The sequence below is a fragment of the Porphyrobacter sp. THAI-01a genome (genome assembly GCF_056868655.1).
This window is the reverse complement of the sequence record NZ_CP180579.1, coordinates 332,376-387,870: the sequence shown is the minus strand read 5'-3', so window position 1 is coordinate 387,870 and position 55,495 is coordinate 332,376. Positions and strand designations below refer to the sequence as shown.

Here is a 55,495-nt window from a genome sequence, read left to right as displayed (position 1 = left end):
CCTTGTCCGAGGCGATGATGAAGTCCGCCATCATGGCAAGCTCGCACCCGCCGCCCAGCGCAAAGCCGTTCACCGCCGCGATCCACGGCTTGCGGGTCTTCTTCACGATCTCGGAGGTCCAGGGGGCGAAGAAATCGTCGAGGTAGAAATCGGCCGCCGGCTTCTCGCTCATTTCCTTGATGTCCGCGCCGGCGGCAAAGGCCTTGTCGCCGCTGCCGGTGAGGATCGCGCAGAGCTGCGTCGCGTCGGCCTGATAGGCGGCGAAAGCCTCGATCAGCTCGGCGAGCACCTGCGAATTGAGCGCGTTCAGCGCCTGCGGGCGGTTGAGGGTGATGAGCGTGACGCCCTTGGTGTCGCGGGCGTCGGTCTCGACGAGAATTGTTTCGAAAGTCATGCTGTTCTCCATGCATCGTCATTGCGAGGAGCGGAGCGACGCGGCAATCCAGAGCCGTTTCGCGCGAGGCTCTGGATTGCTTCGCTGCGCTCGCGATGACGATTGTTCAATTTGGCAGCGGCACCCACTCCTCGCCTTCGGGCAGGGGCGCGAAGATCGCGTCGAGCAGATCTTCGGTCACGCCTTCGGGGGTGGCGGGGTTCCACTTGGGGTCGCCGGTCTTGTCGACGATCACCGCGCGCACGCCCTCGGCGAAATCCGGGCGGGTCAGCACGCGGCTGGCGATACGGTATTCCATGCGCATGTTGTCGGCGAAATCGGTGAGCCTGGCGCTTGTCGCCAGCTGGCGCAGCGCGACCTTGCAGGTCTGCGGGCTCTTGGTGCCGAGCGTGTCGCGCTCCTTCATTGCCCAGTCATCGCCCGCATTGGCCGCAGCTTCGAGACTGGCCAGAATGTCTTCGTAGCGGTCCGAGGCGAAGTGCTTGGCGATCTTGTCCGTGTTGGCCTCGATCCGCGCTTTGGGCGGGGTGCCGACCGGCTCGCTCAGGATGCCTGCGATCCGGTCCGGATGATCGTGGATGCGCGCCTTGATGTCCTCGAGCATCTCGTGCGGCACGTAGTGCGTGGCGAGCCCGGTCCACAGGCACTCCGCACCGTCGAGCCTTGCGCCGGTCAGCGCAAGGAACTGCCCGAGCCTGCGCCCGAGGCGGGAGAGATACCAGCCGCCGCCCACGTCGGGGAACAGGCCGATGCCCGTCTCGGGCATGGCGAAGCGGGTGTTCTCGGTCGCCACGCGGTATTTGGCCGGCTGCGAGATGCCCACGCCCCCGCCCATCGTGATGCCGTCCATGAAGGCGACGATCGGCTTGGGATAGGTGAACATCTGGTGGTTGAGCTGGTATTCGTCGTAGAAGAACCTGCGGCCCGAAACCCCGCCGTCATTCAGGGCCGAGTTGCGCAGGAAGGCGATGTCTCCGCCCGCGCAGAAACCGCGCCCCTCGGCATGGTCGAGGATCACCGCCTTGATGCTGTCGTCATCCGCCCATGCCGTCAGCGCCGCGCTCATCGCGTGGCACATCTCCAGCGTCAGGGCATGGATCGCCTTGGGCCGGTTGAGGCTGATATGGCCGATCGGGCCGTTGGTGGAGATCAGGACGTCGTCGGTCATTGCCCAGTGTCTTTCGGTTCGATCAGATCCCAGCGATTGCCGAAGGGGTCGCTGAATACGGCGACGGTGCCATAGCTCTCCCGGCGCGGCGCGTCCTCGAATTTCACCCCGGCATCGACAAGTCGTGCATGGGTGCCTGCAAAATCATCGGTGTGCACGAAGAAGCCGACACGCCCGCCGGTCTGCTTGCCGATGGCGGCGGCTTGCGCGTCATCGGCGGCGCGGGCGATCAGGAGCCGGCCACCGTCCCGGCCGCCGACCACAACCCAGCGCTTGCCCCCGCCCAAGTCGCTGTCCTCGACAAGATCGAGGCCAAGCGCATCCACGCAGAAGTCGATCCCCGCGTCGTAATCGGGCACCACCAGCGTCGTCATGGCAAGGCGCGTGCCGTTCACTGGCGCAGCAGATCGCGGCCCACGACCATCCGCATGACCTGGTTGGTGCCCTCAAGGATCGAGTGCACCCTGAGGTCGCGCCAGAAGCGCTCGATCGGGTAGTCCTGAAGGTAGCCATAGCCGCCGAACAGCTGGAGCGCTCGGTCGACGATGGCGCTGCCGTTGTCGGTCGCCAGCCGCTTGGCCATCGCCGAGAAGCGCGTCTTGTCGGGGGCGTTGTCGGTGACTTTCGCCGCCGCCAGATAAAGAAGCGCGCGCGCCGCCTCCAGATCGGTCGCCATGTCGGCGAGCATGAACTGGGTGTTCTGGAAATCGGCGACAGCCTGACCGAACTGCTTGCGGTCCTTGGTGTAGGCGATCGCCTCGTCGAGGCACCTTTGCGCCCCGCCCAGCGAGCAGGCCCCGATATTGAGCCGCCCGCCATCGAGCCCCATCATCGCGATGCGGAAGCCCTCGCCCTCGGCCCCGACGAGGTTCTCGACCGGCACGCGCACGTCCTCGAGGATCAGCTGCGCGGTCGGCTGGGAGTGCCAGCCGAGCTTCTTCTCTTGCGCGCCGAAGCTGACGCCGGGCATGTCCTTCTCGATCACCATGCAGGAGATGCCCTTGGGGCCGTCCTCGCCGGTGCGCACCATCGCGACATAGATCTCGTTGGCGCCCGCACCCGAGATGAACTGCTTGGTGCCGTTCAGCACATAGTGATCGCCGTTCCGCCGGGCGGTGGTCTTGAGCGCCGCTGCGTCCGAGCCGGAACCCGGTTCGGTGAGGCAGTAGCTGGCGATATTCTCCATCGTCACGAGGCTGGGCAGATACTTGGCCTTTACCGCCTCCCCGCCGAAGCGGTCGATCATCCACGAGGCCATGTTGTGGATCGAGATGAAGGCGCTGGTCGAGGGGCAGCCATAGGCCATCGCCTCCATGATCAGCGCCGCCTCCAGCCGCCCGAGCCCGATCCCGCCCGATTGCTCGGAGACATAGATAGCCCCGAAGCCGAGTTCGGCGCTCTTCTGGATCGTCTCGCGCGGGAAGATATGCTTCTCGTCCCACTCGGCGGCGAAGGGGGTGATGTTGTCGGCGGTGAACCGCTGCGCGACCTCGCGGATCGCCAGCTGGTCGTCGGTGAGTTGGAATTGTCCGTGCATGGCCTAGGCCTCTAACGGGGTTTGCGAGGTTGGAAAAGGCTGGCGGACTTTTTGCTAGGGGCCGGTGCCCGCAGGTTGAAGGACGAGGTCGCAGGCATCGCCCTTGCCCGCCTCCGCCGCCGCCGCGAAGCGCGCCGCATCGGGCGCGAGGCGGCGGACCAGGATCACGCCGCGCGCCGTCGGGCTGACAATCGCCCCCGCCGCGGGCGCGCTCCCGGGCGGCAGCAGCCGCACTTCGACCGCCTTGCCCGTCGCGCGCAGGACCACGAAATTGTCGGTCCGCGCATCGAAGAAGGACAGCGACTGGTAATCGGGCCAGGCCGCCATCCGCACGGTCAGGCTCGCATCCGGCCGGTCGAGATCGAAGCGGCAGAGCGAATAGTAGAGATCCGGCGAAGAGCGCACGATGCTCTGGCTCTGTGGCGTGATCCGCGCAGGTGCGGTGAAGGCATGGAGCGCCACGCCGCGCGCCTCGAGCGCCGCCATCGCGCGGTCCATGATGAACCCGGGCGCGAGGTGCAGCGTCAGTGCGTGCACCGCGGCGGCGCAGACGAGCAGCACCGCGAGAGGGCCGACCCAGCGCCTCATGGCCGCCCCTCGCAGGACAGGCGGGCGATGCGGGGCGGATCGAGCCGTTGCTCGGGCTCGGCCAGCAACGCCGGTTCGGGCATGTAGAGCCTCAAGGTCAGATCGAAGGTCCCGGCCCCCCGGCTCGATATCCATGCCGCGCCGTTGCCGGGCCGCTCGGGGGCGATGATCGCCTGCCAGGTCCCGGCGCCGGCCTGTTCCGCATCGATGCTGAGCGCGTCGTCGGTGTTGGCCGGCAGCATGCTCGCGGTGTCATAGAGCGTCACCGACCACCACCCTGCGGGCATGGCTCCGCCCGACAGGCGGTAGGTGCACGCCTCGCGCAAGGGGACGCCGGTATCGTCGAGGGCGCGGGTGAAGTAGACCGCCTCGGTCTTGGCGAGCGCCAGCAGGCCGTGGCGGGCGACGCGGGCGCGGGTGTAGGGATCCGCCGCCTCGGAACCTACGGCAAAGTCGCTGCGCCAGCCGCCGACATCGACATCCCCGAAGGCGAGCTTGCGCCCCTCGGGCCACAGTCCGGCCATCCACAGGGCGCTGCCAAGACCCAGCAACGCACCGACAATGACCGCGGCACCATATGACAACGACCGCCGCATCACCCGGGGACCACCGCTTCCGCCTCGATCTCGACGCGCCATTCCGGGCGGCACAGCCATGCCACCCCCGCCATGGTCGCCGCCGGCCTTGCCGCGCCGAAGAAGCGCGCGTGGACCGCGCCGACCGCGTCCTGATCGGCCGGTTCGGTCAGCAGCATCCGGGTGCGCACCACGTCCGCCGCGCTGCCGCCGAGTTCCTCGATCGCCGCGACGATGATCGCGCAGCACCGCTCCGCCTGCTCGGCGGCACCGCCCGGCGTGGTCGAACCGTCGGGTTCGACCGGGCCGGTTCCGGCCACGACGATGCGGTTGCCCTCGCGCACCGCGCGCGAAAAGCCGAAGGTCGCCTCGAAGGGCGATCCCGAGGTTGTCCGCAGCCTGTCGCTCATCCGCAGGTGACGCCGGTGATCTTCATCTTCTCGTCGTAGCGCACGTTCACGCGGTCCTGGCGGTAGTCCATCGTCCAGGCGCCGTTCGGCGGGCCCCAGCGCAGGGTGCGCGCGCCGCTGTCCTTGAGGATCGCCTCGCCCATCGCCTGGGTCGCGTCATGCCCGACGTGATACTGCGCCTTCTCGGCATTGCAGACCATCGGCACGGGCGGCGGCGGCACCGCCTCGGCCTGGTCGGGGGTGTTGTCCGAGATGCTCACGACGCAGCCGGTCAGGCCCATGCCGACCAGCCCCGCCATCGCCGCGCGCGCTGCTGCTGCTGCCCTCATCCGCTCTCTCCCATTGCATCCGCCGGCAGGACCCGGCCTGTCGGCCTGCATAGCTATCAGGCCGCTAGCGCGATGCAAGCCGGGAGGCGCTCAGGCCGCGCGGGTGGCGGTGCCCCGGGCGGGCGGCATCGAAGCTGCCGCCAGTGCCGCCAGATCGCCGGCGGGGAGCGGCCGGCCGACGAGATACCCCTGCGCATAGTCGCAGCCCATCTTGCCGAGGAATTCGAGGCACGCGGCCTGCTCCACCCCCTCGGCCACGACCTTCAGGCCCAGTTCGTGGGCCAGCTGCACGGTCGAGCGCACCAGCATCGCATCGCCCTTGTCGACATGGGCCTGGGCCACGAACATCCGGTCGATCTTGAGCTCGGACAGGGGGAGCAGCTTGAGGTAGTTCAGCGCCGACTGGCCCGTGCCGTAATCGTCCATCGAGATGCGGATGCCGGCCGCGCGGAAACGGTGGAGCGTCGCGATCGCGGCCTCGGTATCCTCGAACTGGGCGCTTTCGGTGACCTCGAAGGTGATCTGGTCGGGCGGCGTGCCGGTCTGCGCGACGAGGTCCAGCGCACGCTCGGCGAAGCTTTCCGAGGTCAGCAGCGCCGCCGAGATGTTGACCGCCACCCCGATGGCAAGGCCCTGCTCGCGCCACCCCCATGCATCGGCCAGCGCCTGCGCGAGCACGGCCAGCGTCAGCTCGTCCATCCGGCCCCGCTCCTCGAACAGCGGAATGAAGCAATCGGGCGGAAGCAGCCCGCGCTCGGGGTGGTTCCAGCGCACCAGCGCCTCGACCGCGTCGATCCGGCGCGTGGCGAGGTTGAGCTTGGGCTGGTAGAGTACGGTGATGCTGCCGCTGCGCAGCGCCTCGTCGAGCTCGCCGAGCAGCGAGAACTGCTGCGACACCGTCTCGCCCGCCTCGATGGTGTGGAGTCGCCAGAACTTGCCGGCGCGCCGCGCGAGGCTCGCCGCATGGGCGGCATGGGAGGCCGGGTCGGCGATGCCGTGATCGGCCACGCCAAAGGTCAGCGACACACCGAGCCTGCGCCCGGCGATCTCGAAGGGGCTGCGCATCAGCGCGCGCAGGCCCGAAAGCTGCGACTCCAGCTCGTCGATCGGCAGGGGCGAGATCCACACCAGCGTGCGATCCTCGGAGCGATAGACCTTGTCCACCCCGCTCGCGACCTTGAGTCTTTCGGCGATGCGGTTGAGCAGGATGCCGATTCCATCGCTGTCGGCGGCGAGCTTGAGGGCGTCGAATTCATCGATCTGGGCCGCCACGAGATAACGATCGACAGCCGCCGCAGGCCGTGCCGCAAGGCCGAGGCGGTTGGGCAGGCCGCTCTCCGCATCGACCTGGCGGCCGAGCGCGGTGATCCGCTGGGTGATGATCACATAGCGGATCGCACCGGCCGAGGCGGCGAGCGCGAGCGCGGGAACGATCTCGAACCACACCCCGGCCATGACCCGCGCAGCGAGCCAGGCCGCGAGCAGCGCGGCGAGGATGGCGCCGCTCCGCACCAGCACCGCACGCCGCCGCTGCGCCGCCAGCGTGACCAGCGCCAGCAGCGCCGAGGCGAACAGCGGCAGAGGCCACGAGCCGTAGACCGGCACGCCCTGCCGCAGCGTCTCTGCCGCCAGCGCCTGGATGATGACGCCCGGGATCACCCCGTAGCCCGGCACGGCATAGCGATCCCCCAGCTCGATCGCGGTCGCGCCCACGATCACGTCCTTGCCCGCAAGGCTGCCCGGCGGAATCATCCCGTTCTCGATGGCGATGAAGCTGTGGCGCGGGATGGTCGCGGGATCGATGGCGAAGTCGATCGGGAACTTGCCGTCGACGACCCCCGCCTCGCCGGCGACGAAGGCCGAGAGCGAGGGGCGCGCGGTGCCGGCGGTCACCGTCCCGAGCGGCATGCGCCGGACGTGACCGTCGCTCGCATCGGGTGCGACCGAGACGGAGGCGAGGTGGGCATGCTCGCGCAGCACCGGGATGGGGAGCGAGTCCAGCTTGCGCGTGTCCCCGAAGGCGGCCTTCTGCGCGAAGGTCGGCAGGGCGACAGGGGCGGTGGACTGCGCGATGGCCTGTGCGAAGGCCTTGTCTCCGGCGGCATCGCCGGTGCTCGAGAAATCGACATCGAAGCTGATCGAGCGCACCCCTGCCGCGTCGAGCGCGCGCACGACCCGGGCATAGTGTTCGCGCGGCCAGGGCCAGCGGCGGATCGCCGCCATGCTCGCCGCGTCGAGCTCGACCACATGGACCTGCCCTCCCGCATCGCGGCCGAGCAGGGCGAAGCTCAGTTCCTCGACGCGGTTCTCGGTGCTGCGGAAGGCCCCGCCGAGGGTCGCGACGGCGATCACCAGCGCCAGGGCGCAGACCATGAGCAGGCTGATGCGCCGGCTGTCCGAGCGCAGTCTGTCCGCCGCAAGGCCGGGAGAGAGGTGGGGCAGTTTCATGGGTGTCGGGCCGCCGGCATCAACGCTGGCTGTAGGCCACCGCCATGTCGGTCAGCACGGGGCCGGGCTCGGTCACGAGGATCGACTGGCCGCGCGGGCCATTGCCGCGCCCGCCATTGCCGGGGTTGCCGTTGCCGGGATCACGGCCACCGCCGGGGTTTCCGTCGCCATTGCCACCGCCACCGGGGTTGCCGTTGCCGTTCCCACCGCCGCCGGGGTTGCCATTGCCATTGCCCCCGCCGCCCGGGTTGCCGTTGCCGTTCCCACCGCCGCCGGGGTTGCCGTCGCCGTTCCCACCTCCGCCGGGGTTGCCGTTGCCGCTGCCACCACCGGGGTTGCCATTGCCATTGCCACCGCCGCCGGGATTGCCGTCGCCATTGCCCCCGCCGCCCGGGTTGCCGTTGCCGTTCCCATTGCCGCCGCCGGCCGGAGTGCCGTTGCCGTTGCCGCCGCCGCCGGGGTTCCCCTCGCCGTTGCCACCACCACCGGGATTGCCATTGCCGTTGCCATTGCCATTGCCGCCGGAGCCGTTTCCGCCCTGGCCCCCTCCCGCGCCGCAGGTGCCGTTGGCGCAGACCACGCCGTCGTCGGCGCGCCCGCGCGAGCTGGCGACGGGCGCCGCATTGCCGCGCCCGGTGTTGTCGGCCACCACCGCCGCCGCCAGCACCACCACCTCGCCCGAGACGAAACCGCCGGTCACTTCCCCGAGATCGCGCGGCGTGCTGAGGATCGCCTCCCCGATCCGAGGACGGCCGCGATCTTGGGAACCCGAAGGCTCGTAGGCCGCGGGCCGCAGCGAGGCGGGCGGCGGAGGCGACGCGGCGCCTGCACCGCCAGCCGGACGCGCGGGCGAATCCAGCACGCGCCGGCCCTCGCCCTCGACCACCATCCGCAGCGGGTCGGCGGCCGCGATCATCGCCACCGCGCCCGGGCGGATCAGGTCGCGCGCACCGCCGTCGAGTGTCGAGGTTTCGACCGCGCCCTCGGTGACCTGCAGGCTGGCGCCCTCGCCGCTCACCGTGATGACGAAGGTCGTCCCCTTCACGACCGCCGCGAGATAGGGCGTCTCCACGCCGAAATGCGGGTTGGGCTGCTTGCCGATGTTGAACAGGGCGCTGCCGTAATCCTGGAGGATCTGGATGATACCGCGCTCGCGCTCGGCATGGGCGATGCGCAGCTGCGCGTTCTGGCGCATCGTCACGAATTCCTTGCCCCGCACCAGCACCGCCGAGGCCCGCGCATCGGTGCGGATCGTGGCGCCGGCGGCAAGCGCGGTGCCGACCGTCGCCGGACGCTGGCCGCGCGCATCGACGACCGTCACGACGCCCTTGACCTCGCTGACAGTCCAGGGGCCGCTCTGGGCAAGCGCCGGCGTGCCGCTGAACAGCAGCAGAAGTAACGGCAACAGGATGCGTGTCACGATGCGCATAAGCTTCTCCGTGACTAACAATTACACGGGAACTGAGGACATCCTGTTTATGCCCTTGGTTAACAGGGTATTGCGATGGGACTTGGTTAACCTTTGCATTGTAGGGGAATGGCTCACTTGTTGTTTGTGGGTGCCGTTTGATCCTGCGACCGGTTAATCTTTGGGGAAGCGCGATGGTGCTGCTGGCGGCGAGCCCGCTGGCGGCGCAGGATGCGCTCGACCGGACCAACCCTCAGGGCCTCGTCAACCGCGACGAGCCGCAGCTCCCGCCCCCCGACAAAGTCCGGATCGAGGTGCAGCCGGTGCTCGACATGCCGCCCGCCGGCAGCGGCGACGGCGGCACCGTCGATGTCGGCGCGATTGTCATCGACGGGCTGGTGGCGATGGACCGCGCCGCCTTTGCCCGCGTGATCGAGCCTTTCGCCGGACGCCCGCTCGACCGCGCGGAACTGGTGCGCCTGACCGACGCCATTGCCGCGCGGGCGCGCGAGGAGGGCTACGTCCTCGCCTCTGCCTGGATCCCCGAACAGGCGCTGGTCGGCGGGATGCTGCGGGTGCGCATCGACGAGGGCACCATCGACGGCCTGCGGATCGAGGGCTCCGACGATCCCGCGATCCGCCGCCAGCTCGAACGGCTGGTCGGCGGCGCCCCCGTCACGCTCGCCGCCCTCCAGCGCGAGGTGCTGCTGGCCGACGATCTTCCGGGGGTGTGGATCCGCTCGACCCGCTTCGAGCGCGAAGGCACGCGCCGCATCCTCGTGGTCGACGCCGCGCGCAGCGACGCGGGCGGCAGCGTGCTTGTCGCGACCGACGGCACCAAGCCGCTGGGTCCCGTGCGGGCGCGCATCGATTTCGACGCCAACGGCCTCATCTCCCCGCGCGACCGGGTCGATCTCAGCATCTCGGCGACCCCCTTCGACCCCGAGGAACTGGCCTTCTTCAGCGCGCGCTACACCGTGATCGTGAGCGATGCCGGGACAAGCGTGGGCGCCTTCGGATCATGGTCGCGCACCGAACCGGGGGCCTATCTGGCGGGCCGCGGCCTGCTGGGCGAGGCGTGGCAGGCAGGCCTCCGGCTCCGCCATCCGCTCATGCGCGGCTCGGCCCGCAGCCTGTGGCTCGAGGCGAGCGGCGAGGTGCAGGATCTGCGCCAGGACACCTTCGGGCAGCTTGCCCGACATGACCGGATCGCGCTCGCGCGGCTCGGCTTCTACGGATACGGCCCGCTCGCCGGGGGCAGCCTGCAAGGGCGCGCCACGGTGAGCCAGGGCCTTCCGGTGCTCGGTGCGACCGGCACCGGCGATCCGCTCGCCTCGCGCTTCGATGCAGCGCCCGATTTTACGACGCTTACATGGTGGCTCAACTGGCGGCGCGGGATCGTCCCGCGGGTCAGCCTCTCGCTCGCCACCACCGGCCAGCTTTCGACCACGCCGCTGCTGATCGGCGAGAGCTTCGTGCTCGGCGGCACCCAGTTCCTGCGCGGCTACGACTTCGCGCAGCGGGTCGGCGACGAGGGCGTGGCCGGTTCGGCGGAGCTGCGTTACGACTGGCCCCGCGCCTTGGGCGGCGTGCGGCACCTGCAGCTCTATGCCTTTGCCGACGGGGGCACGGTCTCGAACCTCGGTGGCGGTCTCGGCGGCGGCACCCTCGCCTCGAGCGGCGCGGGGCTGCGCACCGACATCACCCGCGATCTCGATCTCGATGTCGAGGTGGCCGTGCCGCTCACCGAGGAACGCTACGACACCGGCGACAATTCGCCGCGCCTCAACCTCAGGATCGTGCAGTCGTTCTGAACCGGGCGGATGACCCCGCCCTTCAGGCCTTGTGCTTGTCGAGCTCGTCGCCCGTCAGGGTCACGACATGGAGCAGGTTGGTTGCCCCCGGGGTCCCGAAGGGCACACCCGCGAGCACGATCAGCTTCGCCCCGGCAGCGGCGAACTTGTGGCGCAGCGCCATGCGCTTGCCCTTGCCGATCATCTCCTCGAAGCTGCCGATGTCCTTGGTGGCGACCGCGTGTGCGCCCCACAGCAGCGCCACGCGGCGCGCGGTGCGGGTCGAGGGGGTGAGCACCAGCATCGGCGTCGCGGGCCGCTCGCGCGCCACCCGCCGCGCGGTCGAGCCGCTGGTGGTGAACACCGTGATCGCGCTGATCGGGACGGTGTCGGCGATGGTCATGCAGGCATGGGCGAGCGCATCCGAGGTCGTCGCATCGGGCGGCGTGTCGAGGAAGCGCACCCGGGCCTTGTAGCCCTCGTCGCGCTCCACCTGCACCGCGATCCGGTCCATCATCGCGACCGATTCCTCGGGCCAGGCCCCGGCCGCGCTCTCGGCAGAGAGCATCACCGCATCGGCCCCGTCGTAGACCGCGTTCGCCACGTCCGAGACCTCGGCGCGGGTCGGCGAGGGGCTCTCGATCATGCTTTCGAGCATCTGCGTCGCCACGATCACCGGCTTGCCCGCCCGGCGCGCGGTGTTGACGATCATCTTCTGGAGCGGCGGCACCTCGTAGGGTTCGAGCTCGACGCCCAGATCGCCGCGCGCGACCATGATCCCGTCGGCCATCTCGATGATCGCATCGAGCCGGTCGACCGCCTTGGGCTTCTCGATCTTGGCGCAGATCGCGGTGCCGTGGGTGCCGATGAGCTTCCTCGCCTCGGCGATGTCCTCGGGCCGCTGCACGAAGGAGAGCGCGATCCAGTCCGCCCCCTGATCGGTGGCGAAGGCGAGGTCGCGGCGGTCCTTCTCGGTCAGCGCCGGGATCGGCACTTCGGCATCGGGGACGTTGACGCCCTTGCGGTCGGAGATCACCCCGCCAACCTCGGCGGAGCAGAGGATGCGGCTGTCATCGGCCTCGAGCACCTTGAGGCGGATCTTGCCGTCGTTGATGAGGAGGCGCTGGCCGCGCTCCATGATGCCGAACAGTTCCGGGTGCGGCAGGCACACGCGGTTCTCGTCGCCCGGGGTCTCGTCGCGGTCGAGCACGAAGTGGCCCGAATGGCGGATCACCGCCTGGCCTTGCGCGAAGGTGCCGACGCGCAGCTTGGGGCCCTGAAGGTCGGCGAGGATCGCGATCGGGCGCGCAAACTGCTTTTCCAGCGCGCGGATCGCGGCGACCACGGGTTCGTGATCGGCATGGCTGCCGTGGCTCATGTTGAGGCGGAAGGCATCCGCCCCGGCCCTGACCAGCCGTTCCAGCATCTCGGGCGAGCGGCTCGCCGGGCCGATGGTGGCAAGAATCTTGACCTTGCGGCCGCGCGGGTCGATCCGTCGTGACATTATTGGCTATCCCTCTTGGGGAGAGCCTATGGCACAGGCGCATTTCAACTCAAGGAAAAGCCGCGATGAATAGCAATGCCGATCCGCTCGACGCGCTCGATGACGCCCAGGCCGCCGCCGCCTTCCGCCGTCTGGTGCGCCACCTGAGACACCGCCACGATGCGCAGAACATCGATTTGATGGGGCTGGCGGGCTTCTGCCGCAACTGTCTCGCCGACTGGATTCGCGACGCAGGCTACCCCGGCGACAAGGAGGAAGCGCGCGAGGTGATCCACGGGATGCCGAGCGCGGAATGGAAGGCGACCCGCCAGACCCCCGCGACCGAGGAACAGCTCGCTCGGATGGAGGCGAGTATGGCGAAGAACGCACAGGAATAATTGGTTGCGCCTGTTCACCCGGGGCAGTCGGCTGGCTATCGCACCGGCCAACTGATTCTCATTCCGACGGAGACACCCCCATGGCCGACGCCACCGATGACCGCCTGCGCCTGCTGATCGAGCGCATCGAACGCCTCGAGGAAGAAAAGAAGGGCATCGCCGACGACATCCGCGACGTCTACATGGAGGCCAAGGCCGTCGGCTACGATCCCAAGATCATGCGCCAGATCGTGCGCCTCCGGAAGATGAAGCCCGACGACCGCAGCGAACAGGACATGCTGCTCGAAACCTACAAGACCGCGCTCGGGATGGCGTGAGCCGCCGCGCGCGCGCGGTGGAGCGTCATTGCAACGTCACCCGGCTGTGTTATGACATTAACACAGCCTTCAAAGGAGAGACGGCATGGCATCCCCCTGGAAAGACGCGCGCAGCGTGATCGTCAGCACCACCCCGACGCTCGAGGGGCACCCGATCCAGGAATACATGGGCATCGTCACCGGCGAGGTTATCGTCGGTGCGAACCTGTTCCGCGATCTGTTCGCCAACATCCGCGACATCGTCGGCGGGCGCTCGGGCTCCTACGAGCGGATCCTTGCCGACGCGCGCAACCAGGCGATCGAGGAACTGCAGTCCGAAGCCGCCGCGCGCGGGGCGAACGCGGTGGTCGGGATCGATCTCGATTACGAGGTGATCGGCGACACCGGCTCGATGCTGATGGTGAGTGCCAGCGGCACGGCGGTGCGGGTCTGACCGCCACGGCCGAGGTCCGTGGCCTCGCATCGCGCCGTGAGCGGGGGTCTCGCCCTCACCAGCCGTAATCGAGCACCAGCGCGACGGCATTGAAGGCGCTGTGATGGGCCACCGCCGCCGCCAGGCCCAGCCGGGTGCGGGTATAGGCGAGCAGCAGCCCGCCGATGGTCTGGGGCAGCACCACGAGCACCCCGAGGGGATGGGTCAGCGGCTCGAAATTGCCGAGGTGGATGAGGCCGAACAGCAGGGTCGATCCCCACACGAGCTTGCCGAAGTGCCGGATGAACCACGCAGGCACCGCGCGGTCGCGGTGACGGGTGCGGCTCCAGTGGACGAGGCCCGCGATCGCCGTCCCCACCCCCGCCAGCGCCAGAGCCGTCGCCGCGCCGGGGCCGGCGAACAGGCTCCCCATGAACAGCGCCAGCGCGGCAAGGCCGTAGAGCGCGAAACGCAGCGCCGCGAGCCGTCCGCTGAGCCAGCCGCGGAACAGCAGCTCCTCCAGCAGCGGGGCGAGCAGCAGCGAGAGGAAGGCGTCCTCGGCAAGGGTGATGTCCTCCTCGACCGGCTCGGGCATTATGGGCACGAGGCTGTCCAGCCCCTCGGCCATGCCCATCGCAAGCAGACCCAGCGCCAGATCGAGCACGAGGAGCGCCAGCAGCGCGAGCGCCGCCGCCGGTCCCCACGCCATCGGCTGCGCGACGAAGGTCGGGCGCAGCGCGAAGCGGCCGGCATCGGCCACCCGCTCGCGGAAGGTCATCGCGCCCACCCTTGCATCGGCCGCGCCTGCCGGAGTAAGGCCCGCGCTCACATCCCCATCAATCCGGTGAAGTTCGTCCAATGGCAGGCCATTCCAAGTTCAAGAACATCATGCACCGCAAGGGTGCACAGGACAAGAAACGCGCGGCGATGTTCTCCAAGCTCTCGCGCGAGATCACGGTGGCGGCCAAGATGGGCATGCCCGATCCCGACATGAACCCGCGCCTGCGTCTCGCGGTCAACGCCGCCAAGACGCAGTCGATGCCCAAGGACAACATCCAGCGCGCCATCGACAAGGCCAGCCAGGCGGGCGGCGAGGACTATATCGAGATGCGCTACGAGGGCTACGGCCCCGGCGGCGTGGCGCTGATCGTCGAGGCGCTGACCGACAACCGCAACCGCACCGCCACCAATGTCCGCACCGCCTTCAGCAAGAACGGCGGCAACCTCGGCAGCGAAGGCTCGGTGAGCCACGGCTTCGAGCGGCGCGGGCTGATCGAATACTCGGCCGCCGCGGGCGACGAGGAAAAGGTGCTCGAAGCCGCGATCGAGGCGGGCGCGGATGATGTCGAATCCTCCGAGGACGGCCACACCATCTGGACTGCCGCCGACGCGCTCCACGGCGTTGCGGGCGAGCTCGAGAAAGTGCTCGGCCCGGCCGACAACGTGAAGCTGGCGTGGAAGCCGGTGCTCACCGTCGAGGTGAACGAGGAAGTCGCCGGCACGCTGATGAAGCTGATCGACACGCTGGACGACGATGACGACGTGCAGACCGTCTGGGGCAATTACGAGATCCCCGACGAGGTGATGGAGAAGCTGGGCTGAAACGCTGGGAATGGCTGCTGGCGATCGCCCTCGGCAGCGCCTTCCTGCTCGCCGCCGCCTGGCGCATCGGCCTGACGATAGGTCTGTGAGCGCAAGGTGCTGATCCTCGGGCTCGACCCTTCGCTGTCCTCGACCGGCTGGGGCGTGATCCGGGCCGAGGGCGCGCGCATCGCCCATGTCGCCAACGGTCAGGTGAAGACCGATCCCGCCGCGCCCATGCCTGAGCGGCTGGCGGCGCTTGCAGCAGGGCTGGCCGCGGTGATCGCCGAACATCGCCCGGCCCGCGCGGCGGCGGAGGAGATCTTCGTCAACAAGAACCCCCAGTCGACCCTCAAGCTCGCGCAGGCACGCGGCTGCGTGCTGGCGGCGTGCGGGGCGGCGGGGCTGACGGTCAACGAACACGCCGCGCGGCTGGTGAAGAAAGCCGTCACCGGCACCGGGGCGGCGGAAAAGGCGCAGGTCGCCGCGATGGTCAAGGTGCTGCTCCCGGGCGTCCGGATCGCGGGGAGCGACGCGGCGGACGCGCTCGCGGTCGCGATTGCGGACGCGCATCTGGCGAAACATCTTTAGCCCGTTCGCCCTGAGCTTGTCGAAGGGCCGCACTTTCTTCTAGCGGTATGCCTCAAGTGAAGAACAGCCCTTCGACAAGCTCAGGGCGAACGGAGACAAGGTTCGTGATCCACCTCTACGGCATCCCCAATTGCGACACGGTCAAGAAGGCCCGCACCTGGCTCGACAGGCAGGGCAAGGCCTGCACCTTCCACGATTACAAGAAGGAGGGCGCCGATCCCGAAAGGCTCGCCGCGTGGATCGCGGCGGCGGGGCTCGATGCCGTGGTCAACCGCAAGGGCACCACCTTCCGCGCGCTCGATGATGCCGACAAGGCCAAGGCGGCGGACAGTCACACGGCTGTCGCTTTGCTCGTCCAGCACCCGAGCATCATCAAGCGCCCCGTCGTGGAGCATGCGGGCGGCATTCTGGTCGGTTTCAAGGAAGACGAATGGTCCGCAGCCTTGCTCTGATCCTGCTGGCGACGATGGTGCCCGCCGCAGCCACCGCGCAGGACATGCTGGTCATCGCCCACCGCGGCGCGAGTGCCGAGCGGCCCGAACACACGCTCGCCGCCTATGAGCGCGCCATCGATCAGGGCGCCGACTACATCGAGCCCGATCTGGTCGCGACCAAGGACCTGGTGCTGGTCTCGCGCCACGAGAACGAGCTGTCGGGCACAACCGATGTCGCCAGCCGGCGCGAATTCGAGGACCGCCGCCGCGAGAAGACGATCGACGGGCAGCGCATCGCGGGCTGGTTTGCCGAGGACTTCACCCTCGCCGAACTGCGCACCCTGCGCGCTCGCGAGCGCATCCCCTCGCTGCGGCCTGCCAATGCGCGCTTCGACGGGCTCCATCAGGTCCCCACGCTGGCCGACATCGTGAAGCTGGTGCGCGCCAAGGAGGCCGAAACCGGGCGGCGGATCGGCATCTATCCGGAACTGAAGCACTCCACCTTCCTGCTCCAGAACGAAGGCATCGACCTTGTCGACCTGCTGCTGCGCGAGTTCCGGCAGCTCGGCATCACGCCCGGCGACCCGGTGTTCATCCAGAGCTTCGAGATCGCCCCGCTCCAGCGCCTGAAGCAGCGCGGCGGCGGGTTCAAGCTGGTGCAGCTGGTCGCGCCCGTCGGCGGCCCGGCGGACGAGCCGACGATGCGCTATGCCGACATGGCGACGCCCATCGGGCTGGCCGAGATCGCGAAATATGCGGACGTCGTGGGCGCGCACATCGCGCTGGTGCTGACGCCGGAAGGAACGCCGACGTCGCTGGTGGCCGATGCGAAGGCGGCGGGGCTGGCGGTCCATGCCTGGACGGTGCGACCCGAAAACGACTTCCTCCCCGCGATGCTGCGGACGGGGGAAGACCCGAAGGCCAGAGGCTGCGGCGATGTGAAGCTGGCGGAGATGCTCAGGGCGGCGGGCGTCGCAGGGGTGTTCTCCGACGGGCCGCTGAAGGGGCGCAGCTGCCCCTGAACTCCGTTCGTGCTGAGCTTATCGAAGCACTGTATTTCTTCGAGAGTCGGCTCCGCGTCGCGAAGGGAAAGCGGCCCTTCGACAAGCTCAGGGCGAACGGAATTGGTGAATCAGGCGCGCTTCGCAGAGAGAATGTAATTGAGCGACATGTCCTCCGACAGGTGCAGCCCCTTGCCCGGCCGCCATGCGATGCCGCGCTTCGCCGTGACAGCAAGGCCCGTATCAGCCAGCAGCGCCTCCAGCTCTTCGGGGGTGATGAATTCGTCCCAGTGGTGCGTGCCGCGCGGGACATAGCCGACCGCCTCCGCCGCCCCGACCAGCAAGATCCGCGATGCAGTCGTGCGGTTGGGGGTGGACATGACCAGCAGGCCATCGGGCGCCAGCCGGGCCGCGACATCGCGCAGGAAAGCGGGTTTGTCGGCGACGTGCTCGATCACCTCGACGCAGGTGACGAGATCGAAGGTGCCGATGTCGAGCCCCGCGACCTCGCCTGCCATGTAGCGGATATCGAGCCCCATACCTTCGGCATGGGCCGCCGCCGCCGAAACATTCTCCGCCGCCGCATCAACCCCTGTCACCGCTGCGCCGAGGCGCGCCAGAGGCTCGCACAAGAGACCCGCCCCGCAGCCGATATCGAGCGCCGACTTGCCCGCCAGCGGCCTCGCCTCGCGCGCGGCACCCGGCCAATGCGCGTCGATCGCGTCACGGATGAAGGCAAGGCGCACCGGGTTGACCTGGTGCAGCGAAGCCATCGGGCCCTTGGGATTCCACCAGTCGCGCGCCAGCTTTGCGAAAAAATCCGCCTCTTCGGGGCGAATGGTAACATTCGAGATGTTTGCGTTTCCCATGAAGCCCTCCTAACAGCGCGCGCGGACACTCACCAGCGGGAGCAGGACCCCTTGGCACGGATCGTGATGAAATTCGGCGGCACCTCGATGGCCGGGACGGAGCGCATCCGCCGCGTCGCCAACATCGTGCGCGCGCAGGCCGCGCGCGGCGATCAGGTGGCGGTGGTGGTCAGCGCGATGGCGGGCGAGACCGATAGGCTCGTGAACTTCTGCCGCGAGGCCAACCCGCTCTACGACCCCGCCGAATATGACGTTGTGGTGGCGAGCGGCGAGCAGGTGACCAGCGGGCTGCTGGCGCTGACGCTACAGGCGCTCGGCTGCAAGTCGCGCAGCTGGCTCGGCTGGCAATTGCCGATCCACACCATCGAGGCACACGCCAAGGCGCGGGTCGAATCGATCGATGCAGACGCGCTGATCGCCTCGATGGAAGCGGGCGAGATCGCAGTGATCCCGGGCTTTCAGGGCCTGTCGGAGGACAATCGCGTCACCACGCTCGGGCGCGGCGGGTCGGACACCTCGGCGGTCGCCGTGGCAGCCGCGATCAAGGCCGACCGCTGCGACATCTACACCGACGTCGACGGCGTCTACACCACCGACCCGCGCATCGTCGCCAAGGCGAAGAAGCAGAAGGCGGTGACCTACGAGGAAATGCTCGAACTCGCCAGCGTCGGGGCCAAGGTGCTCCAGACCCGCTCGGTCGGCCTTGCCATGAAGGAAAAGGTGCGGGTGCAGGTGCTTTCGAGCTTCATCGGCGAGGGCGCGCCGCCCGCCGACGATCTGCCGGGGACGATGATCGTCTCGGACGAGGAAATGGACGAATTGGTGGAGAAGGGCCTGATGGAACGCCAGCTTGTGACCGGGATCGCGCATGACAAGAACGAGGCCAAGGTGATCCTCACCCGCGTGCCCGACCGTCCGGGCGCGGTGGCCAACATCTTCGAACCGCTCGCCGCGGCCTCGATCAATGTCGACATGATCATCCAGAACGTCGGCCGCGACAAGGGCGAGACCGACGTGACCTTCACCGTGCCGCAATCGGACCTCGCCCGCGCGCAGGCCCTGCTGGAAGACCGCCGCGACGCGATCGGCTTCAATCGCATCATCACCGACAGCAAGATCGCCAAGATCAGCGTCGTGGGCGTCGGCATGAAGAGCCACGCGGGCGTCGCCTCCAGCATGTTCCGGGCGCTGTCCGACCGCGGCATCAACATCCAGGCGATCTCGACCAGCGAGATCAAGATCAGCGTGATGATCGACGAGGACGAGACCGAACTCGCGGTGCGCGTGCTGCACACGGCTTACGGGCTGGACGCGGTTAGCTGATCGGTAGGCCATTCTATCCCAATTAACCAATTCAGGTGACTTCGTCTTAACCCTTGGGGCCGGAGGGTGCGCGCGCCCAGTCACGGGCGCGGAGTCGCACAGCATGGCCATCAAGGCGCACCTCGATCACCAGTCCCGCACGGACCAAGGCGGGCGCAGCACCCCGCGGCGGGCGCTGCGGCTCGAGACCAGCGGCTTCGTCGTGGGCGCGGGCGAGGCCAACGTCACGATCCACAACATCTCCTCGGCGGGCCTGCTGCTCGAGAGCGGGCTGGACCTTGCCGTGGGCGAACAGCTCGCGCTCGACCTGCCCGAAGCGGGCGCGGTGGTCGCGACCGTGGTGTGGCGGTCCGACCGGCTCTACGGCTGCGCCTTCGCCGAAGCGATCGGCCCGGCGGCGCTCGCCGCCGCGCAGTTGCAGGGCTTCGCGCCGGGCGTGCCGACCCGCCCGCTGAGCCCCGCGCCGGGCGTGTCCGCGCAGGCCTTCGCCAGCGGCGATGCGCTCGGCACGCGGCTCAACCGGCTGCGGCGCGAGGCGGGGCTGACGCTCGCCGATGTCGCCGCCGCGCTCGGGGTCAGCAAGCCCACGGTCTGGGCCTGGGAGAAGGGCAAGGCCCGCCCCCTGCCCGAACGGCTCGAGGCGATCGCCGCGGCGTTGGGGGTCGATCCCGGCCAGCTGTCGCTCGGGCCCGCCCCGCGCGAGATCGACGCCGTGGTCGAGGAATGCCGCCACCGAATCGCCGAGACCTGCGGCACCACGCCGGCGGCTGTCAGAATCATGATAGAACTATGATCCGGTGCGGTTCCCGCGCCTAGAAGCCCCTACCTACTGTGACCAATACGTATTGGAAGGACTGACCCGTTGTAAAAATATGGTAAACCGAACCCGGAGGTGATTCGTTTTTTAGTCAAGTAGATTTACCGAACTAACAAAAGAATGTTCTGCATCCGGGAAAACGGGGGAAGTTTTCATCTGGTCGCGTTTCGTTAGTTACCAAGTAATTCTGACTAGGAGCGAGTTGGCGAATCTTTCGTTGGACCGCTGGGGCACTGTCGGTATGAAGATCGGGCTGAGTGACGTCGAGGGGCATGTACTGCACGGACTGCTGGAGGAGACATCCGGCGATATCGTGATAAGGCTGGACCGGCAGGGGTTCATCATCCACGCATCAGCGAACATCGCCGAACTGGGGCTCGATTGCTCCGCGGCGCTGCTGCTTCCCCACATCACCGACCTCGCGGAGCGCGACCATGCGCCCTTCCTTGGCGAGCATGTTTCCGCCGCCCTGGCCGGGCGCGGGCAGACGGGGTGGGTCGAGTTCCCCGTGATCGCCTGCCCCGAGCGCGACACCTGCCGCGAGACGCAATGCCAGCGCTGGTATGCGCTCAGCCTCAAGCCGATGCTGGACGAGGCGGGCGTGCCCGACGGGGCGCTGTGCCTGATGCGCTCGGTCCAGCAGCTGCGCAGCCTCGAGGGCGAGCTCCACGCCCGCGCCATCACCGATCCGCTCACCGGCCTCGCCAACCGCCAGGCCTTCTGCGCCAGCCTGCGGCGCCATCTCGCGCACGGCGGGGGGCAGATGATCGCGGTCTTCGCGGTCGACGGCATGCGCGCGCTGCTGCTGCGCTATGGCCAGCGCACCGCCGACGAGGTGGTGTGGGGCTTTGCCAAGTTCCTCGAGACGATGGCCCTGCCGGGGCATGAGCTTGCACAGCTCGATGGAGAGCGGTTCGCGGTGCTGCTTCCGGAAATGACCTCGCGCGGGGCGCGCGAATGGGCCGAGGACGTGGTGACGACCTTCGCCGGCCTTGCCGCCCCCGCCTCGGCCAGGGCCCCGCACCTGACCGCGAGTGCGGGGCTGGCGCGGGTGGAATGCACGGTTGACTGGACGCTGCGCGAGGCGGAACTCGGCCTCGTCCTCGCCCGCGCCGGCGGCGGGGGGCAGGTGGCGGCAGCCGGGCATCGCAGAGCCGCATAACTGGACTCGCGCAGGCGGTTCGCTAAACCGCGCCCATGAGCCACATTGCCACCATCCTGCTGCTCGGTTCGGGCGAACTGGGCCGCGAATTCGCCATCTCCGCAAAGCGCCTCGGGGCGCGGGTGATCGCCTGCGATTCCTATGACGATGCCCCCGCCATGCAGGTCGCAGACGCGCGCGAGGTGTTCTCCATGCTCGACGGCGCGGCGCTGCGGGCGGCGGCGGAGAAGCACAGGCCCGACCTGATCGTCCCCGAGATCGAGGCGATCCGCACCGAGATGCTCGCGGAGCTGGAGCAGGAGGGCTTCACCATCGTCCCCTCGGCCCGCGCCGCACAGCTCACCATGAACCGCGACGCGATCCGCGATCTGGCGGCGGGCGAGCTGGGCCTCGTCACCTCGCAATACGGCTATGCCGAAAGCTACGCCGAGGCGCAGGCCATCGCCGCGCGCATCGGCTATCCGCTGGTGATGAAGCCGGTCATGTCCTCCTCGGGCAAGGGCCAGAGCAAGGTCGACGGGCCGGAGGCGCTGGAAGCCGCGTGGGACTATGCCGTCGCCAACATGCGCGGGGACCGGGCGCGGGTGATCTGCGAGCAGTTCATCGCCTTCGACTACGAGATCACCCTGCTGACGGTGCGCCATGCGGGCGGCATCTCCTTCTGCCCGCCGATCGGGCACCGGCAGGAGCGCGGCGACTACCGCGAGAGCTGGCAACCCGCCGCCATGAGCCCCGCCGCCCTCGCCGCCGCGCAGGACATGGCCGCCAAGGTCGTCACCGCCCTTCAGGGCGGGGGGCGCGGCTGGGGGCTCTACGGGGTGGAGTTCTTCGTAAGGGGCGAGGAGGTGATCTTCTCCGAACTCTCCCCCCGCCCGCACGACACCGGCATGGTGACGCTCGCCTCGCAGGATCTCACCGAATTCGACCTCCACGCCCGCGCGATCCTCGGCCTGCCGGTGCCGGACAGCATCGCCGCGCACCCCGCCGCCTCGGCCGTGATCCTCGCCGACCGCGAGTGCGAGAGCTTCACCTTCGGGGGCCTCGCCGATGCGCTCGCGCTGGGCGACACCGACGTGCGGATCTTCGGCAAGCCCGTCACCCGCCCTTACCGCCGCATGGGCGTGGCGCTGGCCCGCGCGGCCGACGCCCCCGCAGCGGTCGAGCTTGCCAGGCAGGCGGCGGGCGCGGTGCGGATTGTCTATTCCCCTTCCAGCGACTAGGGCGCCCCCCATGGAAACCTACCCAAAGACCGCCGCGCTGATGCAGCGCGGCACCGACTTCCTCGGCTGCGAGACCGCGATCCTGTGCGGCGCGATGAGCTGGGTCAGCGAGCGCAACCTCGTCGCCGCGATCAGCAATGCGGGCGGTTTCGGCGTGATCGCCTGCGGGGCGATGACTCCCGAACTGCTCGACACCGAGATCGCCGCGACCAAGGCGCTGACGAGCAAGCCGTTCGGCGTCAACCTCATCACCATGCACCCGGCGCTGTTCGATCTGATCGCGGTGTGCCGCAAACACGGCGTCACCCACGTGGTGCTGGCGGGCGGCATCCCGCCCAAGGGCAGCGTCGAGGCGATCAAGGCCGACGAGAGCGGCATCAAGGTGATCTGCTTTGCCCCGACCCTCGCCCTCGCCAAGAAGCTGCTGCGCTCGGGCGCGGATGCGCTGGTTATCGAGGGGATGGAAGCGGGCGGCCATATCGGCCCCGTCTCGACCTCCGTGCTGGCGCAGGAGATCCTGCCCGAACTCGCGAGCAATCACCTGATCTTCGTCGCCGGCGGCATCGGCCGGGGCGAGGCGATCGCGAGCTATCTCGAGATGGGCGCGGCGGGCGTCCAGCTCGGCACCCGCTTCGCCTGCGCGACCGAGAGCATCGCCCACCCCGACTTCAAGAAAGCCTTCTTCCGCGCCTCGGCCCGCGAGGCGGTGGCCAGCGTGCAGGTCGACCCCCGCCTGCCGGTGATCCCCGTGCGCGCGCTCAAGAACAAGGGCACCGAGGAATTCACCGCCAAGCAGCGCGAAGTCGCGGCCCTGCTCGACGAAGGCGGGATCGACATGGCCGAAGCCCAGCTCCAGATCGAGCACTTCTGGGCAGGTGCCCTGCGCCGCGCGGTGATCGAGGGCGATGTCGAGAACGGCAGTGTCATGGCGGGCCAGTCGGTCGGCATGGTCACCAGGGAGGAACCCGCCGCCGACATCATCGCCGAGCTGATGGCGCAGGCCGAGGCGGCGCTGGCGCGGTAAGATGGCCGAGCCCCTCGTCCTTACCCTCGCCTGCGCTGACCGGCCCGGCATCACCGCGCGGGTCACCGGCTTCCTGTTCGAGCGGGGCGCCAACATCCTCGACGCCCAGCAGTTCAACGACCGCGCGGAAGCCGGCGGGACCGACCGCTTCTTCATGCGCGTCGTGTTCGATCCCGACGGTTCGACCGCCGAACGCCTGCGCGCCGATTTCGCCGCGCTGGCGGACACGTTCGGGATGGAATGGAAGATGGCGCGCGAGGATCGCCCGCGCCGCACCATCATCATGGTCAGCAAGTTCGACCATTGCCTCGTCGACCTGATCTACCGCTGGCGCACCGGGGAACTGGCGATCGAGCCGGTGGCGATCGTCTCCAACCATCCGCGCGAGGCCGCGATCCGTGTGGATATCGGGGACATCCCCTTCCACCACATCCCCGTCACCCCCGAGACCAAGCCCGCCGCCGAGGCAAGCCTGCGCGCTCTGGCGGAGGAGACCGACGCCGAACTGGTGGTGCTGGCGCGCTACATGCAGGTCTTCTCGGACGACCTCTCGGCCCATTTCGGGGGCCGCGCGATCAACATCCACCATTCCTTCCTCCCCGGCTTCAAGGGCGCACGGCCCTATCACCAGGCCCATGCGCGCGGGGTGAAGATCATCGGGGCGACCGCCCATTTCGTCACCGCCGATCTCGACGAGGGTCCGATCATCCACCAGGATGTCGAGCGCATCACCCACGCCGACAGCCCGCAGGACCTCGTGCGCAAGGGCCGCGACATCGAACGCCGCGTCCTCGCCGAGGCGGTGCGGCTGTTCGTCGAGGAGCGCGTGCTGATGAATGGCGGGCGCACGGTGGTGTTCCGTGGCTAGGCCGAAAGAACCCGATTTCACCCTATCTTAAATGGTTAATGGCAGTCACGGGGCAAGGAGATCGTACATGCCCGCACTGTCCTGGGAAATTCTGCGCCTGATCGCACTGGTGGTCGTGTTCTTGCCGGTGCTGGTCGTCAACCTGCGCAGCGGAACGCTGCCGAACTGGGGCTCGCTCGCGGTTCTGGTCGCGGGGATCGCGATCGCCCTGTTCCGGCCCGATCCGTTCGATCTTCCCTGGCTGTTCTGGAGCGGCGGGCTGGTGGTCTGGCTCGCCCTGTTCGCCGCGCTGCGGGTTCCGGCGGGACTGGCCAAGATCGGGATCGCCTTCCTACCGTGGTTCGAGGGACCGGGCGAATATCTCCTCTTCTTCATCGTTGCGATGCTGATCGTGGGCGTCGCGGGGGTGACGATGCGCTCCAAGACGGTGCCTTTCGCGCCCGCGCTGATGATCTCGGCCCTCGGCCTGTTCGCGGTGACCGCCGCCGTGTGAGGCGCGCCTGCCGGGCCATGCGCCCGGTGGATTTCGACAGTTGCGGGTGCGTCGACGCAAAGGCATCCTTGCCCGCATGATCGTCCAGCGCCTCGACCATGTGAACATCATCACCGACCGGCTCGCCGAGACCGCGCGCTTCTATGCCGAGGTGCTCGACCTCGAAGAGCGCGACGGCCCTCCGCCGCTGACGCCCGAGAACGCGCGGTGGATGTATGACGCGGGCGGGCAGGCGATCCTGCACCTCAACGCGGTGGATTGCCCCCGCGCCTACGAGCGCGCCGTGACACCGGGTGCCGAGACCGGCGCGATCCATCATGTCGCGCTGCGCTGCGGGGATTTCGAGGCGGTGAAGGCGCGGCTCGATGCGCGCGGGGCGGACTACAAGGTCAACGACATTCCGTCGATCGGCCTCAGGCAGATCTTCACCGCCGATCCCAACAACGTGCTGCTCGAGCTGAACTTCTTCAGCGCCTAGCGGCGGGCGATTTTCTTCCCCGCCTCCAGCGCCTTATCCTCGTTGGCGCGGCTGATGACATAGGCGCGGATCGCCTCGATCTCGTCTTTCGACAAAGAGCCCTTGAAACTCGCCATGCCGTTGTCCTTGAGCGCGCCGCCCTCGACCACCGCGTTCCACGCCTGCGCGCTTTCGAGCGATCCGGCGCGGCGCAGGTCGGGAAGCACGGTCGAGCCGACCGCGCCCGGGGCGTGGCAGACCGCGCAGTAGCGGCCATACTTGGCCTGCCCGACAGCGATGACCTCCGGCGCGGCGGTGCTCGGCGGCGGGTCCAGTGGCAGGTCGGCAAGCGCGGGTTCGGGCGGCAGCTTGGCGGTGCCGCCGAGCTTGAAGACGAGCAGGCGCGAGATGTTCCGCACCGGCGCCTTGCGCGCGATGATGTCGCCATCGACCGACAGGGCATAGGCCCCGCCCCAGCCGGCCAGCACGGCGACATACTGCTCGCCATTGACGGTGTAGGTGACGGGCGGCGCCACCACGCCGGTCTGGGCGGCAAAGCTCCACAGCTTCTTGCCGTTGGCTGCATCATAGGCGTTGAACTCGCTCCCCGTGGTGCCCTGAAAGACGAGGCCGCCGCCGGTCGCGAGCAGGCCGCCGTTCCACGGCCCGGGGTGCTCGACAGTCCAGCGCGCCTTCTGCGCCACAGGGTCCCACGCCACCAGCATCCCGCGAAGGCTTCCCGCAACCTGCTTGCGGAAGCCCCCGTCGGGGGGCAGATCGCCCGCGCCGAGGTTGAACCCGACGTTGAAGCCGCGTGCGCGGTCGGGCTTCCAGTTGGCCTCGGGAGCATACATCATCCCCGCCTCGAAGGCCGGAATGTAGACGAGCTTCTCGCCCGGGTGGAAGGCCATCGGGTGCCAGTTGTGTCCCCCGAGCGCGCCCGGCGTGACGAGCGCGGGCTTGCCGGTCTTGTCGACGCGGGTTTCGGGGTTCTCGATCGGTCGGCCCGTCCTGGGGTCGATGCCGGTCGCCCAGTTGACCGTGACATAGGGCTTGGCGCTGATGAACTGCCCCGTCTCGCGGTCGATCACGTAGAAGAAGCCGTTCTTGGGCGCCTGCATCAGCACCTTCCGGGGCTTCCCGTCGATCTCCATGTCGGCGAGCATGATGTGCTGGGTGGCGGTGAAGTCCCAGGTCTCCCCGGGCGTGGTCTGGTAGTGCCAGACATATTCGCCGGTGTCGGGCCGGATCGCGACGATGCTGGAGAGGTAGAGGTTGTCCCCCTCCCCCGTCCCGTCCTTGCCGGGGCTGCGATAGGCGCGGTTCCACGGGCTACCGTTGCCGACCCCGATATAGAGCAGGTCGAGATCGGGATCGTAGGCCATCGAATCCCACACCGTCCCCCCGCCGCCGATCGCGTCGTTCGCGCCGAGCACGTCCATGTTCCATGTGGCCGCCGCCTTCTTCAGGTGCGCGGGCGCATCATTGCCCTGCCCGCCTTCGGGGACGGTGTAGAACTTCCAGAGCCGCTCGCCGTCCGCAGCATCATAGGCGGCGACGAAACCGCGCACCCCGAACTCCGCGCCCCCGTTGCCGATGATCACCTTGCCGTCGATCACCCGCGGCGCGCCGGTGATGGTGTAGCTCTTGGACTGGTCGACGGTGACCGTCTCCCACGCCACCTTGCCGCTCTCGCGGTCGAGCGCGATCAGGCGGCCATCGAGCGTGCCGAAGAACAGCTTGTCGCCCCAGGCCGCAAGCCCGCGGTTGACGACATCGCAGCAAGCCTTGACCGCGGTCTCGCCGGGAACCTGCGGGTCATACTCCCACAGCTTCTCGCCGGTGGTCGCATCGAAGGCCTTCACCTTGCTCCAGGCGGTGGTGAGGTAGAGCCTGCCGTCGATGACGAGCGGCGTCGCCTCCTGCCCGCGGCCGGTGTCCATGTCGGCATACCAGGCCAGACCCAGCTGGCCGACATTCTCGCGGTTGATTCCATCGAGCGGGGAATAGCGCTGTTCGGAATAGGTGCGGCCGTGGCTGATCCAGTTGGCGGCATCGCCGTCGGCCGACACCAGCATCGCGGCGGTGATCCCCTCGCCGCTCTCGCCCTCTCCGAAAATCTGGCTGCAATTGGCCAGCGTGCCCGCCGACAGCAACAGCGCAGCCCCCAGCGCCCACCGCTTGAATTCCATCGATCCCGCTCTCCCCTTAGGCCTTGCACCGGCCTCTTTTGTCGCATGTTGCCGCGCACAGAACGGCTTGTCCATTCCCGCTTGTGGATCGCGCCCGCCCGCGCCAGAACCGGCGACGTGGCGAGGGGCACGAGAGGAGACATTCGATGTGCGATGAAAGCAAGCTGGCCGAATGGGCGCGGGCGACCGTCAGCCGCCGCCAGTTCGGCGCCCTCACCGGCGCGGCGGCGCTGGCCGCCTGCGCGAGTGGGGAGAGCGAGAGCCTGGCCCAACCCCTCCCCGGCCTCAAGGAGCGCGGCGTCAATTTCGAGACCGCCGATGGCCGGATGGACGGTTTTCTCGTCCAGCCCGAAAGCGGCACCCATCCCGCGGTGATCCTGTGGCCGGACATCGCCGGCATCCGCGAGGCCAAGCGCAACATCGCCCGCAAACTCGCGGCCGCCGGTTACGCGGTGCTCGTGGTGAACCCCTATTACCGCGACGTCACCGGCGAACAGTTCGCCGATTTCGCCGCCTTCATCGCACAAGGCGGCTTCCAGAAGGTCGGCCCCTGGCGCGGCAAGCTCAATGCAGAGACGATCATGCGCGATGCCAAGGCGATCACCGACTGGCTCGACCGGCAGGAGGGGGTCGATCAGGCGCGCGGGATCGGGACGCAGGGCTATTGCATGGGCGGGCCGTTCACCGTCTGGAGCGCGGCCGCGGTGCCTTCGCGCATCAAGGCGGCGGCGAGTTTCCACGGCGGCGGGCTGGTGCGCCCCGATGCGCCGATGAGCCCGCACAAGGTTCTCCCGCAGGTCGATGCCGCGCTGCTGATCGCCGTGGCACAGGACGATGACGCCAAGGCGCCCGCCGACAAGACCACCTTTGCCGAGGCCGCCAGAGCCGCCGATGTCGATGCGATCGTCACCGTCTATCCCGGCAATCACGGCTGGATGGTGTCCGACAGCCCCGCCTACGATGCCACCGCCGCCGCCCGCGGCGAGGCGGACCTCAAGGCGCTCTACGCGAGGGCACTGGCCTAGCTCCCGCCCCGGTCCTCTCGCCCGTTTGACCGGGACGGGCGGAGGGTCGGACACCGGTGACAGGGCAGATTGACTCGGGTCGGCGAAGCGCATAGGTCATGTGATAAAGTTTCATGGCGCCCGCCATGCGACGTTCCCATCCCTTTCGTCCGGACCAGCGATGACCAAGAGCCGTGCCCTGCTGGCGCTCACCCTTTCGGGTGCCGCGCTTCCCTTCATCCATGCCCCGCTCGCTGCGGAAGACAGCGCCGATACCGCCAGCGAAAGCGAAACGCAGGGCAACATCCTGATCACCGCCACCCGCCCGGCCTATCGCGGCGAGTTCGAACCGCTCGAGGTGCCGCAGGCCGAGCAGGTGATCGGCCCGCAGCAGCTGCGCGACATCAACGCGCTCGACCTCAATTCCGCGCTCGACCTTGCGGCCTCGGTCGCGCGGCAGAACAATTTCGGCGGGCTGTGGAACAGCTTCGCGGTGCGCGGCTTCGTGGGCGACGAGAACCTGCCGAGCAACTACCTCGTCAACGGCTTCAATGCCGGGCGCGGCTTCGCTGGCCCGCGCGACCTTTCCGGAATCGAGGCGGTCGAGATCCTTAAGGGCCCGCGCGCCGCGCTGTTCGGGCGCGGCGAGCCGGGGGGAACGGTCAACCTCGTCACCAAGCGCCCCCGCTTCGAGAGCGCGGGCGAGCTCCGCCTGCTCGCCGGCTCCTTCGACACTTACCGCGCCGATGCCGACCTCCAGACCACGCTGGGCGATGCCGTCGGCGTGCGCTTCGTCGGCTTCTACGAGGACGCAGGCTCTTTCCGCGACACGGTCGAGAGCGAGCGTTACGGCTTCATGCCCTCGGTCGCGGTGAAGCTAGGGGAGGCGACCCGGATCGTCTACGAGCTGGAATATGCCCGTCAGGAAATCCCCTTCGACCGCGGCGTGGTGGCGGTCAACGGCCAGCTGGGCGTGATCCCGCGCAGCCGCTTTCTCGGCGAGCCGGGAGAGGGGCCGAACGTCGCCGAGGTGCTCGGCCACCAGATCGAGCTGCAGCACGATTTCAACGACAACTGGAGCGCACTCGTCGGGGTGAACTACCGCGACACCTCGCTGCTCGGGACCTCGACCGAGGCCGAGCTGACCGCCAGCCGCCAGCGCCTGCTGCGCGACGGGCGCACCCTCACCCGCCAGCGCCGCCTGCGCGATTACGACGCGACCTATTTTGTCGCCCGCGCCGAACTGGCAGGGAACTTCACCACCGGCGACGTCACCCACCGCGTGCTGATCGGCGCGGATACCGACCGCTTCGAGAACGATCAGGTGTTCCTGCGCGCGCGCGGTCCGACGCTGGCGAGCAACCCGACCGAGCAGCAGCTTCAGGCGATCGACATCTTCAACCCCGTCTATGGCCGCTTCCCGCTCGCAACCCTGGCTCCGCTCACCAGCCAGGTCGAGGTGCAGAAGGCGACGGGCGTCTATGCCCAGTATCAGGTCGGTATCTCCGAGACCTTCGAACTGCGCGTCGGCGGGCGCTATGACGATTACGACCAGCGCCTCACCAACCGTGCCAACGGGCGGGTGCGCGAAGCGGGCGAGAACCGCTTCAGCCCGCAGGTCGGCGCGGTGTGGCGGGCGACCCCCGAAATCTCGCTCTACGCCACCTATGGCGAGAACTTCCGCCCGCTCTCGGGTGCGGATTTCGCGGGCAATCCCTTCGATCCCAACCTGTCGGAGAGCCTCGAGGGCGGGATCAAGTATGCCGCCGCCAGCGGCCGGCTGACCGCCACGGCGAGCGTCTTCTCGATCCAGCAGGGCAACATCCTCGTCGCAGACCCGGTCAATGCCGGCTTCACCGTCGCCGGGGGCGAGGCGCAGAGCCGCGGCTTCGAATTCGACCTCGAGGGCGAGCTCGCTCCCGGCCTCGATCTGTGGGTGTCCTATGCCTATGTCGACGCCGAGATCGAGAACGACGTCGCCGACCCCGATTTCGGCAAGCTGATCCGCGCCGGAGACCGGCTGCTCAACATCCCCGAACACACACTCAACATCCAGCTCGCCTATTCGACGGAAGTGGCCGGCCGCGACGTGCGCTTCGGCGGCGGGGTGCTGCACGTCAGCGAGCGGCTGGGCGAGGTCGGCACCACCTTCGAACTGCCCGACTACACTCTCGCCCGCCTGTTCGCGGAAGCCGAGCTGACCGAAGGCGTGCGGCTGCGGGTGGATGTCGACAACCTGTTCGACACCACCTGGTACAGCAATTCCTTCTCGCAGCTCTGGGTGCAGCCCGGCACGCCGCGCAACGCCCGCGTCACCGCCAGCTTCGCCTTCTGACCCTGCCCGGAGAACCGCCGATGCCGCCTGCTCTCGAAGCGCGTTCGCTGTCGCTGGTCCGCGACGGAACGATCGTTCTGAACGACGTCTCCTTCGCGGTCGCGCCGGGCGAGGTCTATGCCCTGCTCGGCGGCAACGGCGCGGGCAAGTCGACGACACTGCTGACCTTCCTCGGCTTCCTTTCCCCCTCGGGCGGCGAGGTGCTGGTCGCGGGTCGCCCGGTGGTGCAGGATGTCGAGGCGGCGCGCGGCGCCATCGCCTACCTGCCCGAGGCCGCCGCGCTCTACGGGCACCTCGATGCCTACGAGAACCTCGGCTATTTCCTCGATCTGGCCGGGCGCCGGGTGGACCGCGCCGCGATGGACGCCGCGCTCGACCAGGTCGCGCTCCCGGCCGAGGCGCGCGGGCGGCGGCTGCAGTCCTATTCCAAGGGGATGCGGCAGAAGACCGCGATCGCGCTCGCCCTGCTGCGCGACACCCCGATCCTGCTGCTCGACGAGCCGACCTCGGGCCTCGATCCCGTGGCGATCGACGAATTCCACGCGATGGTGAAGGCGCTGGCGGCAGCGGGGCGCACGGTGCTGATGGTGACGCACGATGTCTATGGCGCGTGTCAGGTCGCCGACCGCGTAGGCCTGCTGCGCGGCGGGCGGCTGGTGGGAAGCTTCGAAGCCGAGCCGGGCGGACGGATCGACACCGAGACCGTCCACGCCGCCTTTGCCGCGCGCGAGGCGGCATGAGCGCGCCGCTTCGCATCGCCCGCGAGGAATGGCGGCTGTGGGCGCGCTCGCGCGTGGTGCTGCTCGCAACCGTGATCGTCGCCGTGCTCCTCGCCGCGACCAGCGTGCTGACCGCGCTGCGCCTCGCCGAGGAGGCCGAGCGCCGCACCGCGCGACAGGCGAGCGCCGAGGAGACCTTCTTCTCCCAGCCCGACCGCCATCCGCACCGGATGGTCCATTACGGGCACTACGCCTTCCGCACGCCCCCGCCGCTCGCCGCCTTCGATCCGGGGGTGGACGCGGTCACCGGGCAGTCGATCTTCCTCGAAGGCCACCGCCAGAACACCGCGATGTTCGCCGATACCCGCGCTGCCGCCGACCTCGGCGGCTTTGCGGCGTTGACGCCCGCCAATCTCTACCAGCTGCTGATCCCGCTGCTGCTGATCATCATCGGTCACGGCGTGGTGCTGCGCGAGCGCGAGAGCGGAACGCTCTCGGTCCTGCTGGCGCAGGGACAGACCGGCCTCGCCGTCGCGGGCGGCAAGGCGCTCGCGCTGGCGGGGGTGGCGGGGCTGTTCCTGCTGCCGGTCGCGGTGCTGGCGGGCCTGTCGCTCGCGGGCGGCGAATCGCCGCTGTCGGCGGGGCTGCTGGTCGGCGGCTACGCGCTCTACCTCGCCGTGTGGGCGGCGCTGGTGCTGGCGGTCTCGCTGTGGGTGCGCCAGCGCAGCGTCGCGCTCGGGGTGCTGGTGCTGGTGTGGCTGATGGTCGCGCTGATCGTCCCGCGCATCGGCATCAACGCCGCCAGCGCCGCGATCGACGCCCCCGGCAAGATCGAGAGCGATCTCGTGATGCTGGCCGAGGAACGCAAGCTGGGCGACGGGCACAATGCCGCCGACCCGGCCTTCGAGGCGCTCAAGAAGCAGGTGCTCGAACAATACGAGGCCGAAAGCGTCGAGGAACTGCCGATCAACTGGCGCGGGGTGGTGGCCGGCCATTCCGAGGCCAAGCTCACCGCCCTGATGAACGCCTATGCCGAACGCCGGATGGAGCGCGAGGCGGCGCAGGCGCGGATCGTGACATGGTTCGGCCTCGCCTCGCCGACCCTCGCGGTGGGCGCGGCTTCGCGCACGCTGGCGGGAACCGACCTTGCGACCCACCACCGCTTCCTGCGCGAGAGCGAGGCGCTGCGCTTCGATTTCGTGCAGGGTCTGAACGATCTCCATGCGACCGCGCTGTCCTATGCCGACGATGCCGCGCGCAGTTCCGACCCCGAGGCGGAGAAGCGCACCCGGGTCAATGCGGCATCGTGGCGGCTGCTCGATTCCTTCCGGTTCGTGCCCGACCCGGCCGAGGCGCGCGCCGCCCGGGCCGCCCTGCCGCTGCTGCTGCTGCTCGGCTGGCTGGCGGTGCTGGGCGGCGCGATCGTGGCCGGCGCACGGAGGCTCGCGCCATGAGCGGCCTGCTGCGCGAGGCGCGCTTCCTGCTGCGCGACCGCGGGGCGCTGCTGTGGCTGGCGCTCTCGCTGCTGCTCTCGGCCGCGGCGACCGGATTCGGCATCGCCGAGGTGCGCGAACAGCGCGCCACCATCGCCGCGCTGCTCGAGGAGGATGCGCGCGACCGGGCCGACGCCATTTCCAAGCAGGAGGACTGGGGCGGCGCGGCCTATGCCGCCTTCCACCTTGCCTACGCCCCGCCCTCGAACTTCGCCTTCGCCGCGCTCGGCCAGCGCGACACCGCGCCGTGGCTCCACCGCGTGCGGATGCTCGCGCTCGAGGGGCAGATCCACGAGGCCGACACGAAGAACGCCGATTTCGGCCTGATCGGGAGGTTCGATTTCGCCTTTCTCGCGGCGACCATCGCGCCGCTGCTGCTGATCCTGCTGCTCCACGACCTGCGCGCCGGCGAACGCGTGGCGGGGCGGCACGATCTGCTGGTGGCGACCGCAGGAGCCCCGCAGCGCCTGTGGCGCCCGCGTGCCGCGGTGCGCTTCGGCGGGCTGGCGCTCGCGCTGCTGCTGCCCTTCTGGATCGGCGCCGGGATCGAGGGGGCGGGCCTTTCGACGACTCTCGCCGCCAGCGGGCTGGTGATCGGCGGGCTTGCGGTCTGGGGGCTGATCGTGATCGCCATCGGCCGCTTCACGGTTCCCCCGCCGGTGCTGCTCGCCGCTCTGGTCGGCCTGTGGCTGGCGCTCGCCCTCCTCGTCCCTGCGCTTTCGCGCGCGGCGATCGAGACCGCGGTGCCCGTGCCCGACGGAGCGGAGATCCTGATGCTCCAGCGCGAGGCGGTGAACGATGCCTGGGACAAGCCCAAGGCCGCCACGATGGAACCCTTCCTCGCCCGCCATCCCGAATGGCGGCCGCTGGGAGAAGTCGCCAAGCCCTTCGAGTGGAAGTGGTATTACGCCTTCCAGCAGGTCGGCGACCAGCAGGCGGAGCCGATCGCGACGGCCTATCGCAAGGGTCGTCTCGCCCGCGACGCGGCGGCGGGGTGGGCGGCGCTGCTCTCGCCTGCGGCCCTTGTCGAGCGCGGGTTCGAGCGGCTCGCGGGGACGGACACGCGCGCGATGATCGCCTATGAAGACCACGTGCGCGCCTTCCATGCCGATCTGCGCGCCTTCCACTATCCGCTGTTCTTCCGCGATCCGGCCTATGATCCGGTGGTGTTCGAGGGGTTGCCGCGCTACCGGCCCCTGCCATGAGCCTTGCCCGCCTGATCTGCGCCGCCCTGCTGCTGCTCTTCGCCCCGGCGCTCGCCGCAGCGGCCGGCCCGGCCCCTTTCGCTATCGCCGGAGAGGTCGTCGCCCCGGGCACCCGCGCCGATTTCCGCATTCCCGTTCCCGAAGGCAGCGACGGGTCGACCTTCATCCCCGTGAGCGTCATCCACGGCGCCCGCGAAGGCCGGGTGCTGGCGGTGGTGGCGGGCGTCCACGGCTTCGAATTCGCCTCGATCCTCGCCGCCGAGCGGCTCGCCGAGCGGGTCGATCCCGCGCGCCTCGCCGGCACGCTGGTGCTGGTGCGCGTCGCCAACATCCCAGGCTTCGAGGGCCGCTCGCCGAACGTCAATCCGGTTGATCGCAAGAACCTCAACCGCGTCTTCCCCGGCAAGGCGGACGGCACCCAGACCGAACGCATTGCCGATCTGATCGCGCGCGAGGTGGTCGCCCGCAGCGACTTCCTGATGGACGTGCACAGCGGCGACGGGGCCGAGTTCCTCGATCCTTTCATCGGCGTCTATGGAGGCCCGCTCGCGACCGATTTCCCGCTGGCGCTGAAGGTGGCGGAGGGCTTCGCTTTCCCCAACATCGTGCGCTACGCGATGCAGACGCAGGCGCAGATCGACACCGGGCGCTCGCTCAACCGCCAGGGCGTGGCGATGGGCAAGCCGACGATCCTGGTCGAGATCGGCCAGAACGGCAGCCGCGAGGAGGCTCATGTCGCCGCGATCGTCGCCGGGGTCGAGAATGCGCTGGCAGTCCTCGGGATGAGCGAGGCGCCGGTGCGCGCTGCGCCTGCGCCCGCCCGGCTGTTCGAGGGCACCACCGCTCTCGCGGCCGGCCACGCCGGCGTCTATCACCCAGTCGACGCCCGCCCTCGCGCACTCAAGAAGGGCGAGTTGGTCGGCGTCATACGCGACTACACCGGCAAGGAGATCGAACGGCTGCTTTCCCCCGTGGACGGCCATGCGCTCTACGGCATCACAGGCCCGCCGGTCGAACCAGGCGACGGCGTGGTGACGATCGCGCTGCCCACCGAAGGCTTCTGAGCGCGCCGCATACGCGGCGATGCCGGCAACGGCCGCCCCGGAGTTAGTGACCATGTCTGCCGGTGTTGCGACCGGCGGGCGGACCTTTCCGTCAGGCGGGGCTGTCGGGAAAGCGGGCCCGGGTGCGGTTGGCGAAGGCGACCAGCGAGAGCATCACCGGCACCTCGACCAGCACGCCGACCACCGTCGCCAGCGCCGCGCCGCTCGACAGGCCGAACAGCCCGATGGCCACCGCCACCGCCAGCTCGAAGAAGTTCGAGGTGCCGATCAGCGCGCAGGGTGCGGCAATGGCATGAGGCACCCGCCACGCATAGGCCCAGGCATAGGCAGCGGCGAAGATGCCGTAGGACTGGATTATGATCGGCACCGCGATCAGCGCGATCAGCAGGGGATTGGCGATGATTGTCCCGGCCTGGAAGGCGAACAGCAGCACGACCGTCGCCAGCAGGCCGATGATCGACCACGGCTTCAATCGCGCGGTGAAGCCATCGATCGCCGCCGCATCGCCGCCGTGGCCTGCGATCACGCGGGCGCGGGTCCATGTCCCTGCCGCCAGCGGGATCACCACGTAAAGCACCACCGACAAGAGCAGCGTCTCCCATGGCACCACGATATCGGTGACGCCCAGCAGCAGCGCCACGATCGGGGCGAAGGCGACGATCATCACGAGGTCGTTCACGGAGACCTGCACCAGCGTGTAGGCCGGATCGCCGCGGGTCATCTGCGACCATACGAAAACCATCGCGGTGCAGGGGGCCGCGCCCAGCAGGATGAGCCCGGCGATATACTCCTGTGCGTCGGCGCGGGGCAGCAGGCCGGCATAGAGATAGTCGAAGAACAGCACCGCCAGCGCCGCCATGGTGAAGGGCTTGACCAGCCAGTTGATCGCCAGCGTGATGACCAGACCCTTCGGCTTCCTGCCGATGTCCCTGATGCTCCCGAAATCGACCCCGACCATCATCGGGAAGATCATCGCCCAGATCAGCACCGCGACGACGAGGTTGACCGAGGCATATTCCAGCCCCGCCAGCACGCCGACCGCATCGGGCGCCACAAGTCCCAAGCCGAGCCCGGCAAGGATCGCGAGCAGCACCCACAGCGAAAGATACCGCTCGAACAGGCCGAGCGGCGAGGTCGCCTCGTTCATCACGCGGCCCCCTCCATCGCACCGATCCGGGCAAGGGCGGCCTGCAGGGCGGACCTGTCCATCGCCGCCCGGTCGAGCGCGAGGAACTCCCGCACCCGCATTTCCAGCAGCCGCCAGGTCTCCTCGAAAGCGGCGTCGACCTCGGCCTCGCTGCCGGTCACCTCGGCAGGATCGGGGAGGCCCCAATGGGCCTTGAGCGGGCTGCCCATGAACACCGGGCAAGCCTCGCCCGCAGCATTGCCGCACACGGTGATCGCCAGATCGATCGGCGGAGCGTCGGGGCCGGTGAACTCGTTCCAGCTTTTGGACCGGAACGGCGCGATGTCGATCCCCCGCCGCTCGAGCAGCCGCAGCGCACCCGGGTGCGGCACGCACTTGGGCTTGCTCCCCGCGCTGAAGGCCCGGACCTGCCCTTGCCCGAGGTAGCCGAACAGCGCCTCGCCAAGGATCGAGCGGGCGGAATTGCCCGTGCACAGCACCAGAATGTTCATGGTCGCCCCCGCGGCCGGGTTCAGCAGCAGGACGGCGCCGCGGCCGCGCTCTGCGGCACGCAGCACGCGCCCGCCGCCGCGTCGGCATTGGCGAGCTGTTCGAGATCGGGGCTGCCGCCATAGGTGGTGCTGCCGCCGGTGGTGAGGAAGGCCTCCCACACCACCCCGTCGGGGTCGGCAATCCAGCTCTTTTCGGACCTGGCATAGCAGCAGGTGGTCGCGCCCTCCTCCAGCACGGGGCGGTCGGCGGCCTTCAGGCGGGCATAGACCTCGGCCAGCTCGCCCTCGTCCTCGACCTGCAGTCCGACGTGCTCGATGCCCTTGGCCGCCCCCTCGCGCATCGAGATCGCGAAATTGATGCGCGGGTCCTCGAGCATCCACTTCGCATAATCCGCCTTCACCACGCTCGGCGCGGCGCCGAAGAGGTGGGTGTAGAAGGCAATCGAGGCATCGAGGTCGGTCACGCCGACATGAAGGTGAAAGCGTTTCATCAGGCGTTCTCCCGGTTGGTTGCAGGTTCGCAAGCGACGGCATCCGCACAAGGCGCTCCGCCGCAGCAGTTTTCGGTGAGGTAGCCCATCAGCGCATTCATCGCGCCGTAGTCGGCCGAATAGAGAATCGACCGGCTCTCGCGCCGCTGGGTGACGAGGCCCGCGTTGGCGAGCTGGGCAAGGTGGAAGCTCATCGAGGAGGGCGGCACGCCAAGCTTTTCGGCAAGTACGCCGGCCGGAATTCCCTCGGCCCCGGCCTGCACGAGCAGGCGGAAGGCGGCGAGCCGGTGCTCCTGCGCGAGCGCGCCCAACGCGCGGATGACGGCTTCTGCCTGCAAGGGGCGCTCCTATAGTTCGATAATCTTGCAATTATCAAATTATCGGTGCGATGTCAAATCCTGCGGCTTGGCAGCACAATCCGTCCGAAGCCGCGGCGGGGCGCTTTGACGAAGCCGCGGAACGAATGGTCGCATTTGTCACATAATTGACGCTAATTGGACATAGTCGCCTGCCGCAGCCGGTTCATGTCGGACCCGGCGAGTGCGAGGGCAGCCTTATCATGATCCGAATGTCCGGTGGAGGCGCCATCTTCGCGTCTGCCGCCGCCCTGCTGGCGGTAACGAGCGCTCCGGCCCTTGCCGCCGCAAGCGCCGGTCCTGTGCCGAGCGAAGCCGATCAGGCGCGCACGATCGCCGACCTCCAGCGCCAGATCGACGAGCTGAAGGCGATGGTCGAGGCGCTTCAGGCAGACCGGTCCCATGCCGCCCCGGCCCAGCCCTCGGCCGCGCCTGCCGACTCGCCGCCCCCAGTGGCGATCGCAAGCCCGACCCCGGCCCCGGCTCCTGCGACGATCGCGCCCCCTGCAGACGCAGGCCAGATCCGCCTCGCCGCTGCGCCTGCTCCGGCCAAACCCAAGGCGTGGTACGAAAAGCTGCGCCTGCGAGGCTACACCCAGCTGCGCTTCAACCAGATCATCTCCGGCGAAGCGAACGCGCCCGCCGGCGTCTCGCGCCTGCGCTCGATCCACGACAGCGCGATCAACGCCGACAGCAACTTCAGCTTCCGCCGGCTGCGCATGATCATCCAGGGCGACCTCAACGATCACGTCTCGCTCTACTTCCAGCCTGATTTCGCCGCTTCGGTCTCGAACCAGTCGGTCGGCGAGCGGCGCGAAGGGGCGGTGTCGCTGCGTGACATGTATGCCGATGTCTTCCCTTTCGAGGACAAGTCCTTCCGCATCCGGCTCGGCCAGTCGAAGGTGCCCTATGGCTGGGAGAACATGCAGTCCTCGTCCAACCGCCTCGCGCTTGACCGCACCGACGGCATCAACAGCGCCGCGGCAGGCGAGCGCGACCTCGGTATCGTCGCCTATTACACCCCGCCGAAGGTGCAGGCGATCTGGGACCGGCTCGCCAAGGACGGGCACAAGCTTTTCGGAAACTACGGCGCCTTCGGCTTCGGTGCCTTCAACGGGCAGGGCCTCAACCGCACCGAAGCCGACGACAACGTGATGCTCGTGGGCCTTGCCACCTGGCCCTTCGAACTCGACGGGCTTGGGCTGGAAGGGCAGGTGTTCGAGATCGGCGGGTCGGTGATGAGGAACCGCATCCGGCCGGAAATCCGCACCGGCGGGCTGAGCGCCGCCGGATTCAAGGACAACCGCGCGCTGATCCACGCGATCCTCTACCCCAACCCGATCGGCGTGCAGGGGGAATGGAACTGGGGCACCGGTCCCGAATTCGTCCCTGCCACGGGCCGGATCGAGGAACGTCCGCTGACAGGCGGCTATGTCCAGCTGATGGGCAAGATCGACAACTCGCCGATCGGCCCCTTCTATCCCTTCGCGCGCTGGCAGTATTACCGCGGCGGCTTCAAGGCGGCGGTCAACGCGCCGCGGCTGGAGACCGAAGAGCTGGAAGTGGGCTTCGAATTCCAGCTCGACCCCGCCTTGGAGATCACCACCACCTATGGCTGGGCCTCGCGCAAGGAGGCGGACGAGCGCCGCCTAGGGCAGGCCGAAGGGCAGATCCTGCGCGTCCAGGCGCAGTGGAACTATTGACCCGGCACCGGCGATGGCCGAGGGCTATTCGCCGGTGAGCATGTAGGCGACGTCCCCGGCGATCTTGGTGGCGTAGTCGCCGACCCGTTCCAGCTGCTTGGCGATCAGGATCAGCTGGAGGCCGTCACCGCTGCCGAGGGTGCCTGCGTCCATCGCCGCGCGGCATGCACGGATCAGCGCATCGTTCATCGCGTTGAGCTCGGCGTCGGAGGCCATGACCTCGCCGGCAAGCTCCCGCGAACCCTCGTTGAAGCTGGCGATCGCCTTTGCCACCATCTCGCCGGCGTGCCGCTCCATTGCGCGAAGCAGCGGGAAACGCGGCCCCAGCACGGCGAGGTCGACCTCCTCGTGCCGCCGGGCAATGCGCTTGGCCTGGTCGCCGGTCCGCTCGAGCATCTTGCCGATCCGGATCGCGGCCATCAGGTAGCGCAGATCCTCCGCCATCGGCGCACGCGACATGATGATGAGCAGCGCCAATCTCTCGAGCGAGCGTTCGAGTTCGTCGATCGCCTTGTCCTGAGCCACCACCTGCATCGCCGCGACCCTGTCCGCCTTGCACAGGGCATGGAGCGCGCCGGACAGCATCGCCTGCGCCTCGTCGGCCATCCGGTTGATGATCGACCGGACTTCCGCAAGCTGCAGATTATACGAGGAAACCGTATGGGGACGGTCGATCACGGGGTGCGCCATCGCCAGATTATGACACTTTTCTTACAATGTGCAAGTTTTGTGACAGTTCTCCGCGAAGGCGTGCCCGACCGCCCGCCTACGGCAAGCCGTGGCAGGGGGATTGCACGCTCCTGTCGTGGCCAGTCAGGCCGGGGGGCGTCGGGCGGGAGGGAACCCCGCCGCGCCTTACGCCTTGTGCGCCTTGGCGCGCTCGTTCGCAGCGCCGAAGCGGCCGTGCTTGCGGTAGCGCAGCATCCACTTGTCGAGGAACAGGCCGAGCGGCCGCGCCTCGATCCCGAGGTCGGTGAGGCCGAGGACTCCCGGCGCGACCGTGCTGCCCGGCTTGAGGAGCGTCCATTGGTCACGGCTCATCGGCGTGCCGGGAAGCGCGGCGAAGGTCGCGGACAGGCCATCGGGCACGGCAAGGAAGGTGCGCTTGCGTCCCTGAGCGGCGGCGATGCGGCGGTGGATCTCCATCATCGAGAGCTGTTCCGGCCCGCCCAGCTCATAGGTCCGGCCGCCGTGCTGCTCGGGGTGTTCCAATGCGACCGCCACGGCCTCCGCGACATCGTCGGCATAGACCAGCTGGAGCTTCGCCTCGGGGCCGAACACGGGGAGGACGGGGAGCAGCTCGATCATTCCGGCGAAGAGGTTGATGAAGTTGTCGTCCTTGCCGAACACGATCGAAGGGCGCAGGATCGTCGCGCCCGGAAAGGCGGCGGCGACGTTGGCCTCGCCCGCGGCCTTGCCACGCGCATAGGCGGTGGGCGAGGCGGCATCGGCGCCGATCGCACTCACGTGCACCAGCGCGCGGATCCCGCATGCGGCGGAGAGGCGGGCGATGGTGCCCGGGGCCTCGCCCATCAGCTTGCCGAGATCGCCGCTGAAGGCGCCGACGAGATTGACCACATAAGACGCGCCCTCGAGCGCGGCGGCGACATGCTCCTCGCGGGTGATGTCGCAGGGCATGAGCTGGAGCTGGCCGAGGTTGGCGAGCGGCTTCAGGCTCTGCGCCTTGCCGGGCGCGCGGCTGGCAAGGCGCAGGCGGGCGCCGCGGGCGAGCAGGCTCTGGGCGACATAGTTGCCGATATAGCCGGTGCCGCCGAAGATCGTGACCAGCTGGCCGGACAGCGGGGAGGAGGTGGGGGAGGAGGGCATGAAGGTGCTCGCTCTGTGGCTTGGCGTTTCGGGGGTGCGCTTTGCGATAATGCGAGGCAAGAGGCAAGGGTTCCGGTGGGGCGCGAAGAGATGGGGGCGGCGACTCGGCGCACCACCTCGCCGGGGTGCCGACCGGAGCCACGACCCGCCCCGTCGCGCTTCCCCCCGGCCTCGCCCCTTCCGGATCGGTCCAGACCCCTGAACGCCCCCGATGGCACCCTGTGACCAACCGCCGCGAGGCGGATTTCACATGAAGCGCAACGAACGCAACTTGCCGCGAGGTTGGCATTGACAGCACCCCCCGCCCCCCGCTAGAGGCCCGCGCCTACCCAGCCTCCCGGCAGCGATGACCGGCAGGCATCCGTGCCCAGATGGCGGAATTGGTAGACGCACCGTCTTCAGGTGGCGGCGCTCGCAAGGGCGTGGAGGTTCGAGTCCTCTTCTGGGCACCATTTGTTCTTCTCAGAACATCCCGAAAAATGTATAAAAGCCGCAGAAATCCAAGGGAATTGGCCCTTGGATGGTCTCGGATCGTCCCAGCAAATCCCGGGCTTTCCGAACGGTTTTGCGGGCCTTTTGCGGGCTCATGTGAAAACCACATTGAGAAAAAGGCCCACACATGGCTCTGACCGAAAACAGGCTTCGGACGCTAAAGCCAAAGGACAAGTCGTACAAGGTCGCTGACCACCGCGGCCTGTATATTGAGGTGACCCCGTCAGGCGGCAATGCCTGACGCTGGGTCGAGACCTGCCGTCTTCGAGTGGCTGATCGATCGCCAGTTACCGTTTAGTCCTTCGCGAAACACGCGATCTACCAATGATTCTGATTGCTGGTCCCATCGGAATGAAGCTAAGCTGCCCTCATTTCCGGACAGCTGTTTCACTGCAGCGGCGGCCGAAAATACAGCTCCGAGTCCCTAAAAAGGCATCGAACCAGCACCTTAGTGAGTCCCTCTGGGCTTTTTCCGGTCCTTTCGAAAATCTTCCATCACGTAAGTGTCTGATTAAAAAGTGTCCAATATGGATTTTTCGAGTCCTCTTCTGGCACCGTTTTCCCGGCTGACCGGTGAAGTCCGATCGCCTGCTTCCGCAGCTTTCTGGTCCGGTGCGGGTTTGGATCGGATGGCGTTACCTCCGCGCCGGCGCCCGGCGTATCCCGTTCATTCTGCGGCGCGGGTCAGTCTTGCGCGGGCTTCGGTTTCTCCGATCAGCGGCAGCAGCTCACCCATGTCCGGACCGTGATCCATGCCGGTCAGCGCCTGCCGCAGCGGCAGGAACAGCGCGCGGCCCTTCCGCCCCGTGGCGTCCTTGAGCGCGGTGGTGAGCGCGGCCCACGGGTTGTCGCCCCAAGCGAGCGCTTGTGCGGCGGCGGCGAGGAAGGCCTTGTCCTCTTCAGCGAACTCCGGCTGGGTGATCGGACCGGTGACCAGCCGCCACCACTCCGCCGCCTCGCCGACATGGGCAAGGTTCGGGCGCACCGCGTGCCAGCCCGCCGCGTCCATGCCTTCGGGCAGACGCGCCGCGACCGCGTCGAAGGGCAGCTGGTGGACAATCCCGGCGTTGAGCCGCTCCAGATCCTCCTCGTCGAACTTCGCCGGCGCGCGGCCGAAGGTGGCGAGATCGAAGCTGGCGGTGAGCATAGCGCGATCGGCAATGGGTTCGACCGGCTGCGAGGTGCCGAGCCGCGCCAGAAGCGCGATGATCGCCTCGGGCTCGATCTCGCGCTCGCGGAAGGCGTCACAACCCAGCGATCCGAGGCGCTTCGAGAGCTTGCCCTCGCGCCCCACCAGCAGCGCCTCGTGAGCAAAAGCGGGCAGCGTTTTTGCTGCACCTTCTCCCGCAGCAAATCCTGCAGCATGAAGTGCGGTAAAGATTTGGATTTGCACCGCTGTGTTCGAGACGTGGTCCTCGCCGCGCAGCACCTGCGTCACGCCCATGTCGATGTCGTCGACGGCGCTCGGCATCATGTAGAGCCATGACCCGTCGGCGCGGCGGATGACGGGGTCGGAGAGCTGTGCCGGGTCGAATTTCTGGGTGCCGCGGATTCCGTCCTCCCAGCGGATCGGCTCGTCATGGTCAAGCAGGAAGCGCCAGTGCGGCCGGATGCCTTCGGCCTCCCTGCCCGCGCGCTCGGCCTCGGTCAGCGTTAGCGCGGCGCGGTCGTAGATCGGCGGCAGGCCGCGCGAGAGCTGGATCTTGCGTTTGACGTCGAGCTCCTGCGCGCTCTCGTAGCAGGGATAGAGGCGGCCCGCCGCGCGCAGTGCCTCGAAGGCTGCCTCGTAGCGGTCGAGCCGCGCCGACTGCCGCTCCTCGCGGTCCCAGCCGAGGCCGAGCCAGGCGAGGTCGGCGCGGATCGCCTCGACATATTCCTCGCGGCTGCGTTCAGCGTCGGTATCGTCGATGCGCAAGATGAAGGTGCCGCCCGCCCGCCGCGCGAGCATCCAGTTGTGGAGCGCGGTGCGGATATTGCCGACATGGAGCCGACCGGTCGGCGAGGGGGCAAAGCGGGTGGTGGTCATGGGCTGCGCGGTAGAGCGCCGCGCCCCTCGCCGCAAGCGGTCAGAGGGCGCGGAGCTCGGCGGCGGCGAGCGCGAGCGCGCTCTCCCACAGGCGGTGCGCGCGTTCGGCACAGACCAGCCCGTCAAGCGCCGCCTCGAAGCCGCGCCGGTCCCCCTCGGTCGCCGCGTCGACGAAGGCCCCGATGGTCGCCTCGTCATGGCTGAGCAAGCGGCAGCAGAAGCGCGAGACGGCGATGTTCTCGGGCCAGGTCGCGGCGATCGCCTGTGCGAGGATCAGCGCCTTGGCCGCGACCTCGACCGAGCCGAGCCGCGCCGCCAGTTCGGGCACCGGATCGCGGCCGACACGGTCATGCACCGCGATCAGCCGCAGGGCATGGATGAAGCGCCCCGCGATCGGCCCGAGCCTTTCCACCCGCGGCGGGACGGCGAGGGCCGCGATGGTCTTGCGGGCGGCGTCGGTGGGGGCTTTGGGGTCGGGCATCATACCTCGCTTAACGTCGGATAGGGTCATGCGTGCACGCCCCTTCTATTTAGTTGCGAGTGATTTGCAATATCGAAAAAGTATGCCTGAGACCAAAGAGAAACCCCGCCGGAGCATGGACTCCGGCGGGGCTGCTGATAGGCCGATAATGGCAGGCGAGGTCTTATTCCTCGCCGTCATCCTCGACGTCGGCTGCGGGGGCGGAGGCCGCCATCGCGGCCATCGCGGCCTTCATCTTCTCTTCCGAACCGATCGCGTCGGCGGCCGGTTCGACCTCGCGCTGGCCGGAAGCGGCAAGCGCATCCTGCTGGCGCTTCCACGCCGCCTTCAGCGCCGCATCGCGGCTGTTGGCGGTGACGCGCAGGCGGTTCATGCCCGCACCGGTCCCGGCGGGGATGAGACGCCCGACGATCACGTTCTCCTTGAGGCCGATCAGGGTGTCCTTCTTCCCTTCGACCGCCGCCTGCGTCAGCACGCGGGTGGTTTCCTGGAACGAGGCCGCCGAGATGAAAGAGCGCGTCTGGAGGCTCGCCTTGGTGATGCCGAGCAGCACCGGAGTGCCCTGCGCGGGCGCCTTGCCCTTGCCGCTCTGCATCAGCTTGGCGTTGATCTCGAGCATCTCGGCCAGATCGACCTGCTCGCCGGGCAGCAGGGTGGTGTCCCCGCCGTCTGTGATCTCGACCTTCTGCAGCATCTGGCGAACGATCACCTCGATGTGCTTGTCGTTGATCTTCACGCCCTGCAAGCGGTAGACTTCCTGGATCTCGTTGACGAGATATTCGGCCAGCGCCTCGACGCCCAGCACCTCGAGGATGTCGTGCGGGTTCGGCGAGCCGGAAATCAGGGTGTCACCCTTCTTCACGTAGTCGCCTTCCTGCACGTCAATCACCTTGGTCTTGGGGATCAGGTACTCGACGGGTTCACCCTCCTCGGGGATGATCGCGATCTTGCGCTTGGCCTTGTACTCGCGGACGAATTCAATCCGGCCGGAAATCTTGGCGATGATCGAGACGTCCTTGGGCATGCGCGCCTCGAACAGCTCGGCCACGCGCGGCAGACCGCCGGTGATGTCGCGGGTCTTGGCGGCTTCGCGGCTCGCACGGGCGAGAATGTCGCCCGCCTGCACCGTGTCGCCATCCGCCACCGAGAGGGTCGTGCCCGGGGCGAGCATGTAGCGCGCCGCCTCGGTCTCGCCGGTACCTTCGGCCAGAAGGGTCAGGCGCGGACGCAGGTCCTCCTTCTTCTTGCGGCCGGTGGCGCGGTTCTCGGTCACCACGCGCTGCGCGATCCCGGTGGCATCATCGACCTGCTCCTCGAGCGTGACGCCCTCGGCCAGATCCTGATACTTCACCACGCCCGATTGCTCGGTGATGATCGGCAGGGTGAACGGGTCCCACTCGGCGAGACGATCGCCGACCTTCACATGGTCGCCGTCCTTGAACTTGAGGACGGTCCCGTAGGGCACCTTGTGCATCTCGCGCTCGCGCCCTTCGGCGTCGATCACGGCCAGCTCGCCGTTGCGGGCGAGGCTGAGGATGCGGCCCTGCTTGTCGGTGATGGTCGGCATGTCGCGGTATTCGACACGGCCTTCCGAGATCGCCTCGAGGTGCGAGGTCTCGTTAAGCTGCGCCGCGCCGCCGATGTGGAAGGTCCGCATCGTCAGCTGGGTGCCGGGCTCGCCGATCGACTGCGCCGCGATGACGCCCACCGCTTCGCCGATGTTCACCGGGGTCCCGCGGGCGAGGTCACGGCCGTAGCAGGTCGCGCAGACGCCCTGTTCGGCTTCGCAGATCAGCGGCGAGCGGATCTTGGCCGACTGGACTTCCGCCGCCTCGATCGCCTTGACCATCGCTTCGTCGAGCAGGGTGCCCGCCGGAACGATGACTTCGCCGGTCGCCGCGTTGACGATGTCTTCCGCGACCGTGCGGCCGAGGATGCGCTCGCCGAGCGAGGCGATCACCGAACCGCCCTGCACGATGGCGCGCATTTCGAGCGCGTTCTGGGTGCCGCAATCTTCCTCGACGATGACGCAGTCCTGCGACACGTCGACCAGACGGCGGGTCAGGTAACCCGAGTTCGCGGTCTTCAGCGCGGTGTCCGCGAGGCCCTTGCGGGCGCCGTGGGTCGAGTTGAAGTATTCAAGAACGGTCAGACCTTCCTTGAAGTTCGAGATGATCGGGGTCTCGATGATCTCGCCCGAAGGCTTGGCCATCAGGCCGCGCATCCCCGCGAGCTGCTTCATCTGCGCCGGGCTACCACGGGCACCCGAGTGGCTCATCATGTAGATCGAGTTGATCTGGGCTTCCTTGCCCGTCTCGGGATCGATCGGCTGGGCCTTGATCTCGGCCATCATCGCGTCGGCGACCATGTCACCGCACTTCGACCAGGCGTCGATCACCTTGTTGTACTTTTCCTGCTGGGTGATGAGACCGTCCTGGTACTGCTGCTCGTAACCGGCAACCAGCTCCTTGGTCTCCTCGACCAGCTTCTCCTTGGCGTCGGGGATGATCATGTCATCCTTGCCGAAGCTGATCCCGGCCTTGAACGCGTGGCGGAAGCCCAGCGCCATGATGGCGTCGGCGAACAGCACCGTGTCCTTCTGGCCGGTGTGGCGGTACACCTGGTCGATCACGTCGCCGATCTCGCGCTTGGTGAGCAGGCGGTTGATGATGTCGAAGGGCACCTTGTGGTTCTTCGGCAGGCACTCGCCGATCAGCATGCGGCCCGGCGTGGTGACGAAGCGCTTCATCTCCACGTTGCCGTTCTCGTCGGCCTGCGGAACGCGGGCGATGATGCGGGTGTGGAGCGTGACCGCCTTCGTTTCGAGCGCCTGGTGCACTTCGGCCATGTCGGCAAAGCGCGGGAGCTTTTCGATCTTGGTGCCGTCGGATTCCTCGATGAATTCGGGGTGCTTCTCCTGCCGCTCCATCGAGAGGTAGTAGATCCCCAGAACCATGTCCTGCGAGGGCACGATGATCGGCTTGCCGTTGGCGGGCGAGAGGATGTTGTTGGTCGACATCATCAGCACGCGCGCTTCGAGCTGGGCTTCCAGCGACAGCGGCACGTGGACCGCCATCTGGTCACCGTCGAAGTCGGCGTTGAAGGCCGAGCAGACCAGCGGGTGCAGCTGGATCGCCTTGCCCTCGATCAGCACGGGCTCGAAGGCCTGGATGCCCAGACGGTGCAGCGTCGGCGCGCGGTTCAGCAGCACCGGGTGCTCGCGGATCACCTCGTCGAGGATGTCCCAGACTTCCTTGCGCTCCTTCTCGACCCACTTCTTGGCCTGCTTGAGGGTCATGGAGAGACCCTTGGCATCGAGGCGGGCGTAGATGAAGGGCTTGAACAGCTCGAGCGCCATCTTCTTGGGCAGGCCGCACTGGTGCAGCTTGAGTTCCGGACCGGTCACGATCACCGAACGGCCCGAATAGTCGACGCGCTTGCCGAGCAGGTTCTGGCGGAAGCGGCCCTGCTTGCCCTTGAGCATGTCGGACAGCGACTTCAGCGGACGCTTGTTGGCGCCGGTGATGACGCGGCCACGGCGACCGTTGTCGAACAGGGCGTCGACCGCTTCCTGCAGCATGCGCTTTTCGTTGCGCACGATGATGTCGGGCGCGCGCAGCTCGATCAGGCGCTTCAGACGGTTGTTGCGGTTGATGACGCGGCGGTAGAGGTCGTTCAGGTCCGAGGTCGCGAAGCGGCCCCCGTCGAGCGGCACCAGCGGGCGCAGTTCGGGCGGAATGACCGGGATCACCTCGAGGATCATCCATTCCGGACGGTTGCCGGATTCGATGAAGCTCTCGACGACCTTCAGGCGCTTGATGATCTTCTTGGGCTTGAGCGCCGACTTGGTGGTGGCGAGCTCGTCCATCAGCGCTTCGCGCTCGGCTTCGAGGTCGAGCTGCATCAGCATGGTGCGCACGGCTTCCGCGCCGATGTCGGCGGTGAAGGCGTCCTCGCCATATTCGTCCTGCGCTTCGAGGAGTTCATCCTCGGTCAGCAGCTGGTACTTTTCGAGCGGGGTGAGGCCCGGCTCGGTGACGATGTAGCTTTCGAAGTAGAGCACACGCTCGAGCTGCTTCAGCTGCATGTCGAGCAGCAGGCCGATGCGCGAGGGCAGCGACTTCAGGAACCAGATGTGCGCGACCGGCGCGGCCAGTTCGATGTGGCCCATGCGCTCGCGGCGGACCTTGGTCACGGTGACTTCGACGCCGCACTTTTCGCAGACGACGCCCTTGTACTTCATGCGCTTGTACTTGCCGCACAGGCACTCGTAGTCCTTCACGGGGCCGAAGATGCGCGCGCAGAACAGCCCGTCACGCTCCGGCTTGAAGGTGCGGTAGTTGATCGTCTCGGGCTTCTTGATCTCGCCATAGGACCACGAGCGGATGCGCTCCGGCGAGGCGATGCCGATCTGGATCTGGTCGAAGGTTTCGGGCTTCGCCAGCTGGTTGGTGAATTTGGTCAGGTCGTTCATGACTGTGTTCCCTTAGGGGGATGAAATTCGTTTGCGGCGGTGGCGGGGGGCCCCGATTATCCTCGCGGCCCCCGCGCCCCTTATTCCGCTGCCTCCAGCATCTCGCCGTCGTCGTCCTCGTCGAGGATCGACTTCAGTTCGACGTTGAGGCCGAGGCTGCGCATTTCCTTCACGAGCACGTTGAAGCTCTCGGGAATGCCGGCCTCGAAGGTATCGTCGCCCTTGACGATCGCTTCGTAGACCTTGGTGCGGCCGACCACGTCGTCGGACTTCACCGTCAGCATTTCCTGCAAGGTGTAGGCGGCACCGTAAGCCTGGAGCGCCCAGACCTCCATTTCCCCGAAGCGCTGGCCGCCGAACTGCGCCTTGCCGCCCAGCGGCTGCTGGGTGACGAGCGAGTAGGGGCCGATCGAACGGGCGTGGATCTTGTCGTCGACGAGGTGGTGGAGCTTCAGCATGTAGATGATGCCCACGGTCACCTTGCGGTCGAAGGCCTCGCCGGTGCGGCCGTCATAGAGGACGCTCTGGCCCGAGCTGTCGATCCCCGCCTTGACCAGCATGTCCGAAACGTCCGCCTCGCGCGCGCCGTCGAACACCGGGGTCCCCATCGGCACGCCGGCCGAGAGGTTGCCCGCGAGTTCCACGATATCCGCAGTCGAGCGGCTCTCGAGGTCCTCGACATACTGCTCGCCGTAGATGTCCTTCAGACGCTCGAGCACCGCGGCAGGCGGGGCGACGTTCGCGTAGTCGGACGCGGCGTTCGGATTGGCGGCGCGCCATTCCTCCAGCATGCCCTTGATCTCGTGACCGAGCGCGCGGGCTGCAAAGCCGAGGTGCGTCTCGAAGATCTGCCCGACGTTCATGCGCGAAGGCACGCCCAGCGGGTTGAGCACGAGGTCGACCGGGGTCCCATCCTCTAGGAACGGCATGTCCTCGACCGGCAGGATGCGGCTGATGACACCCTTGTTCCCGTGACGGCCGGCCATCTTGTCGCCCGGCTGCAGCTTGCGCTTCACCGCGACGAAGACCTTGACCATCTTGAGCACGCCCGGAGCCAGCTCGTCACCACGCTCCAGCTTCTCCTTGCGGTCGTGGAACTTGGCGTCGATCAGCGCGACAGCTTCGTCGTACTGGCTCTTCACGGCTTCGATCTGCGCCTGACGGCTGTCATCGGCGACCGCGAACTTGAACCATTCGTGGCGATCGACGTCCTCGAGCACCTCTTCGGTAATCTCGATGCCCTTCTTCAGGCCCTTCGGCGCAGCCGAAGCGGTCTGGCCGAGGAGCATGTCACGCAGGCGGTTGTAGGTCGCGCGGTTGAGGATGTTGCGCTCGTCCGCGGCGTCCTTGCGCAGGCGTTCGATTTCCTCGTTCTGGATTGCGCGGGTACGGTCGTCGATCTCGATCCCGTGACGGTTGAACACGCGCACTTCAACGACCGTGCCGGCCACGCCCGGGGGCAGACGCAGCGAGGTATCGCGCACGTCGCTCGCCTTTTCGCCGAAGATCGCGCGCAGCAGTTTCTCTTCGGGGGTCATCGGCGATTCACCCTTGGGAGTGATCTTGCCGACGAGGATGTCGCCCGGGTGCACTTCTGCACCGATGTAGACGATGCCCGCCTCGTCGAGGTTGCGCAGGGCTTCCTCGCCGACGTTCGGGATGTCGCGGGTGATATCCTCCGGCCCGAGCTTGGTGTCGCGGGCCATGACCTCGAACTCCTCGATGTGGATCGAGGTGAAGACGTCGTCCTTCACGATGCGTTCGCTGATCAGGATCGAGTCTTCGTAGTTGTAGCCGTTCCAGGGCATGAAGGCGACGAGGCTGTTCTTGCCCAGCGCCAGCTCGCCGAGGTCGGTCGACGGGCCATCGGCGATGATGTCGCCGGCCTCGATCACATCACCCACCTTCACCAGCGGACGCTGGTTGATGCAGGTGTTCTGGTTCGAACGCTGGAACTTCTGGAGCGTGTAGATGTCGACGCCCGACTGGCCGGGTTCGACATCGCCGATCGCGCGGATCACGATGCGGGTCGCGTCGACCTGATCGACGATCCCGCCGCGCTTGGCCGCGATCGCAGCGCCGGAATCGCGCGCCACGGTCTCTTCCATGCCGGTGCCGACCCACGGCGCTTCCGCCTTCACGAGCGGCACGGCCTGACGCTGCATGTTCGAGCCCATCAGCGCGCGGTTGGCGTCGTCGTTTTCCAGGAAGGGAATGAGCGAGGCCGCAACCGAGACGAGCTGCTTGGGGCTGACGTCCATCAGCGTGATGTGCTCGCGCGGGGCCATCAGGTTGTCACCGTTGTGACGCGCCGACACCAGCTCTTCCACGAAGCTGCCGTCTTCATTGAGCTCGGCCGAGGCCTGCGCGACGGTGTGCTTCTGCTCCTCCATCGCCGACAGGTAGATCACGTCGCCCGTGACCTTGCCGTCGATGACCTTGCGGTAGGGGGTCTCGATGAAGCCGTACTTGTTGACGCGGCTGAAGCTCGCCAGCGAGTTGATCAGACCGATGTTCGGGCCTTCCGGCGTTTCGATCGGGCAGATGCGGCCATAGTGCGTCGGATGAACGTCGCGCACTTCGAAGCCGGCGCGCTCGCGGGTCAGACCACCCGGCCCGAGCGCCGAGACGCGGCGCTTGTGGGTGACTTCCGAGAGCGGGTTGGTCTGGTCCATGAACTGCGAGAGCTGCGAGGAACCGAAGAACTCGCGCACCGCGGCCACGGCGGGCTTGGCGTTGATGAGGTCGTTCGGCATCACGGTCGACACGTCGACCGAGCTCATGCGCTCCTTCACGGCGCGCTCCATGCGCAGCAGGCCGACGCGGTACTGGTTCTCCAGCAGCTCGCCCACCGAACGCACGCGGCGGTTGCCGAGGTTGTCGATGTCGTCCACTTCGCCCTTGCCGTCCTTGAGGCCGACGAGCTCCTTCACCACCGCGAGGATGTCTTCCTTGCGCAGCGTGGTGACGGTGTCCTCGCACTCGAGGCCGAGACGCATGTTGAGCTTCACGCGGCCCACGGCCGAGAGGTCATAGCGTTCGGCATCGAAGAACAGGCCTTCGAACAGCGCCTCGGCGGTTTCCTTCGTCGGCGGTTCGCCCGGACGCATGACCTTGTAGATCGCCTCGAGGCCCTCGTCGCGGTTCTCGGCCTTGTCGGCCTTGAGCGTGTTGCGGATCCAGGGGCCGGTGTTGATCTCGTCGATGTCGAGCAGCGGCAGGCGGTCGACGCCGGCCTTGTCGAGGGTCTCGACGTGCTCGAGAGTCACTTCATCGCCCGCTTCGATGTAGATGCGGCCGGTGCTCTCGTCGATCATGTCGGCGGCGGCATAGCGGCTGACGACTTCCTCGGTGGGAAGCAGCAGTTCGGTCAGGCCGTCCTTGGCGGCCTTGTTGGCCGCACGCGGGCTGATCTTCTGGCCGGCGGGGAAGATTTCCTCGCCGGTGGCGGCATCGACCAGCGGGAAGGCCGGCTTGGCGCCGCGCCACTGTTCGGCCACGAAGGGGATCTTCCACCCGTCCTTGGCGCGCTCCCAGGTCACGGTGTTGTAGAAATAGCCGAGGATGTCCTCGGCATCGAGGCCGAGGGCATAGAGCAGCGCGGTGACCGGCAGCTTGCGCTTGCGGTCGATGCGGACGTTGACGATGTCCTTGGCGTCGAACTCGAAATCGAGCCACGAGCCGCGGTAGGGGATCACGCGCGCGGCGAACAGCAGCTTGCCCGAGGAGTGGGTCTTGCCGCGGTCATGGTCGAACAGCACGCCCGGCGAACGGTGCATCTGCGAGACGATCACGCGCTCGGTGCCGTTGATGATGAAGGTGCCGTTCTCGGTCATGAGCGGCATGTCGCCCATGTAGACGTCCTGCTCCTTGATATCGAGGACGGAGCGGGTTTCGGTTTCCGAGTCCACCTCGAACACGATGAGGCGCAGGGTCACCTTCATCGGGGCGGCATAGGTGATGCCGCGCTGACGGCACTCGGTGGTGTCGTACTTGGGCTCCTCGAGTTCGTAATGCACGAAATCGAGCTCGGCGGTGCCGGCAAAGTCGCGGATCGGGAAGACCGAACGCAGGGTCTTCTCGAGGCCCGAGACATAGCCCGTGGCCTTGTCCGAGCGCAGGAACTGCTCGTAGCTTTCGCGCTGAACCTCGATCAGGTTCGGCATCTGCACCACTTCGTGGATGTCGCCGAAGATCTTGCGGATGCGCTTCTTGGCGGTCCCTTGCGCCTTGCGGCTGCGGGTGACGGGCGGCTTCGCCTTGGTGGCCATGGAGGGGTCGTGCCTCTTCAATTGGGCCGCGCGAGAGGTGCTCGCGCGGACGGGAAAAATCGCTTCGTTCCACGCGAAAGGGGGGCCATGTGCAACGCGCAAAAGCCGCATGCCCAACTCCGCCTTTCAAGCGGTGCCGGCAGCAGCCTCCCAATGTGCGTCGCGATAAATGGCCTGTCGCCGCTTCCATCCGGTGACCGATCCCCGCGCATGAATCGGTCTTGCTCGAAGCGGGCAAGAGCGCGCGATGTAGGAGCGCCCCCCGGCGATGTCAATGCGGGTGCGCCCGGTGGAGCGCCGGCGCTAAGACCTTACCGCAAAACGACGCGGCCAATATCGTTTTTCAATATTATTGATTGACGATAAGCCGCGACTCGGTTTAGACACTCCTTATCGAATCACGATGTGCCCCCGAAAGGAAAACGATATGACCCGCTTCCAGAACACGGCCTTCGCCGCCATTGCCGCTCTCGCCCTCTCGCTCGCGTCGATCGGCGCGATCGTCACCGTCCCGCCGGCCGAGGCCGCCGTGCCGGCCGCGATCGACCTGCCGTTCATCGCCTGACCCGCGATCCGCCAAGGAGACCCGCCATGAACGCTCCCGGAAACGACCTGCTGCTGTTGTCAGGCAAGGTCGTGACGATCCTGCTCCAGGCGGCAATGGCCGTCGGCGCCCTTGCCCTCGCCATCGCCGTGCCGGCCCTGATCTTCTTCGAGGACGCGGTGCTCGAAGGGGTCAGGGCGGGCAGCCCGATGCCGCTCGGCGAAATCCCGATGCTGCCGCTGATCGGGCTGCTGGGCATCATGTTCATGATCCTCGCGGCGCTGTTCGTGTTCTTCGGCAAGCTGCGCGCGATCATCGACACGGTGGGCGCGGGCGATCCCTTCGTCCCGGTCAATGCCGAGCGGCTGAGCGCGATGGCCTGGCTGCTGCTCGCCTCGCAACTGCTGACCTGGCCGCTGGTCGCGCTGGCGCTGGTGATCGCCGAGTGGGCGCAGGAGCTCGACGATGTCGACCTGCGGCTAGAAGGCGACGCCTTCGACATCACCGGCATCCTCATGGTGCTCGTCCTGTTCATCCTCGCCCGGGTGTTCCGCCACGGCGCGGCGATGCGCGAAGATCTGGAAGGGACCGTGTGATGCCCCCCAGCATGGACGACATCGAAGGAGCCCGCATCATGGTCAAACTGGACGACCTGCTCTACGCCCGCCGCATGACGCTGACCGAACTGGCCGAGCGCGTGGGCCTCACCCTCGCCAACCTGTCGATCCTCAAGACCGGCAAGGCCAAGGCGATCCGCTTCTCCACCCTCGCCGCGATCTGCCGAGAACTGGAGTGCCAGCCGGGCGACCTGCTGGGATACCGGACCGAGGAGGGCTGACCGCCCCCGCCACACCGGCAAGGCCCGCCCCCTCCGGCGGGCCTTGCTGCTTTGGCTATTCACTCCGTCCCGCGCCCGTGCCATGGCGCAACCTGACAGCGCCAGGGGGCAGTGAGCATGAACAGGACGACGCGCGCGGATGAGGCAGACGTCTTCGACCGGCCGGAGATCTTCCTGTCGCTCGGCCTCTCGCTCATCGAAAAGGGCAAGGGCGCCGCGGTCGAGACGCTGATCGCCGAGACGCTCGCCCGCCAACCCGGATCGGCGCTTTACGAGAATGTCGCGCGCCTTATCCGCACGCGCAAGGTCCCGGGCTGGCATGCGGCAATGCTGCGCGACGAGGCTCGCAACGCGGCCTACCGCAGCGCGATCGAGGCCGCCGCCCCCGGCCGAGTGGTGCTCGACATCGGCACGGGATCGGGCCTGCTGGCGATGATTGCCGCGCGCGCGGGTGCAGCCAGGGTGATCGCCTGCGAGGCCAATGCCCTGGTCGCCGAAGCCGCGCGCCGGATCGTCGCCGCCAACGCGCTCGATGACGTGATCACGATCCACGCCTGCCACTCGGGCGAACTCAAGCGCAGCGCGATCGCCGAGGCCGGGGCCGATCTGGTGATGTCCGAGATCTTCTCCGCCAACCTCGTGGGCGAGGGCGTGCTCAACGCGCTCGATCATGCCCGCGCCGAACTCGCCGCGCCCGGCGCCCTGTTCCTGCCGGAAGCCGCCAGCCTGCGCGTGGCACTGGCCGAACTGGAAGGCCTGGCGCCCCCGCCGCAACTGGTCGAGGGCTTCGACCTCGGCGACTTCGCCAGCCTGTTCCGCCCGACCGGCAGCGTCGAGACCAGCTGCGCCGGCCTGACCTTGCGCAGCCTTCCCGCGGATCTCGTGCGGTTCGACTGGAGCGGCCCCGATCCCGTGCCCGTCACCGGCACGGGACGCGCCGAACTGGTCGCCACCGGCGGTCCGGCGAACATCATCGCCCAGTGGCTGCACATCGATTTCGGCGGCGGCGTCACCTACGAGAACGCGCCCTTCTCCCCGACCACGGAACACTGGCCGGTCCAGTATTCCCAGCTCCCCGATCCGCTCATGACGACCGGCGGGACGCGCCACGCCGTCCATGCCTTCTACCATACCGAGGCGCTCTCGCTGTGGGCCGACTAGGCCGCGCGTCGCAGGGTTTCGCTTGACTCTCGGCGCCGATCGCCTAGAGGCCCGCCCCGACCGGCGGGCCTCGTGCCTTTG

General features: G+C 68.0%; 50 protein-coding genes, 1 tRNA gene and 1 pseudogene (1 of these 52 running past the window's edge). 28 read left to right on the top strand and 24 right to left on the bottom strand.

Annotated elements, in window-relative coordinates; translation table 11 throughout:
* From ACMX37_RS01895 to ACMX37_RS01850, 10 genes are all read right to left on the bottom strand, one after another.
* A protein-coding gene (locus tag ACMX37_RS01895; protein ID WP_483147276.1) for an enoyl-CoA hydratase-related protein crosses the window boundary here: on the bottom strand, positions 1-394 show its 5' end (the start). It extends 401 nt beyond the left edge of the window; 394 of the gene's 795 nt are visible here — the first part of the coding sequence; it begins with the start codon at positions 392-394; the stop codon falls past the left edge of the window.
* Positions 395-500: 106 nt separating this feature from the next.
* Positions 501-1,562, bottom strand: coding sequence for an enoyl-CoA hydratase/isomerase family protein (locus ACMX37_RS01890; protein ID WP_483147275.1), 1,062 nt, complete (start codon positions 1,560-1,562; stop codon positions 501-503).
* Positions 1,559-1,957, bottom strand: coding sequence for a VOC family protein (locus tag ACMX37_RS01885; protein ID WP_483147274.1), 399 nt, complete (start codon positions 1,955-1,957; stop codon positions 1,559-1,561). The genes ACMX37_RS01890 and ACMX37_RS01885 overlap by 4 nt, the downstream gene beginning before the upstream one ends.
* On the bottom strand, positions 1,954-3,099 hold the full coding sequence (locus ACMX37_RS01880) for an acyl-CoA dehydrogenase family protein (protein ID WP_483147273.1): 1,146 nt from the start codon (positions 3,097-3,099) through the stop codon (positions 1,954-1,956). Before ACMX37_RS01880 ends, ACMX37_RS01885 begins: the two co-directional genes overlap by 4 nt.
* Positions 3,100-3,153: 54 nt before the next feature.
* Positions 3,154-3,687 (bottom strand): DUF1254 domain-containing protein, encoded by a 534-nt coding sequence (locus ACMX37_RS01875; protein ID WP_483147272.1) that lies wholly within the window; start codon positions 3,685-3,687, stop codon positions 3,154-3,156.
* A complete protein-coding gene (locus ACMX37_RS01870) occupies positions 3,684-4,211 on the bottom strand; it encodes a DUF1214 domain-containing protein (RefSeq protein ID WP_483147271.1) in 528 nt (175 codons plus the stop codon). The genes ACMX37_RS01875 and ACMX37_RS01870 overlap by 4 nt, the downstream gene beginning before the upstream one ends.
* Before the next feature lie 71 nt (positions 4,212-4,282).
* Entirely contained in the window at positions 4,283-4,672 is a 390-nt protein-coding gene (locus ACMX37_RS01865; protein ID WP_483147270.1) for a RidA family protein, read from the bottom strand.
* On the bottom strand, positions 4,669-5,001 hold the full coding sequence (locus tag ACMX37_RS01860; RefSeq protein ID WP_483147269.1) for an I78 family peptidase inhibitor: 333 nt from the start codon (positions 4,999-5,001) through the stop codon (positions 4,669-4,671). The genes ACMX37_RS01865 and ACMX37_RS01860 overlap by 4 nt, the downstream gene beginning before the upstream one ends.
* 90 nt (positions 5,002-5,091) lie before the next feature.
* Positions 5,092-7,449: a GGDEF domain-containing phosphodiesterase gene (locus ACMX37_RS01855; RefSeq protein ID WP_483147268.1), complete on the bottom strand. Its 2,358-nt coding sequence runs from the start codon at positions 7,447-7,449 to the stop codon at positions 5,092-5,094.
* Positions 7,450-7,468: 19 nt separating this feature from the next.
* The gene (locus ACMX37_RS01850; RefSeq protein WP_483147267.1) at positions 7,469-8,878 is read right to left on the bottom strand and encodes a FecR domain-containing protein; all 1,410 of its coding nucleotides are present in this window, start codon (positions 8,876-8,878) and stop codon (positions 7,469-7,471) included.
* Between the two features lie 173 nt (positions 8,879-9,051).
* Here ACMX37_RS01850 and ACMX37_RS01845 point away from each other — a divergent pair, with 173 nt between their 5' ends.
* Positions 9,052-10,671: a ShlB/FhaC/HecB family hemolysin secretion/activation protein gene (locus ACMX37_RS01845; RefSeq protein ID WP_483147266.1), complete on the top strand. Its 1,620-nt coding sequence runs from the start codon at positions 9,052-9,054 to the stop codon at positions 10,669-10,671.
* Between the two features lie 22 nt (positions 10,672-10,693).
* Here the strand turns inward: ACMX37_RS01845 and pyk are convergent, their stop codons facing one another.
* Positions 10,694-12,154 carry a pyruvate kinase gene (pyk, locus tag ACMX37_RS01840; RefSeq protein ID WP_483147265.1) on the bottom strand — a complete coding sequence of 487 codons (1,461 nt, stop codon included), beginning with the start codon at positions 12,152-12,154 and terminating at the stop codon, positions 10,694-10,696.
* Between the two features lie 65 nt (positions 12,155-12,219).
* Here pyk and ACMX37_RS01835 point away from each other — a divergent pair, with 65 nt between their 5' ends.
* The 3 genes from ACMX37_RS01835 (at position 12,220) to ACMX37_RS01825 (ending at position 13,281) form a co-directional block, all read left to right on the top strand.
* Positions 12,220-12,531 carry a DUF1244 domain-containing protein gene (locus ACMX37_RS01835; RefSeq protein ID WP_483147264.1) on the top strand — a complete coding sequence of 104 codons (312 nt, stop codon included), beginning with the start codon at positions 12,220-12,222 and terminating at the stop codon, positions 12,529-12,531.
* A gap of 80 nt (positions 12,532-12,611) precedes the next feature.
* Positions 12,612-12,848, top strand: a complete 237-nt coding sequence (locus tag ACMX37_RS01830; protein WP_088912538.1) for a DUF2312 domain-containing protein — start codon at positions 12,612-12,614, stop codon at positions 12,846-12,848.
* A gap of 85 nt (positions 12,849-12,933) precedes the next feature.
* Positions 12,934-13,281 carry a heavy metal-binding domain-containing protein gene (locus tag ACMX37_RS01825; protein WP_172835901.1) on the top strand — a complete coding sequence of 116 codons (348 nt, stop codon included), beginning with the start codon at positions 12,934-12,936 and terminating at the stop codon, positions 13,279-13,281.
* Positions 13,282-13,336: 55 nt separating this feature from the next.
* Here the strand turns inward: ACMX37_RS01825 and ACMX37_RS01820 are convergent, their stop codons facing one another.
* Positions 13,337-14,089, bottom strand: a complete 753-nt coding sequence (locus ACMX37_RS01820) for a CPBP family glutamic-type intramembrane protease (protein ID WP_483147263.1) — start codon at positions 14,087-14,089, stop codon at positions 13,337-13,339.
* A 29-nt stretch (positions 14,090-14,118) separates the two neighbouring features.
* On the opposite strand from ACMX37_RS01820, the gene ACMX37_RS01815 reads away from it, so the two are divergent.
* From ACMX37_RS01815 to ACMX37_RS01800, 4 genes are all read left to right on the top strand, one after another.
* Positions 14,119-14,862, top strand: a complete 744-nt coding sequence (locus tag ACMX37_RS01815) for a YebC/PmpR family DNA-binding transcriptional regulator (protein WP_483147262.1) — start codon at positions 14,119-14,121, stop codon at positions 14,860-14,862.
* A gap of 96 nt (positions 14,863-14,958) precedes the next feature.
* Positions 14,959-15,432, top strand: coding sequence for a crossover junction endodeoxyribonuclease RuvC (ruvC, locus tag ACMX37_RS01810; RefSeq protein WP_483147261.1), 474 nt, complete (start codon positions 14,959-14,961; stop codon positions 15,430-15,432).
* Positions 15,433-15,536: 104 nt separating this feature from the next.
* Complete coding sequence (locus ACMX37_RS01805; RefSeq protein WP_483147260.1) at positions 15,537-15,884, top strand: arsenate reductase; 348 nt, start codon at positions 15,537-15,539, stop codon at positions 15,882-15,884.
* Positions 15,863-16,888, top strand: coding sequence for a glycerophosphodiester phosphodiesterase family protein (locus tag ACMX37_RS01800; protein ID WP_483147259.1), 1,026 nt, complete (start codon positions 15,863-15,865; stop codon positions 16,886-16,888). The genes ACMX37_RS01805 and ACMX37_RS01800 overlap by 22 nt, the downstream gene beginning before the upstream one ends.
* Before the next feature lie 110 nt (positions 16,889-16,998).
* On the opposite strand, the gene ubiG is transcribed toward ACMX37_RS01800, so the two are convergent.
* Positions 16,999-17,736 (bottom strand): bifunctional 2-polyprenyl-6-hydroxyphenol methylase/3-demethylubiquinol 3-O-methyltransferase UbiG, encoded by a 738-nt coding sequence (gene ubiG, locus ACMX37_RS01795; protein ID WP_483147258.1) that lies wholly within the window; start codon positions 17,734-17,736, stop codon positions 16,999-17,001.
* Positions 17,737-17,787: 51 nt separating this feature from the next.
* On the opposite strand from ubiG, the gene ACMX37_RS01790 reads away from it, so the two are divergent.
* The 8 genes from ACMX37_RS01790 (at position 17,788) to ACMX37_RS01755 (ending at position 25,121) form a co-directional block, all read left to right on the top strand.
* Positions 17,788-19,059, top strand: coding sequence for an aspartate kinase (locus ACMX37_RS01790; protein ID WP_483147257.1), 1,272 nt, complete (start codon positions 17,788-17,790; stop codon positions 19,057-19,059).
* Positions 19,060-19,162: 103 nt separating this feature from the next.
* Entirely contained in the window at positions 19,163-19,852 is a 690-nt protein-coding gene (locus ACMX37_RS01785) for a helix-turn-helix domain-containing protein (RefSeq protein WP_483147256.1), read from the top strand.
* 265 nt (positions 19,853-20,117) lie between these two features.
* The gene (locus tag ACMX37_RS01780) at positions 20,118-21,038 is read left to right on the top strand and encodes a GGDEF domain-containing protein (RefSeq protein ID WP_483147255.1); all 921 of its coding nucleotides are present in this window, start codon (positions 20,118-20,120) and stop codon (positions 21,036-21,038) included.
* A gap of 35 nt (positions 21,039-21,073) precedes the next feature.
* On the top strand, positions 21,074-22,258 hold the full coding sequence (purT, locus tag ACMX37_RS01775) for a formate-dependent phosphoribosylglycinamide formyltransferase (RefSeq protein ID WP_483147254.1): 1,185 nt from the start codon (positions 21,074-21,076) through the stop codon (positions 22,256-22,258).
* A 10-nt stretch (positions 22,259-22,268) separates the two neighbouring features.
* Entirely contained in the window at positions 22,269-23,282 is a 1,014-nt protein-coding gene (locus ACMX37_RS01770; protein ID WP_483147253.1) for an NAD(P)H-dependent flavin oxidoreductase, read from the top strand.
* A gap of 1 nt (position 23,283) precedes the next feature.
* On the top strand, positions 23,284-24,150 hold the full coding sequence (gene purU / locus ACMX37_RS01765) for a formyltetrahydrofolate deformylase (RefSeq protein ID WP_483147252.1): 867 nt from the start codon (positions 23,284-23,286) through the stop codon (positions 24,148-24,150).
* A gap of 67 nt (positions 24,151-24,217) precedes the next feature.
* Positions 24,218-24,643 (top strand): hypothetical protein, encoded by a 426-nt coding sequence (locus ACMX37_RS01760; protein ID WP_483147251.1) that lies wholly within the window; start codon positions 24,218-24,220, stop codon positions 24,641-24,643.
* A gap of 76 nt (positions 24,644-24,719) precedes the next feature.
* Complete coding sequence (locus ACMX37_RS01755) at positions 24,720-25,121, top strand: VOC family protein (RefSeq protein ID WP_483147250.1); 402 nt, start codon at positions 24,720-24,722, stop codon at positions 25,119-25,121.
* Here ACMX37_RS01755 and ACMX37_RS01750 read toward each other — a convergent pair.
* Entirely contained in the window at positions 25,118-27,292 is a 2,175-nt protein-coding gene (locus ACMX37_RS01750; protein WP_483147249.1) for a PQQ-dependent dehydrogenase, methanol/ethanol family, read from the bottom strand. The two genes, ACMX37_RS01755 and ACMX37_RS01750, sit on opposite strands and share 4 nt — an antisense overlap.
* A gap of 146 nt (positions 27,293-27,438) precedes the next feature.
* Between ACMX37_RS01750 and ACMX37_RS01745 the strand changes: the two genes are divergently transcribed.
* From ACMX37_RS01745 to ACMX37_RS01720, 6 genes are all read left to right on the top strand, one after another.
* Positions 27,439-28,317, top strand: coding sequence for a dienelactone hydrolase family protein (locus ACMX37_RS01745; RefSeq protein WP_483147248.1), 879 nt, complete (start codon positions 27,439-27,441; stop codon positions 28,315-28,317).
* Positions 28,318-28,477: 160 nt separating this feature from the next.
* Positions 28,478-30,631, top strand: coding sequence for a TonB-dependent siderophore receptor (locus tag ACMX37_RS01740; RefSeq protein WP_483147247.1), 2,154 nt, complete (start codon positions 28,478-28,480; stop codon positions 30,629-30,631).
* A gap of 20 nt (positions 30,632-30,651) precedes the next feature.
* Entirely contained in the window at positions 30,652-31,371 is a 720-nt protein-coding gene (locus ACMX37_RS01735) for an ABC transporter ATP-binding protein (RefSeq protein WP_483147246.1), read from the top strand.
* On the top strand, positions 31,368-32,804 hold the full coding sequence (locus ACMX37_RS01730) for an ABC transporter permease (protein WP_483147245.1): 1,437 nt from the start codon (positions 31,368-31,370) through the stop codon (positions 32,802-32,804). Before ACMX37_RS01735 ends, ACMX37_RS01730 begins: the two co-directional genes overlap by 4 nt.
* Positions 32,801-34,048 carry a DUF3526 domain-containing protein gene (locus ACMX37_RS01725; protein WP_483147244.1) on the top strand — a complete coding sequence of 416 codons (1,248 nt, stop codon included), beginning with the start codon at positions 32,801-32,803 and terminating at the stop codon, positions 34,046-34,048. The genes ACMX37_RS01730 and ACMX37_RS01725 overlap by 4 nt, the downstream gene beginning before the upstream one ends.
* Complete coding sequence (locus tag ACMX37_RS01720) at positions 34,045-35,112, top strand: M14 family metallopeptidase (RefSeq protein ID WP_483147243.1); 1,068 nt, start codon at positions 34,045-34,047, stop codon at positions 35,110-35,112. Before ACMX37_RS01725 ends, ACMX37_RS01720 begins: the two co-directional genes overlap by 4 nt.
* A 91-nt stretch (positions 35,113-35,203) precedes the next feature.
* Here the strand turns inward: ACMX37_RS01720 and arsB are convergent, their stop codons facing one another.
* The 4 genes from arsB to ACMX37_RS01700 are packed head-to-tail and all read right to left on the bottom strand — an operon-like array spanning position 35,204 to position 37,579.
* Entirely contained in the window at positions 35,204-36,259 is a 1,056-nt protein-coding gene (gene arsB, locus ACMX37_RS01715; RefSeq protein WP_483147242.1) for an ACR3 family arsenite efflux transporter, read from the bottom strand.
* Positions 36,259-36,750 (bottom strand): arsenate reductase ArsC, encoded by a 492-nt coding sequence (locus ACMX37_RS01710; RefSeq protein ID WP_483148438.1) that lies wholly within the window; start codon positions 36,748-36,750, stop codon positions 36,259-36,261. Before ACMX37_RS01710 ends, arsB begins: the two co-directional genes overlap by 1 nt.
* A 20-nt stretch (positions 36,751-36,770) precedes the next feature.
* Positions 36,771-37,241, bottom strand: coding sequence for an ArsI/CadI family heavy metal resistance metalloenzyme (locus tag ACMX37_RS01705; RefSeq protein ID WP_483147241.1), 471 nt, complete (start codon positions 37,239-37,241; stop codon positions 36,771-36,773).
* A complete protein-coding gene (locus ACMX37_RS01700) occupies positions 37,241-37,579 on the bottom strand; it encodes an ArsR/SmtB family transcription factor (protein ID WP_483147240.1) in 339 nt (112 codons plus the stop codon). Before ACMX37_RS01700 ends, ACMX37_RS01705 begins: the two co-directional genes overlap by 1 nt.
* A gap of 221 nt (positions 37,580-37,800) precedes the next feature.
* On the opposite strand from ACMX37_RS01700, the gene ACMX37_RS01695 reads away from it, so the two are divergent.
* On the top strand, positions 37,801-39,300 hold the full coding sequence (locus tag ACMX37_RS01695) for a porin (protein ID WP_483147239.1): 1,500 nt from the start codon (positions 37,801-37,803) through the stop codon (positions 39,298-39,300).
* A gap of 24 nt (positions 39,301-39,324) precedes the next feature.
* Here ACMX37_RS01695 and phoU read toward each other — a convergent pair whose 3' ends face one another.
* Complete coding sequence (gene phoU / locus ACMX37_RS01690; RefSeq protein WP_483147238.1) at positions 39,325-39,990, bottom strand: phosphate signaling complex protein PhoU; 666 nt, start codon at positions 39,988-39,990, stop codon at positions 39,325-39,327.
* A gap of 165 nt (positions 39,991-40,155) precedes the next feature.
* Positions 40,156-41,127, bottom strand: coding sequence for a complex I NDUFA9 subunit family protein (locus ACMX37_RS01685; protein ID WP_483147237.1), 972 nt, complete (start codon positions 41,125-41,127; stop codon positions 40,156-40,158).
* Between the two features lie 365 nt (positions 41,128-41,492).
* Here ACMX37_RS01685 and ACMX37_RS01680 point away from each other — a divergent pair.
* Positions 41,493-41,579 (top strand) — tRNA-Leu (locus ACMX37_RS01680).
* 707 nt (positions 41,580-42,286) lie between these two features.
* Here the strand turns inward: ACMX37_RS01680 and ACMX37_RS01675 are convergent.
* From ACMX37_RS01675 to rpoB, 4 genes and pseudogenes are all read right to left on the bottom strand, one after another.
* Positions 42,287-43,645: a glutamate--tRNA ligase gene (locus ACMX37_RS01675; RefSeq protein WP_483147236.1), complete on the bottom strand. Its 1,359-nt coding sequence runs from the start codon at positions 43,643-43,645 to the stop codon at positions 42,287-42,289.
* A gap of 40 nt (positions 43,646-43,685) precedes the next feature.
* On the bottom strand, positions 43,686-44,126 hold the full coding sequence (locus ACMX37_RS01670; protein WP_483147235.1) for a DNA-directed RNA polymerase subunit beta': 441 nt from the start codon (positions 44,124-44,126) through the stop codon (positions 43,686-43,688).
* A 321-nt stretch (positions 44,127-44,447) separates the two neighbouring features.
* Positions 44,448-48,600: pseudogene (gene rpoC, locus ACMX37_RS01665) on the bottom strand (DNA-directed RNA polymerase subunit beta'); the annotation flags it as partial.
* 80 nt (positions 48,601-48,680) lie between these two features.
* Complete coding sequence (gene rpoB, locus ACMX37_RS01660) at positions 48,681-52,871, bottom strand: DNA-directed RNA polymerase subunit beta (protein ID WP_483147234.1); 4,191 nt, start codon at positions 52,869-52,871, stop codon at positions 48,681-48,683.
* A gap of 427 nt (positions 52,872-53,298) precedes the next feature.
* Between rpoB and ACMX37_RS01655 the strand changes: the two genes are divergently transcribed.
* The 4 genes from ACMX37_RS01655 to ACMX37_RS01640 all read left to right on the top strand — a co-directional run bounded on the left by ACMX37_RS01655 (position 53,299) and on the right by ACMX37_RS01640 (position 55,414).
* Positions 53,299-53,436 carry a hypothetical protein gene (locus tag ACMX37_RS01655; protein ID WP_483147233.1) on the top strand — a complete coding sequence of 46 codons (138 nt, stop codon included), beginning with the start codon at positions 53,299-53,301 and terminating at the stop codon, positions 53,434-53,436.
* Between the two features lie 26 nt (positions 53,437-53,462).
* Complete coding sequence (locus ACMX37_RS01650) at positions 53,463-54,011, top strand: DUF2975 domain-containing protein (protein WP_483147232.1); 549 nt, start codon at positions 53,463-53,465, stop codon at positions 54,009-54,011.
* Positions 54,011-54,253, top strand: a complete 243-nt coding sequence (locus ACMX37_RS01645; protein ID WP_483147231.1) for a helix-turn-helix domain-containing protein — start codon at positions 54,011-54,013, stop codon at positions 54,251-54,253. Before ACMX37_RS01650 ends, ACMX37_RS01645 begins: the two co-directional genes overlap by 1 nt.
* A gap of 117 nt (positions 54,254-54,370) precedes the next feature.
* Positions 54,371-55,414 carry a 50S ribosomal protein L11 methyltransferase gene (locus tag ACMX37_RS01640; RefSeq protein WP_483147230.1) on the top strand — a complete coding sequence of 348 codons (1,044 nt, stop codon included), beginning with the start codon at positions 54,371-54,373 and terminating at the stop codon, positions 55,412-55,414.
* The last annotated feature ends 81 nt before the right edge of the window (positions 55,415-55,495 follow it).

Excerpts from the sequence above, each read along its gene's own strand:
- ACMX37_RS01890 (WP_483147275.1), bottom strand. The coding sequence starts at position 1,562 with ATGACCGACGACGTCCTGATCTCCACCAACGGCCCGATCGGCCATATC.
- ACMX37_RS01880 (WP_483147273.1), bottom strand. The coding sequence starts at position 3,099 with ATGCACGGACAATTCCAACTCACCGACGACCAGCTGGCGATCCGCGAG.
- ACMX37_RS01875 (WP_483147272.1), bottom strand. The coding sequence starts at position 3,687 with ATGAGGCGCTGGGTCGGCCCTCTCGCGGTGCTGCTCGTCTGCGCCGCC.
- ACMX37_RS01870 (WP_483147271.1), bottom strand. The coding sequence starts at position 4,211 with ATGGCCGGACTGTGGCCCGAGGGGCGCAAGCTCGCCTTCGGGGATGTC.
- ACMX37_RS01865 (WP_483147270.1), bottom strand. The coding sequence starts at position 4,672 with ATGAGCGACAGGCTGCGGACAACCTCGGGATCGCCCTTCGAGGCGACC.
- ACMX37_RS01860 (WP_483147269.1), bottom strand. The coding sequence starts at position 5,001 with ATGAGGGCAGCAGCAGCAGCGCGCGCGGCGATGGCGGGGCTGGTCGGC.
- ACMX37_RS01855 (WP_483147268.1), bottom strand. The coding sequence starts at position 7,449 with ATGAAACTGCCCCACCTCTCTCCCGGCCTTGCGGCGGACAGACTGCGC.
- ACMX37_RS01850 (WP_483147267.1), bottom strand. The coding sequence starts at position 8,878 with ATGCGCATCGTGACACGCATCCTGTTGCCGTTACTTCTGCTGCTGTTC.
- ACMX37_RS01845 (WP_483147266.1), top strand. The coding sequence starts at position 9,052 with ATGGTGCTGCTGGCGGCGAGCCCGCTGGCGGCGCAGGATGCGCTCGAC.
- pyk (WP_483147265.1), bottom strand. The coding sequence starts at position 12,154 with ATGTCACGACGGATCGACCCGCGCGGCCGCAAGGTCAAGATTCTTGCC.
- ACMX37_RS01835 (WP_483147264.1), top strand. The coding sequence starts at position 12,220 with ATGAATAGCAATGCCGATCCGCTCGACGCGCTCGATGACGCCCAGGCC.
- ACMX37_RS01830 (WP_088912538.1), top strand. The coding sequence starts at position 12,612 with ATGGCCGACGCCACCGATGACCGCCTGCGCCTGCTGATCGAGCGCATC.
- ACMX37_RS01825 (WP_172835901.1), top strand. The coding sequence starts at position 12,934 with ATGGCATCCCCCTGGAAAGACGCGCGCAGCGTGATCGTCAGCACCACC.
- ACMX37_RS01815 (WP_483147262.1), top strand. The coding sequence starts at position 14,119 with ATGGCAGGCCATTCCAAGTTCAAGAACATCATGCACCGCAAGGGTGCA.
- ACMX37_RS01800 (WP_483147259.1), top strand. The coding sequence starts at position 15,863 with ATGGTCCGCAGCCTTGCTCTGATCCTGCTGGCGACGATGGTGCCCGCC.
- ubiG (WP_483147258.1), bottom strand. The coding sequence starts at position 17,736 with ATGGGAAACGCAAACATCTCGAATGTTACCATTCGCCCCGAAGAGGCG.
- ACMX37_RS01785 (WP_483147256.1), top strand. The coding sequence starts at position 19,163 with ATGGCCATCAAGGCGCACCTCGATCACCAGTCCCGCACGGACCAAGGC.
- ACMX37_RS01780 (WP_483147255.1), top strand. The coding sequence starts at position 20,118 with ATGAAGATCGGGCTGAGTGACGTCGAGGGGCATGTACTGCACGGACTG.
- purT (WP_483147254.1), top strand. The coding sequence starts at position 21,074 with ATGAGCCACATTGCCACCATCCTGCTGCTCGGTTCGGGCGAACTGGGC.
- ACMX37_RS01770 (WP_483147253.1), top strand. The coding sequence starts at position 22,269 with ATGGAAACCTACCCAAAGACCGCCGCGCTGATGCAGCGCGGCACCGAC.
- purU (WP_483147252.1), top strand. The coding sequence starts at position 23,284 with ATGGCCGAGCCCCTCGTCCTTACCCTCGCCTGCGCTGACCGGCCCGGC.
- ACMX37_RS01760 (WP_483147251.1), top strand. The coding sequence starts at position 24,218 with ATGCCCGCACTGTCCTGGGAAATTCTGCGCCTGATCGCACTGGTGGTC.
- ACMX37_RS01755 (WP_483147250.1), top strand. The coding sequence starts at position 24,720 with ATGATCGTCCAGCGCCTCGACCATGTGAACATCATCACCGACCGGCTC.
- ACMX37_RS01750 (WP_483147249.1), bottom strand. The coding sequence starts at position 27,292 with ATGGAATTCAAGCGGTGGGCGCTGGGGGCTGCGCTGTTGCTGTCGGCG.
- ACMX37_RS01745 (WP_483147248.1), top strand. The coding sequence starts at position 27,439 with ATGTGCGATGAAAGCAAGCTGGCCGAATGGGCGCGGGCGACCGTCAGC.
- ACMX37_RS01740 (WP_483147247.1), top strand. The coding sequence starts at position 28,478 with ATGACCAAGAGCCGTGCCCTGCTGGCGCTCACCCTTTCGGGTGCCGCG.
- ACMX37_RS01735 (WP_483147246.1), top strand. The coding sequence starts at position 30,652 with ATGCCGCCTGCTCTCGAAGCGCGTTCGCTGTCGCTGGTCCGCGACGGA.
- ACMX37_RS01730 (WP_483147245.1), top strand. The coding sequence starts at position 31,368 with ATGAGCGCGCCGCTTCGCATCGCCCGCGAGGAATGGCGGCTGTGGGCG.
- ACMX37_RS01725 (WP_483147244.1), top strand. The coding sequence starts at position 32,801 with ATGAGCGGCCTGCTGCGCGAGGCGCGCTTCCTGCTGCGCGACCGCGGG.
- ACMX37_RS01720 (WP_483147243.1), top strand. The coding sequence starts at position 34,045 with ATGAGCCTTGCCCGCCTGATCTGCGCCGCCCTGCTGCTGCTCTTCGCC.
- arsB (WP_483147242.1), bottom strand. The coding sequence starts at position 36,259 with ATGAACGAGGCGACCTCGCCGCTCGGCCTGTTCGAGCGGTATCTTTCG.
- ACMX37_RS01710 (WP_483148438.1), bottom strand. The coding sequence starts at position 36,750 with ATGAACATTCTGGTGCTGTGCACGGGCAATTCCGCCCGCTCGATCCTT.
- ACMX37_RS01705 (WP_483147241.1), bottom strand. The coding sequence starts at position 37,241 with ATGAAACGCTTTCACCTTCATGTCGGCGTGACCGACCTCGATGCCTCG.
- ACMX37_RS01695 (WP_483147239.1), top strand. The coding sequence starts at position 37,801 with ATGATCCGAATGTCCGGTGGAGGCGCCATCTTCGCGTCTGCCGCCGCC.
- phoU (WP_483147238.1), bottom strand. The coding sequence starts at position 39,990 with ATGGCGCACCCCGTGATCGACCGTCCCCATACGGTTTCCTCGTATAAT.
- ACMX37_RS01685 (WP_483147237.1), bottom strand. The coding sequence starts at position 41,127 with ATGCCCTCCTCCCCCACCTCCTCCCCGCTGTCCGGCCAGCTGGTCACG.
- ACMX37_RS01675 (WP_483147236.1), bottom strand. The coding sequence starts at position 43,645 with ATGACCACCACCCGCTTTGCCCCCTCGCCGACCGGTCGGCTCCATGTC.
- ACMX37_RS01670 (WP_483147235.1), bottom strand. The coding sequence starts at position 44,126 with ATGCCCGACCCCAAAGCCCCCACCGACGCCGCCCGCAAGACCATCGCG.
- rpoB (WP_483147234.1), bottom strand. The coding sequence starts at position 52,871 with ATGGCCACCAAGGCGAAGCCGCCCGTCACCCGCAGCCGCAAGGCGCAA.
- ACMX37_RS01655 (WP_483147233.1), top strand. The coding sequence starts at position 53,299 with ATGACCCGCTTCCAGAACACGGCCTTCGCCGCCATTGCCGCTCTCGCC.
- ACMX37_RS01650 (WP_483147232.1), top strand. The coding sequence starts at position 53,463 with ATGAACGCTCCCGGAAACGACCTGCTGCTGTTGTCAGGCAAGGTCGTG.
- ACMX37_RS01645 (WP_483147231.1), top strand. The coding sequence starts at position 54,011 with ATGCCCCCCAGCATGGACGACATCGAAGGAGCCCGCATCATGGTCAAA.
- ACMX37_RS01640 (WP_483147230.1), top strand. The coding sequence starts at position 54,371 with ATGAACAGGACGACGCGCGCGGATGAGGCAGACGTCTTCGACCGGCCG.